The sequence below is a fragment of the Micromonospora sp. NPDC023869 genome, from assembly GCF_055559695.1.
In genome coordinates this window covers 494,724-550,334 of record NZ_JBVHKD010000001.1, presented here as the reverse complement: position 1 = coordinate 550,334, position 55,611 = coordinate 494,724, and the positions used below count along the sequence as shown (strand labels likewise).

Annotated in this window: 53 protein-coding genes, 1 tRNA gene and 1 pseudogene (2 of these 55 running past the window's edge); 30 read left to right on the top strand and 25 right to left on the bottom strand. The window is 71.6% G+C overall.

What is annotated here, in order from left to right; translation table 11 throughout:
• On the top strand, nt 1-2,329 hold the 3' portion of the coding sequence (gene topA, locus ACZ31C_RS02180; protein ID WP_465793840.1) for a type I DNA topoisomerase. 527 nt of this gene lie to the left of the window's left edge; 2,329 of the gene's 2,856 nt are visible here — the last part of the coding sequence; the start codon falls outside the window, past its left edge; its stop codon occupies nt 2,327-2,329.
• A 997-nt stretch (nt 2,330-3,326) separates the two neighbouring features.
• Here the strand turns inward: topA and ACZ31C_RS02175 are convergent.
• Nucleotides 3,327-4,655, bottom strand: coding sequence for a D-arabinono-1,4-lactone oxidase (locus ACZ31C_RS02175; RefSeq protein WP_465793839.1), 1,329 nt, complete (start codon nt 4,653-4,655; stop codon nt 3,327-3,329).
• A 223-nt stretch (nt 4,656-4,878) separates the two neighbouring features.
• Here ACZ31C_RS02175 and ACZ31C_RS02170 point away from each other — a divergent pair, with 223 nt between their 5' ends.
• Nucleotides 4,879-5,526 (top strand): TetR/AcrR family transcriptional regulator, encoded by a 648-nt coding sequence (locus ACZ31C_RS02170; RefSeq protein ID WP_396741507.1) that lies wholly within the window; start codon nt 4,879-4,881, stop codon nt 5,524-5,526.
• Nucleotides 5,527-5,647: 121 nt separating this feature from the next.
• Here ACZ31C_RS02170 and ACZ31C_RS02165 read toward each other — a convergent pair whose 3' ends face one another.
• A complete protein-coding gene (locus tag ACZ31C_RS02165) occupies nt 5,648-6,856 on the bottom strand; it encodes an amino acid deaminase/aldolase (RefSeq protein ID WP_465793838.1) in 1,209 nt (402 codons plus the stop codon).
• 442 nt (nt 6,857-7,298) lie between these two features.
• Between ACZ31C_RS02165 and tmk the strand changes: the two genes are divergently transcribed.
• The 6 genes from tmk (at nt 7,299) to ACZ31C_RS02135 (ending at nt 13,305) form a co-directional block, all read left to right on the top strand.
• Nucleotides 7,299-9,359: a dTMP kinase gene (tmk, locus tag ACZ31C_RS02160; protein ID WP_465794342.1), complete on the top strand. Its 2,061-nt coding sequence runs from the start codon at nt 7,299-7,301 to the stop codon at nt 9,357-9,359.
• A complete protein-coding gene (locus ACZ31C_RS02155; protein WP_465793837.1) occupies nt 9,359-10,621 on the top strand; it encodes a DNA polymerase III subunit delta' in 1,263 nt (420 codons plus the stop codon). Before tmk ends, ACZ31C_RS02155 begins: the two co-directional genes overlap by 1 nt.
• Nucleotides 10,622-10,776: 155 nt before the next feature.
• A complete protein-coding gene (locus tag ACZ31C_RS02150) occupies nt 10,777-11,106 on the top strand; it encodes a YbaB/EbfC family nucleoid-associated protein (RefSeq protein WP_350700299.1) in 330 nt (109 codons plus the stop codon).
• Between the two features lies 1 nt (nt 11,107).
• Nucleotides 11,108-11,413 carry a hypothetical protein gene (locus tag ACZ31C_RS02145; protein WP_396741069.1) on the top strand — a complete coding sequence of 102 codons (306 nt, stop codon included), beginning with the start codon at nt 11,108-11,110 and terminating at the stop codon, nt 11,411-11,413.
• The gene (locus tag ACZ31C_RS02140; RefSeq protein ID WP_396741068.1) at nt 11,413-12,108 is read left to right on the top strand and encodes a hypothetical protein; all 696 of its coding nucleotides are present in this window, start codon (nt 11,413-11,415) and stop codon (nt 12,106-12,108) included. The genes ACZ31C_RS02145 and ACZ31C_RS02140 overlap by 1 nt, the downstream gene beginning before the upstream one ends.
• Nucleotides 12,109-12,438: 330 nt before the next feature.
• Complete coding sequence (locus ACZ31C_RS02135; protein ID WP_449946313.1) at nt 12,439-13,305, top strand: PSP1 domain-containing protein; 867 nt, start codon at nt 12,439-12,441, stop codon at nt 13,303-13,305.
• 82 nt (nt 13,306-13,387) lie between these two features.
• Here the strand turns inward: ACZ31C_RS02135 and ACZ31C_RS02130 are convergent, their stop codons facing one another.
• Nucleotides 13,388-15,226: a metallophosphoesterase gene (locus tag ACZ31C_RS02130; RefSeq protein WP_465793836.1), complete on the bottom strand. Its 1,839-nt coding sequence runs from the start codon at nt 15,224-15,226 to the stop codon at nt 13,388-13,390.
• A gap of 125 nt (nt 15,227-15,351) precedes the next feature.
• Between ACZ31C_RS02130 and ACZ31C_RS02125 the strand changes: the two genes are divergently transcribed.
• Nucleotides 15,352-15,425: transfer RNA gene (locus tag ACZ31C_RS02125), tRNA-Thr, on the top strand.
• 108 nt (nt 15,426-15,533) lie between these two features.
• On the opposite strand, the gene ACZ31C_RS02120 is transcribed toward ACZ31C_RS02125, so the two are convergent.
• Nucleotides 15,534-15,794 carry a hypothetical protein gene (locus ACZ31C_RS02120; protein WP_465793835.1) on the bottom strand — a complete coding sequence of 87 codons (261 nt, stop codon included), beginning with the start codon at nt 15,792-15,794 and terminating at the stop codon, nt 15,534-15,536.
• A gap of 214 nt (nt 15,795-16,008) precedes the next feature.
• On the opposite strand from ACZ31C_RS02120, the gene ACZ31C_RS02115 reads away from it, so the two are divergent.
• Complete coding sequence (locus ACZ31C_RS02115) at nt 16,009-16,425, top strand: VOC family protein (RefSeq protein WP_465793834.1); 417 nt, start codon at nt 16,009-16,011, stop codon at nt 16,423-16,425.
• Here ACZ31C_RS02115 and ACZ31C_RS02110 read toward each other — a convergent pair.
• The gene (locus ACZ31C_RS02110) at nt 16,416-17,033 is read right to left on the bottom strand and encodes a pyridoxamine 5'-phosphate oxidase family protein (protein ID WP_465793833.1); all 618 of its coding nucleotides are present in this window, start codon (nt 17,031-17,033) and stop codon (nt 16,416-16,418) included. The genes ACZ31C_RS02115 and ACZ31C_RS02110 overlap by 10 nt on opposite strands.
• A gap of 170 nt (nt 17,034-17,203) precedes the next feature.
• On the opposite strand from ACZ31C_RS02110, the gene ACZ31C_RS02105 reads away from it, so the two are divergent.
• From ACZ31C_RS02105 to ACZ31C_RS02095, 3 genes are read left to right on the top strand one after another with little or no spacing between them, the layout of a single operon-like run.
• Nucleotides 17,204-17,710, top strand: a complete 507-nt coding sequence (locus tag ACZ31C_RS02105; RefSeq protein ID WP_465793832.1) for a DUF2231 domain-containing protein — start codon at nt 17,204-17,206, stop codon at nt 17,708-17,710.
• A gap of 38 nt (nt 17,711-17,748) precedes the next feature.
• Nucleotides 17,749-18,225 (top strand): Hsp20/alpha crystallin family protein, encoded by a 477-nt coding sequence (locus ACZ31C_RS02100; RefSeq protein ID WP_465794341.1) that lies wholly within the window; start codon nt 17,749-17,751, stop codon nt 18,223-18,225.
• A 9-nt stretch (nt 18,226-18,234) separates the two neighbouring features.
• Nucleotides 18,235-19,341 (top strand): glycosyltransferase family 9 protein, encoded by a 1,107-nt coding sequence (locus ACZ31C_RS02095; protein WP_465793831.1) that lies wholly within the window; start codon nt 18,235-18,237, stop codon nt 19,339-19,341.
• Nucleotides 19,342-19,399: 58 nt separating this feature from the next.
• On the opposite strand, the gene ACZ31C_RS02090 is transcribed toward ACZ31C_RS02095, so the two are convergent.
• Both ACZ31C_RS02090 and rfaE2 read right to left on the bottom strand, forming a co-directional pair.
• Nucleotides 19,400-20,251 carry a glycosyltransferase family 2 protein gene (locus tag ACZ31C_RS02090; RefSeq protein WP_465793830.1) on the bottom strand — a complete coding sequence of 284 codons (852 nt, stop codon included), beginning with the start codon at nt 20,249-20,251 and terminating at the stop codon, nt 19,400-19,402.
• Nucleotides 20,248-22,215, bottom strand: a complete 1,968-nt coding sequence (gene rfaE2 / locus ACZ31C_RS02085) for a D-glycero-beta-D-manno-heptose 1-phosphate adenylyltransferase (protein WP_465793829.1) — start codon at nt 22,213-22,215, stop codon at nt 20,248-20,250. The genes ACZ31C_RS02090 and rfaE2 overlap by 4 nt, the downstream gene beginning before the upstream one ends.
• 137 nt (nt 22,216-22,352) lie before the next feature.
• On the opposite strand from rfaE2, the gene ACZ31C_RS02080 reads away from it, so the two are divergent.
• Nucleotides 22,353-22,901 (top strand): type 1 glutamine amidotransferase domain-containing protein, encoded by a 549-nt coding sequence (locus ACZ31C_RS02080; protein WP_465793828.1) that lies wholly within the window; start codon nt 22,353-22,355, stop codon nt 22,899-22,901.
• 116 nt (nt 22,902-23,017) lie between these two features.
• The gene (locus tag ACZ31C_RS02075; protein WP_465793827.1) at nt 23,018-24,694 is read left to right on the top strand and encodes an MDR family MFS transporter; all 1,677 of its coding nucleotides are present in this window, start codon (nt 23,018-23,020) and stop codon (nt 24,692-24,694) included.
• A gap of 86 nt (nt 24,695-24,780) precedes the next feature.
• Here ACZ31C_RS02075 and ACZ31C_RS02070 read toward each other — a convergent pair whose 3' ends face one another.
• The 6 genes from ACZ31C_RS02070 to ku form a co-directional block, all read right to left on the bottom strand.
• Nucleotides 24,781-25,272: an NUDIX domain-containing protein gene (locus ACZ31C_RS02070; RefSeq protein WP_396741054.1), complete on the bottom strand. Its 492-nt coding sequence runs from the start codon at nt 25,270-25,272 to the stop codon at nt 24,781-24,783.
• A 240-nt stretch (nt 25,273-25,512) separates the two neighbouring features.
• Nucleotides 25,513-26,523 carry an NADPH:quinone reductase gene (locus ACZ31C_RS02065; protein WP_465793826.1) on the bottom strand — a complete coding sequence of 337 codons (1,011 nt, stop codon included), beginning with the start codon at nt 26,521-26,523 and terminating at the stop codon, nt 25,513-25,515.
• A gap of 124 nt (nt 26,524-26,647) precedes the next feature.
• Nucleotides 26,648-27,310, bottom strand: a complete 663-nt coding sequence (locus ACZ31C_RS02060) for an HAD family hydrolase (RefSeq protein ID WP_465793825.1) — start codon at nt 27,308-27,310, stop codon at nt 26,648-26,650.
• A 124-nt stretch (nt 27,311-27,434) separates the two neighbouring features.
• Complete coding sequence (locus tag ACZ31C_RS02055) at nt 27,435-28,253, bottom strand: SCO6745 family protein (protein ID WP_465794340.1); 819 nt, start codon at nt 28,251-28,253, stop codon at nt 27,435-27,437.
• A gap of 48 nt (nt 28,254-28,301) precedes the next feature.
• Nucleotides 28,302-28,949: an FKBP-type peptidyl-prolyl cis-trans isomerase gene (locus ACZ31C_RS02050; RefSeq protein ID WP_465793824.1), complete on the bottom strand. Its 648-nt coding sequence runs from the start codon at nt 28,947-28,949 to the stop codon at nt 28,302-28,304.
• A 193-nt stretch (nt 28,950-29,142) separates the two neighbouring features.
• Nucleotides 29,143-30,201 carry a non-homologous end joining protein Ku gene (gene ku / locus ACZ31C_RS02045; RefSeq protein ID WP_465793823.1) on the bottom strand — a complete coding sequence of 353 codons (1,059 nt, stop codon included), beginning with the start codon at nt 30,199-30,201 and terminating at the stop codon, nt 29,143-29,145.
• Between the two features lie 86 nt (nt 30,202-30,287).
• On the opposite strand from ku, the gene ligD (ACZ31C_RS02040) reads away from it, so the two are divergent.
• Nucleotides 30,288-31,229 carry a non-homologous end-joining DNA ligase gene (gene ligD, locus ACZ31C_RS02040; protein WP_465793822.1) on the top strand — a complete coding sequence of 314 codons (942 nt, stop codon included), beginning with the start codon at nt 30,288-30,290 and terminating at the stop codon, nt 31,227-31,229.
• Complete coding sequence (ligD, locus tag ACZ31C_RS02035; RefSeq protein ID WP_465793821.1) at nt 31,219-32,133, top strand: non-homologous end-joining DNA ligase; 915 nt, start codon at nt 31,219-31,221, stop codon at nt 32,131-32,133. Before ligD (ACZ31C_RS02040) ends, ligD (ACZ31C_RS02035) begins: the two co-directional genes overlap by 11 nt.
• Nucleotides 32,134-32,185: 52 nt before the next feature.
• On the opposite strand, the gene ACZ31C_RS02030 is transcribed toward ligD (ACZ31C_RS02035), so the two are convergent.
• A complete protein-coding gene (locus tag ACZ31C_RS02030) occupies nt 32,186-33,094 on the bottom strand; it encodes an aminoglycoside phosphotransferase family protein (protein WP_465793820.1) in 909 nt (302 codons plus the stop codon).
• Nucleotides 33,095-33,143: 49 nt separating this feature from the next.
• On the opposite strand from ACZ31C_RS02030, the gene ACZ31C_RS02025 reads away from it, so the two are divergent.
• Nucleotides 33,144-33,896: a TIGR03089 family protein gene (locus ACZ31C_RS02025; protein ID WP_465793819.1), complete on the top strand. Its 753-nt coding sequence runs from the start codon at nt 33,144-33,146 to the stop codon at nt 33,894-33,896.
• Nucleotides 33,897-33,923: 27 nt separating this feature from the next.
• On the opposite strand, the gene ACZ31C_RS02020 is transcribed toward ACZ31C_RS02025, so the two are convergent.
• Together ACZ31C_RS02020 and ACZ31C_RS02015 are read right to left on the bottom strand one after the other, a co-directional pair.
• Nucleotides 33,924-34,187, bottom strand: a complete 264-nt coding sequence (locus ACZ31C_RS02020) for a hypothetical protein (RefSeq protein WP_465793818.1) — start codon at nt 34,185-34,187, stop codon at nt 33,924-33,926.
• Nucleotides 34,184-34,477, bottom strand: a complete 294-nt coding sequence (locus ACZ31C_RS02015) for a DivIVA domain-containing protein (protein ID WP_465793817.1) — start codon at nt 34,475-34,477, stop codon at nt 34,184-34,186. The genes ACZ31C_RS02020 and ACZ31C_RS02015 overlap by 4 nt, the downstream gene beginning before the upstream one ends.
• Nucleotides 34,478-34,846: 369 nt before the next feature.
• Here ACZ31C_RS02015 and ACZ31C_RS02010 point away from each other — a divergent pair, with 369 nt between their 5' ends.
• Nucleotides 34,847-35,056, top strand: a complete 210-nt coding sequence (locus tag ACZ31C_RS02010) for a winged helix-turn-helix domain-containing protein (RefSeq protein WP_396741498.1) — start codon at nt 34,847-34,849, stop codon at nt 35,054-35,056.
• 260 nt (nt 35,057-35,316) lie between these two features.
• Entirely contained in the window at nt 35,317-36,498 is a 1,182-nt protein-coding gene (gene tcmP, locus ACZ31C_RS02005; protein ID WP_465793816.1) for a three-Cys-motif partner protein TcmP, read from the top strand.
• A 25-nt stretch (nt 36,499-36,523) separates the two neighbouring features.
• Here the strand turns inward: tcmP and ACZ31C_RS02000 are convergent, their stop codons facing one another.
• Nucleotides 36,524-37,282 carry a DUF5131 family protein gene (locus ACZ31C_RS02000; protein WP_465793815.1) on the bottom strand — a complete coding sequence of 253 codons (759 nt, stop codon included), beginning with the start codon at nt 37,280-37,282 and terminating at the stop codon, nt 36,524-36,526.
• 334 nt (nt 37,283-37,616) lie between these two features.
• Entirely contained in the window at nt 37,617-39,296 is a 1,680-nt protein-coding gene (locus ACZ31C_RS01995; RefSeq protein WP_465793814.1) for a DNA repair helicase XPB, read from the bottom strand.
• A 445-nt stretch (nt 39,297-39,741) separates the two neighbouring features.
• Between ACZ31C_RS01995 and ACZ31C_RS01990 the strand changes: the two genes are divergently transcribed.
• On the top strand, nt 39,742-39,981 hold the full coding sequence (locus ACZ31C_RS01990) for a hypothetical protein (RefSeq protein WP_396741042.1): 240 nt from the start codon (nt 39,742-39,744) through the stop codon (nt 39,979-39,981).
• Nucleotides 39,982-40,044: 63 nt separating this feature from the next.
• On the opposite strand, the gene ACZ31C_RS01985 is transcribed toward ACZ31C_RS01990, so the two are convergent.
• Complete coding sequence (locus ACZ31C_RS01985; RefSeq protein ID WP_465793813.1) at nt 40,045-42,516, bottom strand: helicase-associated domain-containing protein; 2,472 nt, start codon at nt 42,514-42,516, stop codon at nt 40,045-40,047.
• Between the two features lie 83 nt (nt 42,517-42,599).
• Here ACZ31C_RS01985 and ACZ31C_RS01980 point away from each other — a divergent pair, with 83 nt between their 5' ends.
• Nucleotides 42,600-43,223 carry an HAD family hydrolase gene (locus tag ACZ31C_RS01980; RefSeq protein WP_465793812.1) on the top strand — a complete coding sequence of 208 codons (624 nt, stop codon included), beginning with the start codon at nt 42,600-42,602 and terminating at the stop codon, nt 43,221-43,223.
• A 27-nt stretch (nt 43,224-43,250) separates the two neighbouring features.
• Nucleotides 43,251-43,637: a cold-shock protein gene (locus ACZ31C_RS01975; protein ID WP_465793811.1), complete on the top strand. Its 387-nt coding sequence runs from the start codon at nt 43,251-43,253 to the stop codon at nt 43,635-43,637.
• Here ACZ31C_RS01975 and ACZ31C_RS01970 read toward each other — a convergent pair.
• Nucleotides 43,598-44,446 carry a 1,4-dihydroxy-6-naphthoate synthase gene (locus ACZ31C_RS01970; protein WP_465793810.1) on the bottom strand — a complete coding sequence of 283 codons (849 nt, stop codon included), beginning with the start codon at nt 44,444-44,446 and terminating at the stop codon, nt 43,598-43,600. The genes ACZ31C_RS01975 and ACZ31C_RS01970 overlap by 40 nt on opposite strands.
• Before the next feature lie 637 nt (nt 44,447-45,083).
• On the opposite strand from ACZ31C_RS01970, the gene ACZ31C_RS01965 reads away from it, so the two are divergent.
• The gene (locus ACZ31C_RS01965) at nt 45,084-46,025 is read left to right on the top strand and encodes a GNAT family N-acetyltransferase (RefSeq protein WP_465793809.1); all 942 of its coding nucleotides are present in this window, start codon (nt 45,084-45,086) and stop codon (nt 46,023-46,025) included.
• Between the two features lie 154 nt (nt 46,026-46,179).
• On the opposite strand, the gene ACZ31C_RS01960 is transcribed toward ACZ31C_RS01965, so the two are convergent.
• Both ACZ31C_RS01960 and ACZ31C_RS01955 read right to left on the bottom strand, forming a co-directional pair.
• Nucleotides 46,180-46,830, bottom strand: coding sequence for a futalosine hydrolase (locus ACZ31C_RS01960; RefSeq protein WP_465793808.1), 651 nt, complete (start codon nt 46,828-46,830; stop codon nt 46,180-46,182).
• Nucleotides 46,831-47,083: 253 nt separating this feature from the next.
• Nucleotides 47,084-48,488, bottom strand: a pseudogene (locus tag ACZ31C_RS01955) (MFS transporter); the annotation flags it as partial.
• An 87-nt stretch (nt 48,489-48,575) separates the two neighbouring features.
• Here ACZ31C_RS01955 and ACZ31C_RS01950 point away from each other — a divergent pair.
• Nucleotides 48,576-49,412, top strand: a complete 837-nt coding sequence (locus ACZ31C_RS01950) for a DUF3027 domain-containing protein (protein ID WP_449946371.1) — start codon at nt 48,576-48,578, stop codon at nt 49,410-49,412.
• Between the two features lie 32 nt (nt 49,413-49,444).
• Here ACZ31C_RS01950 and ACZ31C_RS01945 read toward each other — a convergent pair whose 3' ends face one another.
• Nucleotides 49,445-49,687, bottom strand: coding sequence for a DUF2530 domain-containing protein (locus ACZ31C_RS01945; RefSeq protein ID WP_465793807.1), 243 nt, complete (start codon nt 49,685-49,687; stop codon nt 49,445-49,447).
• 86 nt (nt 49,688-49,773) lie between these two features.
• Here ACZ31C_RS01945 and ACZ31C_RS01940 point away from each other — a divergent pair, with 86 nt between their 5' ends.
• The 4 genes from ACZ31C_RS01940 to ACZ31C_RS01925 all read left to right on the top strand — a co-directional run bounded on the left by ACZ31C_RS01940 (nt 49,774) and on the right by ACZ31C_RS01925 (nt 53,785).
• A complete protein-coding gene (locus ACZ31C_RS01940) occupies nt 49,774-51,249 on the top strand; it encodes an NCS2 family permease (RefSeq protein ID WP_465793806.1) in 1,476 nt (491 codons plus the stop codon).
• Between the two features lie 130 nt (nt 51,250-51,379).
• A complete protein-coding gene (locus ACZ31C_RS01935) occupies nt 51,380-51,829 on the top strand; it encodes a MarR family winged helix-turn-helix transcriptional regulator (protein WP_350700359.1) in 450 nt (149 codons plus the stop codon).
• A gap of 76 nt (nt 51,830-51,905) precedes the next feature.
• The gene (locus tag ACZ31C_RS01930; RefSeq protein ID WP_465793805.1) at nt 51,906-53,183 is read left to right on the top strand and encodes an MFS transporter; all 1,278 of its coding nucleotides are present in this window, start codon (nt 51,906-51,908) and stop codon (nt 53,181-53,183) included.
• Between the two features lie 98 nt (nt 53,184-53,281).
• Nucleotides 53,282-53,785, top strand: coding sequence for a hypothetical protein (locus ACZ31C_RS01925; RefSeq protein ID WP_465793804.1), 504 nt, complete (start codon nt 53,282-53,284; stop codon nt 53,783-53,785).
• Here ACZ31C_RS01925 and ACZ31C_RS01920 read toward each other — a convergent pair whose 3' ends face one another.
• Nucleotides 53,786-54,682, bottom strand: coding sequence for an IS5 family transposase (locus tag ACZ31C_RS01920; RefSeq protein ID WP_465793803.1), 897 nt, complete (start codon nt 54,680-54,682; stop codon nt 53,786-53,788).
• Between the two features lie 130 nt (nt 54,683-54,812).
• On the opposite strand from ACZ31C_RS01920, the gene thpR reads away from it, so the two are divergent.
• Entirely contained in the window at nt 54,813-55,394 is a 582-nt protein-coding gene (gene thpR, locus ACZ31C_RS01915; protein ID WP_465793802.1) for an RNA 2',3'-cyclic phosphodiesterase, read from the top strand.
• Between the two features lie 42 nt (nt 55,395-55,436).
• Here thpR and sepH read toward each other — a convergent pair whose 3' ends face one another.
• Nucleotides 55,437-55,611, bottom strand: partial view of a septation protein SepH gene (gene sepH, locus ACZ31C_RS01910; protein ID WP_465793801.1) — the 3' portion only. The gene runs 905 nt beyond the window's last position; 175 of the gene's 1,080 nt are visible here — the last part of the coding sequence; the start codon falls outside the window, past its right edge; the stop codon is at nt 55,437-55,439.

The following is a 55,611-nucleotide window of genomic DNA, read 5'->3' as shown; positions in this document are numbered from 1 at the left end:
CATGCCGAGGCTCTCGGCGGGCCGGGTGCAGTCCGTGGCGACCCGGATCGTGGTCGAGCGGGAGCGGCAGCGGATGGCCTTCCGCACCGCCGAGTACTGGGACATCCTGGCCACGCTCGCCGTGACGAACGCCGGTGAGGGGCCGCGCACCTTCAACGCCACCCTGGTCGCGCTCAACGGCGACCGGATCGCCACCGGCAAGGACTTCGAGCCCACCACCGGCCGGGTCAAGCCCGGTGCCGGCGTGGTGCACCTGGACGAGAGCGGCGCGCGGGGGCTCGCCGCCCGCCTCGACGGGCGGCCGTTCACCGTCACCCGGGTCGAGGAGAAGCCGTACCGTCGCCGCCCGTACGCGCCCTTCATCACCTCGACGCTCCAGCAGGAGGCAGCCCGCAAGCTGCGGTTCTCGTCGCAGCAGACGATGCGTACCGCGCAGCGGCTCTACGAGAACGGCTACATCACCTACATGCGTACCGACTCGGTGAGCCTGTCGGACACCGCCATCGCGGCGGCCCGCCGACAGATCGTCGAGCTGTACGGCGAGCGCAGCGTGCCGCCGGAGCCGCGCCGCTACACCGGGAAGGTGAAGAACGCTCAGGAGGCGCACGAGGCGATCCGCCCGGCCGGGGACAACTTCCGCACCCCGGGCGAGGTGGCCAAGGAGCTGTCGGCCGAGGAGTTCAAGCTCTACGAGCTGATCTGGCGGCGCACCATCGCCTCGCAGATGACCGACGCGGTCGGCTCCAGCGTCTCGGTCCGGATCCGGGCCACCACCACCGGTGGCGAGGAGGCCGACTTCGGCGCCACCGGCAAGACCATCACCGACCCGGGCTTCCTGCGCGCGTACGTCGAGTCCAGCGACGACGAGAACGCCGAGGCCGAGGACGCCGAGCGTCGGCTGCCCAACCTGGTCAAGGACCAGCCGCTGACCGCCGACCAGTTGGCGGCGCAGGGCCACCACACCCAGCCGCCCGCCCGCTACACCGAGGCGTCGCTGGTCAAGGCGCTGGAGGAACTGGGCATCGGCCGCCCCTCCACGTACGCGTCGATCATGCAGACCATCCAGGACCGTGGGTACGTGGTCAAGCGCGGGCAGGCGATGATCCCGTCGTTCCTCGCGTTCGCCGTGATCGGGCTGATGGAGCGGCACTACCCGCGCCTGATCGACTACGACTTCACGGCCAGCATGGAGAACGAGCTGGACGAGATCGCCGGTGGTGACCACGCGGCCGTCGACTTCCTCACCGCGTTCTACTTCGGCACCACCAACGGTGCCGGTGACCAGGACATCGCCCGCTCCGGTGGGCTCAAGAAGCTGGTCACCGAGAACCTCAGCGACATCGACGCGCGCAGCGTCAACTCGATCCCGCTCTTCAGCGACGACGAGGGACGCGAGGTCGTGGTGCGGGTCGGCCGGTACGGGCCGTACCTCCAGCGTCGGGTTCCCGGCGAGGAGCAGGCACCGGTCGCCGAGGGCGAGGAGGGGGCGGCCCCGGGCGACCGGGCGCCGATCCCCGAGGGCCTCGCGCCGGACGAGCTGACCCCGGAGAAGGTCCACGAGCTGTTCCTCGGCGGCGGGGGCGAGCGCAAGCTCGGCGACGACCCGGCGACCGGCGAGCCGATCCTGCTCAAGTCCGGCCGCTTCGGCCCGTACGTGGCCAGTGGCGACCGCAAGTCCTCGCTGCTGCGCTCGCAGTCCCCGGACTCGCTCACCTTCGACGAGGCGCTCAAGCTGCTCAGCCTGCCCCGGGTGATCGGGGTGGCGCCGGACGGCGCCGAGGTGGTGGCCAACAACGGCCGCTACGGCCCGTACGTCAAGCAGGGCGACGAGTTCCGTTCGCTGGACTCCGAAGACAAGATGTTCACCGTCACGCTGGACGAGGCGCTTGCTCTGCTGGCCGCCCCGAAGAACCGGCAACGGCGGGCCGCCGCGCCGCCGCTGCGCGAGATGGGCGCCGACCCGCTGACCGAGAAGCCGCTGGTCATCAAGGACGGCCGGTTCGGCCCGTACGTCACCGACGGGGAGACGAACGCCTCGTTGCGACGCGGCCAGACCCCGGAGGCACTGACCCTGGAGGAAGCCTCCGAGATGCTCGCCGAGAAGCGGGCGAAGGGTCCGGCGCCGAAGAAGAAGGCCGCCGCCAAGAAGGCGCCCGCCAAGAAGGCGCCCGCAAAGGCCGGTGCCACCAAGGCCGCCGCTTCGAAGTCCACTGCCTCGAAGTCCGCCGCCACCAAGTCCGCCGCCTCGAAGACGGCGTCGAAGGCGGTGCCGAGGAAGGCGGTGCCGAAGAAGGCCACCGCCGCCAAGAAGGCACCCGCCGCCGACTGACCTCGTCCCGCGACTGGCCTCGTCCCGCGACCGGCCTCGTCCCGCGACTGACTGACCTCGTCCCGTCGCTGATGGAGTGCTGGTCGAAGGAGCGGGGCTGCGGAGGACCTACGGCTGACCAGCCCGCTTCAGACATCGCTGCCCTACCCATCACGGCCACCTACCTTGCCTGCCGCCGCGACTCCAGCTTGACCCCTGTGGACAACCACGAGATCTTGGGGTCCGGCTCGGTGGTGTGCTTGAGATCCCGGGGAGGGTGGGTAGATCTGTTGTCGCTCCGACGACAACAGATCTACCCACCGCCCTAAAATCGGGGGCGACAGACCTCGATCCGCTAGCCATGAACGGAACGAGTGCTGGCACAGAGCTGGACTGGCTCAGAGTTGGCCGATGCGGATGCTGGGCAGGCGCAGGGCCGGGCTGGACCGAAGAGCTGCGACACGGGCAGACGACCCGACGCTCTCCCCACGGCCCGTCCCCAGTCAGGGCGGCACTCCCCAAAGACCCTCCCCGTGCGGGCGACGCACCCCCCGGACGACGGGCTGGGCCCACCGGGTTGATCAAGGAGTTTGCGCCCTCAGACCTGCCCCTCCGAGGCCAAAACTCCTTGATCAACGCGGGCGTCAGCGTGTGGGTGGTGTGCTTGCGCGTGGGCGCGGCAAGATCCGCGCAACTTCAGCGATATTGCTGTCTCCGAGGGTGCCTGAGGCAGCAGTATCCATGAAGTTGTGCGGATCATGATGAGCCGCGAGGGGGTGCGGACACGGTGGATGCCGTCGGACCGTCCCCCGGTAACACGCACGCTCCCCGGGCGACGCGCATGGTCCCGGTCCTCGGACGGAAGTGCTTCTCCGGGGGCGCTTTCGTTCCTGATCGGTTTTGGCGAGATCGCAATCCACCAAGTGAAGATCGCACCTCCTCGACATCGCGAAGCGCCAGGATCGCTCACCCTGCCAGGATCGCTCAGCCTGCCGGGATCGGTCGATGGGTGGGTCGTTCAGGTCGTGGGGTGGCGGCCCAGCAGGGTGTCCAGGTAGGGGGTGGTGAAGGTCCGGTGTGGGTCGAGTCGGGCGCGGACCTGCTGGAACTCCGACCAGCGCGGATAGGCGTCGGCCAGCGAGTCGGCGTCGCGCCAGTGCAGCTTGCCCCAGTGTGGGCGTCCGGTCAGGGCGGTCGCCACCTGCTCGAAGGCCCGGAAGTACGGCTCGTACGGCGTCCCGACGTACTGGTGCACCGCGATGTACGCCGACTCGCGGCCGTACGAGTGCGACAGCCAGATGTCGTCGGCGGCGGTGAAGCGGACCTCGATCGGGAACAGCACCTTGAACGGCAGATCGTCGATGATCCGGCGTAGCGCGTCCAGTGCCTCGGGAAGGGCGTCGCGCGGGAGTGCGTACTCCATCTCGATGAAGCGGACCCGGCGAGGTGTGCAGAAGACCGTGTCGGAGCGGCCGGTGTAGGCCCTCTCGCTGAGTACCCGCGCGCTGACGGCGCTGATCGGCGGGGCCAGGGCCGGTGCGGCGCGGCCGAGCCGGCAGGCGGCGGCGAAGACGCTGTTGGCCATGAAGTCGTCGTCCAGCCAACTGCGCCAGCGGGGCAACGGTCGGTCGTCGGTGGTGGTCCGGTCGTTGGTCTTGAGCTGCACCCGGGTGGTGTACGGGAACCAGAAGAACTCGACGTGGTCGTGCCGCTCGATCAGGTCGGACAGTCCGGTGAGCACGGTGTCCAGGTGTTCGGGTCGTTCGTGGGCCCGCAGCACGAAGGCGTCCACGCAGCGCAGGGTGACCTCGACCAGGACGCCGAGGGCACCGAGCGAGATCCGGGCCGCGTCGAACACGTCGGGGTGCTGCTCGGCGGAGCAGCGCAGGATCTCGCCGGTGCCGGTGACCAGGGTCAGCGCCTCGACGAAGGTGGCCAGTCCGCCGTATCCGGCACCGGTGCCGTGGGTGCCGGTGGAGATCGCGCCGGCCACGGTCTGCGCGTCGACGTCGCCGAGGTTCGGCAGCGCCAGGTGGTGCGTGGCGAGCAGTGAGTTCAGTTCCCGCAGCGTCATTCCGGCCGGTACGGTGACCTGGCGTCGATCGGTGTTCACGCGTACGTCGACGGCTAGTCGGCTCAGGTCCATCCGCCGGCCGTCGGCGACCGCGACGGGGGTGAAGGAGTGTCCACTGCCGACCGGCCGGATCCGTTCACCGGCGGCGGTGGCGGCGCGCACCTGCTCGGCGACCTCGGCGACGGAGGTCGGGCGCAGGACGGCGGTCGCCACGCTGTGCTGGTTGCCGCCCCAGTTGGACCAGGCGGTGGGGGTGCGTCCGGTGCCGACCATGGGGTGCTCCTCAAGATGAATATGAACCGAGTTCATATCAGGAACGTTCTTCCTGGTAAATACCGCAATCGAGGTCCGCTCGTTGTACCGGTAGTCACGAACTCGTGACGTGCAGATATGTTCATCCGTCGAAGGGGGGTGGCGAGTGTCAACTTCAGCCGCCACGACCGGCCCATTGCGTCGCGTACCAGTGCAGGGCCGTAGTGTCGCGCGCGTCCAGCGGATGCTGGACGCCTGCGCCGAGCTCGTCGACGAGGTGGGGTACGAAGGGCTGACCACCACCTTGCTCGCCGAGCGGGCCGAGGTGGCGATCGGATCGGTCTACCAGTTCTTTCCGGACAAGCGGGCGATCGTGCAGGCGCTCACGCTGCGCACGATGGAGTCCTACCTCCAGCGGCTCGACGAACGCTTCGCCTCGGACGACCTGACACACTGGTGGGACGGGGTCGACGCGGGCATCGACGAGTACATCACGATGCACCGCACCGTTCCCGGCTTCCGTACCTTGCACTTCGGCGACGTGGTCGACCTGCATCTGCTCGATGAGCAGCGCGACAACAACGGGGTGATCGCCGACCAACTGGCCCGGGTGCTCACCGAGCGGTTCGGGCTCGCCGACGTTCCCGACCTGCGTTTCCACCTGGAGATCGCGGTGGAGGCGGCGGACTCCCTGATCAAGCTGGCGTTCCGGCGCAAGTCGGACGGTGACGACCGGGTGCTGACCGAGGCCAAGGCGCTGATCCGGGAGTACCTGCACCGTCAGATGGAGGCGCGCGGCGACACCGGCCGCCGGCCGGTCGGGCAGCCCGCCAAGCCGGGCGACGACCAGATCGCCGAGTCCGCCGAGTCGTCGGCCAAGCTGCCCGCCTGACCTCATCCGACCCGGCGACGCAGCCCGCGGGGAACCCGCCCGGCCCGCCGGACCGGCAGCTCCGAGCACACCTCGCCACGACTGCGGCGGAGAACCTCGCCGTGGTCCTGGCGTGGCCTGCTCAGAGGAAGGCGTGTCCCTCGCCCCGGTAGGTCGGTACGGTGCCCACCACGTGATCGCCGTCGACCAGGTGCAGCTCGTTCACCCGTTCGCACAGCTCGCCGGACTTGGCGTGGCGGAACCAGACCCGGTCCCCGACGCGCAGGGTGGCGGCCGGCGTACCGGTCAGCGGGGTCTGCACCTCACCGGCACCCTCGGCGCCGAGCAGCTTGAGGCCGGTCGGCAGCCACGGGCGGGGCAGCCGGCTGTCGGCGGCGGAACCGGAGGCGATCCAGCCGCCGCCGAGCACGGTGGCCAGGTCGGGTGCCGGTCGGCGGACCACCGCGCAGGCGAAGAACGCCGCCGGGGTGGGCCGCCAGGTGCGGTACGCGTCGAACAGCGTCGGCCCGTACAGGCCCGATCCCGCGGTGACCTCGGTGACTGCGGGATCGGCGCTGGTGGCGGCCACGCTGCCGGTCCCGCCGCCGTTGACGAACTCCAGGTCGGCGTGTTCGCGTACCGCGGCCACCGCTGCACCCCGGCGGGCCAGCAACTCGCGGTACGACCCGCGCTGGGCCACCCGGATCGCGGTGCCGAGCACCGCCTGCCCCGGCGGTGCGTCGCCCAGACCGGCGATCTGTGCCTCGTACGACATCAGGCCGACCAGCCGGAATCCCGTTCGTCGGGCGATGGTGGCGGCGAGTCGGCCGGCCGCCCGGGCGGTGTGCACCGGTGAGCGGCGGACCCCGACGTGCACCCGGCCGCCCAGCAGTCGCCACGAGGCGTCCAGGTCGAGGCAGACGCGCAGCTCCGGGCGGTGACCCGGGGCGGTCACCGTGTCATAGAAGTCGAGCTGGTCGGCGTCGTCGACCATCAGCGTGATCGCCGCAGCCAGCGCCGGATCGGCAGCCAACTCGGCGAGTGCCCCCCGGTCGGCGGTCGGGTACGCCACCAGCACGTCGGCGGTGACCCCGGTCCGGACCAGCCAGATCGCCTCGGGCAGCGTGAACGCCATCACCGAGCGCCAGCCCGGGCGGGCCAGCGCGCGGGCGATCAGGTCCCGGCAGCGCAGCGACTTGCTGGCGATCCGCAGCGGCTTGCCGGCGGCCCGCGAGGTCAACGCGGCGGCGTTGTGGTCGAAGGCCGTGAGATCCACCACCGCGTACGGGGGGTCGAGGTGCGCGGTCGCCCGGTCCAGCCGGTGGCGCAGGTTATCGCTGTCGGTGGCCACGTGTGCACGCTAACTGTGAAACGGTGAATGCGAAACACCCTCGCATCTGACCGGCCGGGATCGGGTTGGCAACCGCGTCCTAGGCTCGGCGAGCAGGTGATGCGCGACGGGGAGAGGTCCCCGTCGGGACTAGAGTGTTCCACCGGGGGTGCCCAGCGATGGGCCGGCACGTGGAGGTACGGCCATCGAAAGCCAGTTCAACGGCGAGTCGTCCGGCGTGTCGCCGTCCACGGACCAGCCCGCCGGTACACCCGGCCGGGACACGACCGGCTTACCCGGCGGCGGTGCCGCCGGCCAGACCGCCGACCCGAAGAGTGCACCGGGCGGGCCCACCGGCCAGGCCACCGACCCGAAGAGTCCACCCGCCGCCCAGGCCGACCTGTCCGGCTACGGCGCGATCCGCTCGGTGCTGCGCATCCGCCCGTTCCGTCGGCTCTGGATCGTGCTCGGTGCCGCCTCCTTCGGCGACTGGCTCGGCCTGCTCGCCACCAGTGTCTTCGCCGCCGCGCAGGTGGAGGGCAACACTGCCAAGGGAGCCGCGTTCGGTGGCGTGATCGCCATCCGGCTGCTGCCCGCACTGGTCCTCGGCCCGTTCGCCGGGGTGCTCGCGGACCGGTTCGACCGCCGCTGGACCATGGTCATCTGCGACGTGCTGCGATTCGTGCTGTTCGCCTCCATCCCGCTGTACGCACTCACCGGTGCCAGCGGCGCGCGGGTGGTGAGCTGGGCGGCGATCGCCACGTTCCTGATCGAGACGGTCACCCTGCTCTGGATCCCGGCCAAGGAAGCCGCGGTCCCCAACCTCATCCCTCGGGCCCGGCTGGAGACCGCCAACCAGCTCACCCTGATCACCACGTACGGCCTCACCCCGGTCTTCGCCGCGATCGTGCTCTCCTCGCTCGACGGCGTCATCCGGGCGGCCACCGGGGGCGAGATGCCCTCCTGGGCCGAGCCGGCCCAGCTCGCGCTCTGGTTCAACGCGTTCTCCCGGCTCGCCACCGCCCTGGTGGTGGCGTTCGGCATCAAGGAGATCAGCCAGGGCCAGACCGACGAGCAGGACCGCACCGAGCAGAGCATGCTGCGCCAGTTCGCCGAGGGCTGGCGGTTCATCGGGCAGACCCCGTTGGTACGCGGGCTGGTCCTGGGCATCCTCGGCGCCTTCGCCGGCGGCGGCATCGTGATCGGCACCGCCCGGTTCTTCGCCGCCTCGCTCGGCGCCGGTGACGCCGCGTTCTACCTGCTGTTCGGCGCGATCTTCGTGGGCCTCGCCCTCGGCATCGGGCTCGGCCCGATGATCGTCCGGGACATGTCCCGGCGGCGCTGGTTCGGCATGAGCATCGTGCTGGCCAGCGCCTCGGTGATGACGCTGGCCTTCGCCTTCCACCTGTCCATGGCGCTGGTCGGCGCGATCCTGGTCGGCGCCGGGGCCGGCATGGCCTTCCTCTCCGGCACCACGCTGCTCGGCGGCGAGGTCGCCGACGAGGTACGCGGCCGGGTCTTCGCCGTGGTGCAGATCGGTACCCGGCTGGTGCTGATCCTGGCCATCGCGCTGGGCAGCCTGCTCGCCGGAGTCGGCGGCTCCCGCACGTTCGAGATCGCCGACCTGGGCATCTCGGTCTCCTCGACGCGGCTGCTGCTGCTCGTCGCCGGTGCCGCCGGGATCTTCGCCGGGATCAGCGCGTTCGGGCAGATGGACGACAAGAAGGGCGTACCGGTTCTGGCCGACCTGTGGGGGTCGATCCGGGGCCGCCCGCTGATGCCGGCCGAGCCGTTCGTCTCGGCCGGGCTCTTCGTGGTCTTCGAGGGCGGCGAGGGCGCGGGCAAGTCGACCCAGCTCGCCCAGCTCGCCGAGCGGCTGCGCGGCGAGGGGCGGGACGTGGTGGTGACCCGGGAACCGGGCGCGACCGCCGTCGGCTCCCGGATCCGGTCGATGGTGCTGGACACCACCGGCGACGAGGCGCCCTCACCGCGCGCCGAGGCCCTGCTCTACGCCGCCGACCGGGCCCACCACGTGGCCACCGTGGTCCGTCCCGCCCTGGTCCGGGGTGCGGTGGTGATCAGTGACCGGTATGTCGACTCGTCCCTGGCCTACCAGGGCGCCGGTCGTACCCTGCCGGTCGACGAGGTCTCCTGGCTCTCCTCCTGGGCCACCGGTGGGCTCAAGCCCGACCTGGTGGTGCTGCTCGACGTCGACCCGCGGACCGGGCTGTCCCGGGTGGCCGCGCGGAGCCAGGCCGCCGACCGGCTGGAGGCCGAGTCGGTCACCTTCCACGAGCGGGTCCGGTACGCCTTCCTCGACCTGGCCGCCGCCGACCCCAAGCGGTACCTGGTGCTCGACGGCTCCCGTCCGGCCGAGGAGATCGCCGAGCGGGTGGCCCGCCGGGTGGAGGAGCTGCTCGGTGCCCCCGGCGGCATCAACCACCCGGACCCGGCGAACGGCCCGGACACCTCGGTCCAGCCCGAGTTATCCCCATCGGAGCTGGTGACGACGGAGCGAAGTTGATGCCGGACGCCTTCGCCGATCTGGTCGGGCAGGACGAGGCGGTGGAGACGCTGCGACGGGCGGCGTCGGCCGCCGCCGCGGTGCTGCGCGCCGCCGACGGCCCGGACACCACCGAGCCGACGGGGTCGCCGGACGGCTCGGACGAGGGCGACGGCGCGGCCCCGGGAATCGACCCGGGCGCGGGGATGACCCATGCGTGGATTTTCACCGGGCCGCCGGGATCGGGGCGGTCGGTGGCGGCACGCGCCTTCGCCGCCGCGTTGCAGTGCGTCCACGGCACCGGCTGCGGCACCTGCCCGGGGTGCCACACCACGCTCGCCGGCACCCACGCCGACGTGCGGCTGGTGGTACCCGAGGGACTCTCCATCGGCGTCAACGACATGCGGGCGCTGGTGCTCCGGGCGGCCAGCACCCCGTCCGGCGGGCGCTGGCAGGTGGTGATCATCTCCGACGCCGACCGGTTGACCGAGGCGGCCGGCAACGCGCTGCTCAAGGCCGTGGAGGAACCGCCGCCCCGGACGGTCTTCCTGCTCTGCGCACCGTCCACCCACCCGGACGACATCTCGGTGACCATCCGGTCGCGCTGTCGGGTCGTACCGCTGCGACAGCCGTCCGCCGAGGCGGTCGCCGAGGTGCTGGTACGCCGCGACGGCATCGCGCCCGACGTGGCCCGGTGGGCGGCGGCGGCCACCCAGGGGCACGTGGGGCGGGCCCGGCGGCTGGCCGGCGATCCGCAGGCGCGGTCGCGGCGGGACGCGGTGCTCGCGGTGCCGCGTCGGCTGACCGGGGTGGGTGCCGCGTTCGACGCGGCGTCTGCGCTGATCGAGGCGGCCGAGGCGGAGGCCGCGGCGTCCGTGGCCGAGCTGGACGCGGCGGAGCGCGCCGCCCTGGAGACCGCGCTCGGCGCGGGCGGTACCGGCCGGGGCGCGGCGGGCGCCGCCCGGGGGTCCGCCGGCCAGTTGAAGGAGCTGGAACGGCGCCAGAAGTCCCGGGCGACCCGGGCCCAGCGGGACGCGCTGGACCGGGCCCTGGTCGACCTGGCCGCCTTCTACCGGGACGCACTCGCCGTCGCCTGGGCGGCGCCGGTGGCGCCGGTGCACACCGACACCACCGACCTGGCCGACGCCGGTGCCCGCAAGTGGCAGGCGGAGGGGGCGCTGCGCCGTCTGGAGGCGGTGCTCGCCTGCCGGTCCGCGATCGAGGCGAACGTCAAGCCCCGAATCGCGGTCGAGTCGATGATGCTCGCCCTCTGGAAGGGCTGACTCCCGCGCACCACCGGATGCCGAGTCCTGACGGAGCGGTCAGCTCCGGGATCCGCACAGGCATCGACACGCCCAATTCTGGTGCGGTACGGTCCGGTGTGCCGTGGTGACGGCGGCGGTACGCACAGTGAGGACGGCTGGGGAGGAGTCCGCTGATGCCGCGGGGCGAGATCGACGAGGCGTGGATCGAGGAGGCGGTCCGACGCTACCGCCGGATCGAGTCCCTCCAGGCCGAGTTCGACCAGGCCGTGGCGACGGTCGAGGTCACCGTCCGGTCGCCGGACGGACTGGTCGAGGTGGTGGTGACCGCCGGTGGCCGGATCACCGACGTGCGTTTCCTCGGTCCGCTGCACACCCGCCAGCCGCGCGACGTCGCGGGTTCGGTGCGGGCCGCGGTGACCGCTGCGGCGGACGCCGCCCAGTGGGCCCGGGAGAAGCTGCACAACGAGACGTTCACCGCCTACCGGCCACTGACGGGGGCCTGAGATGGACACCCTTCGGGCCCTGGCCGCACGCCTCGACGAGGCGAGCGCCACGCTGACCGCGCTGTCCCGCTCGGTCACCGCCGCCGACCCCGCGCAGGTCTCCTTCGGCGCGGACGCGCCCGGGCGGCCCGGTGAGATCGGGCGGGCGCTGCACCGGCAGTGGGTCAACGCCACCGGTGACCGGGCCCGCGAGGCGCACGCCGCCGCCGCGCAGTTGACCGCCACAGCGACCGCGCTGCGCCAGGCCGCCGACCGATATTCCGACACCGACTCCGCCGCCTCCCGCCGGTTGGCCGGGGAGAGGTGATGGACGCCCTGGACCGGCTCGCCGAGCCCGGGATCGACCTGCTGCGCCGGGTCGACACCCTGCTCGCCGCCGGGGCTCCGGAGGGCCACCGGGTCTGGCCGCTGCTGCGCCGGATGCAGGTGCTGCCCGGCGACGCCCTGCGCAGCTTCCTCGACCTGCGGGCGGCACCGTTGGCCGGTGCCGGGCACACGGTGCGCCGGCACGTGCACGGGTACGACCACGCCTGCGCCACGCTGACCGATCCGCTGCTCTGGTCCGGGCCGGCCGCCGCCGCGTACGGGCAGTCCCGGACGATGCTGCTTCGTCACCTCGACGACGGCCCGGAGAGCCTGGTGGGGCGGCTCGAAGCCACCGCCGGGTACGCCGACGCCCTCGCCGACTGGGTGGAGGGCAGCCGGCTCGCCGTCGCCCGCACCCTGGCCGAGGTGATCGGCTCGGCCGAGGCGGTCTCGGTGGTCGCGGCCACCACGATCACCCGCGAGTCGCCGCATTCCGGGCCCTCGTCACCGGGCACGCCTGCCGCCGCCGAGATCGCGGCCCGGGTGCTGGCCGTGCTCTGCGTCGCGTACGACGGGGCGGAGACGCTGCTGCGGCAGTGGGCCCCGAGCCTGGCCGAGTCCCCGATGCGCGCGGCGTCGCCCCGGTTCCGCCCCGGCACCGCCCCGGGCGGGTCGACCACCCGCGTCGGCTGGTAGCAGCCCGGGCGGCCGGACTACCCGAGTGCGCGGCCGTCGGTCGGCCTCCGCCGGTGGGCGGGGTGCGCCGGCACGCAGCACGGCGCCGCACGCGGTGCCCGGTGAGGCCCTCGCGGCGGCGCCGTGACTTCCCTGCACCCCCCGCAGGTCTGTCCCCACACTCAACGCTGTCGAGCCTCGTTTGTCCCGTCCGTGACGGAGGATTCAGCCGTCCGGTCCACCATCGTCGTACCGGTAGGTGGCACGGGATCGGTCGAGTCGACAGTCATGGATAATCACCCCTCACCTCGGCCCAACGGAAATCCGGCGGCGCGTCGTAGGGTGAGGAGCATGGGCATGCTCTGCGCGGTCAGCTTCCAGCGGTACGGGCGTCTCTACTACCTCGACCCGGGTGACTTCCGACCGCAGGTCGGCGACAAGGTGCTGGTGCCCACCGACGACGGGCCCGAGGTGGCGGAGTGCGTCTGGGCCGCGCAGTGGGTCAGCGACGACACCGAGGGCTTCCCCCGAATGGCCGGGCTGGCGCAGGAGGAGGACCTGCGCCGGGACGAGACGCTGCGGCGTCGTAAGGCGGAGGCGAAGGTCGCGGCGAAGCGGCTGATCCGGGAGCACGGCCTGCCGATGAAGGTGGTGGCGATCGACCACGTGCTCGGCAGCGCCGACGGCGGCGGCGAGCGCAGCACCATCTATTTCACCGCGCCGCACCGGGTGGACTTCCGTTCCCTGGTCCGCGACCTCGGGGCGACCCTGCACTGCCGGGTGGAGCTGCGCCAGTTGTCGGCCCGCGACTCGGCCCGGGTGCAGGGCGGCATCGGCTCCTGCGGGCGTGACCTGTGCTGCGCCACGTTCCTGAACGACTTCGAGCCGGTGACCATCCGGATGGCCAAGGACCAGGATCTGCCGCTCAACCCGCTGCGCATCTCCGGTGCCTGCGGCCGGCTGATGTGTTGTCTCAAATACGAACATCCCCTGTACTCGAAATTCCAGGAGTCCGCGCCCGAGGTCGGCAGTCGCGTCTCCACCCCCAAGGGTGAGGGCCGGGTGGTGGGCCACAGCGTTCCCCGCGACGCCGTCACCGTACGCCTGGACGCCGACGGCTCGCGCTCCCTGTGCTCCCGCGCCGACGTGTGCGGTTCACGCCGCGCCTACGACAGCCGGGACCAGCCCGGCCCGGAGGGTGTGGCGCCCCGGCGGTGACCGTCCGGGACGGCGGGACGTGACGGGCTCGCCGAGCACCTGAGCACCGCACCCCGCCGTACCGCCCTCGTCGGGGGTGCGGTCAGCGCAGGACGACCGGAGGTTCGGCCAGGCGGGGACGCAGCGGACGGGCCGGGGCGAGCCAGGAGGCCTCGGGGGAGTCGTCGGGATTGACGCGCCACCGGCGGCCCACCCGGTCGACCGCGATCGGATAGAGGGTGAGCGTGCCGTCCGGGTCGATGCGCATCCGCACGAAGCCCTTGGCGTCCTCGATGCCCTGCCCGGCGAAGAGTTCGTTGACGTTCACCCCGAACGCGCTCGCGACCAGCAGGTACCCGGCCACCAGTTGACTGGCCACCACACCGATCACCGGCAGGTAGACCGTGGCGGCGGCCACTGCGGGTAGCGGCCACGGCCAGTCGTGGAAGGGCAGCGACAGCCACGCCCAGGTGCCGGCGGCTCCCAACCCGACGTGGGCCAGCCCGTGCCCGACACCCAGCAGCCAGTGTCGGACGTGCCGTTTGCCGCTGGAACTGGGCGGCTTGGCGAACATGGCCGCCGCGAGCACGGTCACCAGCACCATCGCCACCAGCGGCACGCTGAACAGCCGCTGCTCGGAGGCCTCCGCACGGAAGTCGGTCACCCCGGCCATGGAGAGCATCAGCAGGGTGTGCAGGATGCCCAGCAGAGTGGAGAAGCCGGGATTGCGCAGCGGCAACCGGCCGAAGATCCCCCAGCCGTACCGGCGGGAGCGGGCCGCATCGGGGTAGCGGGCGGCCAGCTCGTACGCGCGAGAGGGGCTGGACCGGCGGGCCAGGGTGTCCCGGGGCGGCACCTCGATCTTCTCGGGCAGTTTGTGCGTCGGGTACAGGTAGGCCCCGCCACTGCCCGAGGTGACCAGTTGTCGGCCGTCCGGCCCGGTGTAGCGGGCGTAGTGGTGCAGGTCGCCGGAGATCAGCAGGCGTACCTGGGCGCCGGTGGGCGCGACGATGGTCCGGATGAAATAGTCGATCGAGTCGTACGCGGTGGGCTGGTCGACGGCCTTCACCCAGGCCGGAGCCGGCACCGCCAGGATCACCCTGCTCTGCGGGCCCAGCTTCTCCGCCACCGCGTCGAAGTAGGTGAGCTGCGGATCGTCGACGTACGAGCCGGACTGGTCGTCGAGCCCGAGCAGCCACCAGTCGGCGGGCAGCTCGGCGGCGAAGTACGAGCGGGACTGGCCGGTCCGCCAACCGCCGAAGTGGCGGTCCCGGGTGCGGACGAACAACCGCAGGAACGCGGTCAGCCCGTCGTACCAGTCGTGGTTGCCCGGCACCGCGAAGATCGTCGGCTGCTCCGGCGGCGTGGTCGGCAGCGCCGCCTGGTACGGCCCCTTGCACCGGTCCTCGTACGCCTCGTACGCGGCCGACGGGTAGACCTGGTCGCCGCCCATCACCAGGGTCTGCGCCCGGGGCAGCCGGTGCCCGTCCACCTCCAGCTCCCGCTGCGCGAGCAGGTACGCCACCGAGTACGTGGCGTTGAACCCGTCGCCCAGGTCGGCCACGTAGTCGAGCCAGAGCCCGCCGTCCGGCCCGACCTCACGGGCGACCTCCGCGTCCAGCGCCTTCTGGAGTTCCCGCTTGTCCAGGTACGCCCCGAACAGCACCGCCAACAACGTCCGCAGACCGGTGCTGATCAGCAGGAACGGCGCGAGCCACGGCACCGGCTTACGCGGCGTGAAGCCCAGCTCCAGCGGATCGGTGCTGCGCGGCCGTCGCGCCGCCCGCCCTCCGGACGCCTCCTCGGCGTACGTTCCCAGCGGCGCCGCCCGACCGCTGGCCGGCTCCGGCTCGGTCGCATGCTCGGTGTGGGCTTCGGGACGCGTACCGTCACCGGGCGGAGGGTCGACCGGTTCGTCGCGGGGGATGTGGTCGTCGGTCACCCGCCGGAGCGTAGCGCCGCACGGTGGGGCGTGCCGACCCCGAACGTGCCCGTTGTCCGGTCCGCCGAGTCCGGGGAATCCCGCTCCGCCCCGGCTTGGTGCGTGCCGTACACTTGGCGATCGTTGCCGCCTTAGCTCAGTCGGCTAGAGCGACGCACTCGTAATGCGTAGGTCGACGGTTCGATTCCGTCAGGCGGCTCGGTGGGAAGGGCCTCTGGCCCCGGGAGGAATCCCGGGAGCCAGAGGCCCTTTCCTATGCCTTCACGTAGAGGTCACCGGTTCGAACCCGGGAGTCGCCACCACAGCACTACGAATTCGACACGCCCTCGTTGAAGCCCTCGTTGAAACCCTCCATGAACGCCGAGAAAGACCCGGTCAGCAGGCACCCCGCACAGCACAGCATGATCAGAATCGCCGGCACCGCGATCCACAAGACGATCGCCCACCCGCCCAGCCCGGTTTTGTTCGGCTGCTGCTGGACATACATCCCCGGCTGCGGCGGGTACTGGTATGGCGGATAGTGCGGCTGCTGGTGAGGCTGTTGCTGGTACGGGTCGTGAGGGTGCATCCGGCCATCGTGACCACGCACCGACTCGCGCGGTACCACCGATCGGTACATCTCGGACCGCCGAAGAGGCACACCGAAGCGCGACAACAAGGGGAGTCAAGAATCCGGCGGGTCACCGGTCCGGCTCTCCGGCGGCGGCTCCCACCTCGTGTCACAGGTGGCGCCCATACTCCACAGCGACACCACGAACGCCATGCCAGCCGGAGGTCCTGCCGTGTCGTACGCACCAGTCGTTGTCAGCCTGCCGATCGCCGACCGGCAGGTCTCGCACGACTTCTACCGGGACGCCCTCGGTCTGCCCACGATCGGTGAGCCGGCCGAGGACGGGCTGCCCGAGCCGTTGCAGTTCGAGGTCAACGCCGGGTTGAGCCTGATGCTGGTGCCGACCGGTGGCTTCGGCTGGGTGCTCGGCGGGCGGGAGGTGGCCGACCGCCGGCACAGCGAGTGCGTACTCGGGTTGACCGTGGCCGGTCCGGCCGAGGTCGGCAGTCTGGTCTCCCGCGCGCGTGACGCCGGTGCGGAGGTGGTCACCGAGCCGGGCCCGCAGCCCTGGGGCTACACGGGCACCTTCGCGGACCCGGACGGTCACCTATGGATGATCACCGCAGCCGGTGGGGTCGGTCAGGCGTAGAGCTTCCGGACGTACTCCGGGCCGTAGTGGCGCTCCAGGTCGGCCAGGGTCTCCACCGGGTTCTGCACCTCCTTGATCAGGCGGGCCGTGCTGGGCAGCGGGTCTGCCGGCCAGCTTTCCGGCTGCCACAGCCCGGAGCGGAGGAACGCCTTCGCGCAGTGGAAGAAGATCTGCTCGATCTCCACCACCACGGCGAGCACCGGGCGGTGCCCCTTGACCACCATCTGGTCGAACCAGGGTGCGTCGCGCAGCAGCCGGGCCCGCCCGTTGATCCGCAGGGTGTCGCCACGCCCCGGGATCAGGAAGATCAGCCCGACGTGCGGGTTCTCCAGGATGTTGCGGTAGCCGTCGGCGCGCTTGTTACCGGGGCGCTCCGGGATGGCGATGGTCCGGTCGTCCAGCACGAGGGTGAAGCCCGGCGGGTCGCCCTTGGGCGAGACGTCGCAGGCGCCGTCCGCCCCGGCCGTGGCCACCAGGCAGAACGGCGACGCGGCGAGCCACTGCCGGTCGCGCTCGTGCAACGTGGTGCGTTCCTTCTCGGCGGCGCGGGGTGTCGGGGTGCCGAGCAACTCCCGTAACTCGGCCAGCGAGGTGATCTCTGCCGTCACTGTGTGCCTCCCCGTGAAGTTGAACCCGGTGGCGGCATCCAGGCGAGAAACCGCCACGGTCAGTGTAGGCGCGCCTACTGTGATGAGCTGTCCCCCCTGATGGGCGGGGGTGTGGCCGTGACACGAGCCGTCGACGGCGAAACGACACCCGAGCAGTGGAGGCCCGGAGCATGGAGAGTCGACTCAAGGTACTCGGTCATCCGGTGCATCCGATGCTGGTCATGTTCCCGGTGGCCCTGCTGGTCACCGCCGTGTTGTTCGACCTGGTCGACACGCTCGGCGGACCACGGTTCCTCGGCGAGGTGGCGTACTGGAACCTCACCGTCGGGTTGGTCGGCGGCCTGCTGGCCGCGGTGGCCGGGGCCTTCGACCTGCTGGCCATCCCCGCCGGGACCCGCGCGAAGCGGGTGGGCATCACCCACGCCGTGGCGAACCTCGCGGTGATCCTGCTCTTCGCCGCCGTCTGGGTGGTACGCCTCAACGCCGAGTCCCGGGCCGCCGGTGGCGCGCTGATCGCCATCGAGGTGGTGGCGCTGGGCATCCTCGGCGTCAGCGCCTGGCTGGGCGGGGAACTCGTCGACCGGCTCGGCGTCGGAGTCGACCGGGACGCTCACCTCGACGCGCCGAGTTCGCTGCGGCCGGCCTCGGTCGGACAGCCCACGGGTGGTGTGCGGTGACCCGGGGCTGGCGCGGCGGTCAGCAGGGCTGGGATCCGATGGGCGAGTTGCAGTCGCTACGCGCCGAGCTGAGTCGGCTGCTCGGTGGCCGTCCGGGGCCGCCCGAGGTCGAGTTGGGCGAGATCCCCGACGGCTGGGAGGTGCTGGTCCGGCTGCCCGGCGTCGCGCCCGAAGAGGTGGCGGTCGAGTTGGACGACCGCGAGCTGTGCGTACGGGCCCGGACGGAGGCCGAGGTCAACGCGGATCACGGCATCCCCGGCGGATTCGAGACGCGGGGCTTCGAGTACCGCATACCGCTGCCGTCGCGGGTGGACCCGGAGGGCATCGACGCGGTGATGGACCACGGCCTGCTGCGGGTACGGCTGCCCCGGGCGACCCGGCCCGCGCCCCGCACCATCACCGTCGGTCGTACCGGGCCGTACCCGAGCGGTGCGGGTGCGTCGCGGGGTGTCGACCCGGCGGCGGACCGGGAACTCCACCAGCCAGACGTCGCTCCCGGCGAGTACGACCGGTAACCCCCTGCCGTGGCCGCTCCGGATCTGCTCGCCCCGGCCACCGGGCTGGTGCCCGACGTGGCCCGGATCGCCGTGTTGCGGGCCAATGCGCTCGGCGACTTCATCTTCGTGTTGCCGGCGCTGGACGCGCTGCGGGCCGCGTACCCGAAGGCGGAGATCGTGCTGCTCGGTGCGCCGTGGCACGCGGAGCTGTGGAGCGACCGGCCGGGCCCGGTGGACCGGGTGGAGGTGGTGCCGCCGGCACCGGGCATCCGGGCGGCGGGCCCCGGCGAACCCGAGTCGAGCATGGTCGACTTCCTGGCCGCCGCCCGCGAGCAGCGCTTCGACCTGGCGCTGCAACTGCACGGCGGCGGGGCGAACTCGAACCCCCTGGTCGCCGCGCTCGGTGCCCGGGTGACCGCCGGACTGCGCGCCGAGGACGCTCCACCGCTGGACCGGTGGCTGCGGTACGTCTACTACCAGCCGGAGGTGATCCGCTACCTCGAAGCGGTGGCGCTGGTGGGTGCCCCGGCGACCACGATCACCCCGACGCTGGCGGTGACCGAGGCGGACCGCGCCGAGGCCCGCACCGTGCTCGGCGAACCGGCCCGTCCCCGGGTGGCACTGCACCCCGGGGCCACCGACACTCGGCGCCGCTGGCCCACCGACCGGTTCGCCCGGGTGGCCCGGATGCTGCACGCCGACGGGTACGAGGTGCTGGTCACCGGTACCCCGGCCGAGCAGGACGTGGTGGACCAGGTGGTGGCGGCGGCTGGGGTGCCGGTCCGTCCCCAGGTGGGCACGCTCAGCCTGGGCGGGCTCGCCGGCTGCTACGCCGACTGCGAGTTGGTGATCTCCAACGACACCGGCCCGCTGCATCTCGCCGGTGCGGTCGGCACGCCCACGGTCGGCGTCTTCTGGGTCGGCAACCTGATCACCACCGCCACCGGGCTGCGCGGGCGACACCGACCGATCACCTCGTGGACGGTGCACTGCCCGGTCTGCGGGGTGGACTGCACGCCCGGCATCTATCCGCACCGCCCCGGCGACGGTGACTGTCCGCACCGGGACTCCTTCGTCACCGACGTACCGGTCGTCGAAGTCCTCGAAGCCGCCCGCGAACTGTTGTTCCGCTGAGCCCGGATGTAAGGAAGGGACCCCTACTAACGCCTCGTGTATAGGAAGGGTCCCCTCCTTACATCAGCACCTCCCATGCCTCGACGTCGCGTTCGGTGACGGTGGTCGGTGACTCCAGGTGGTAGGCCCCGCTGGGCAGGACTCCGGCACCGCCGTACCGCGCCATCACGGTGATCTGGGCGGCGACGTCCTCGCCCTGGTGGCGCTCCGGCACCCGCCGCCAGAACTCGAAGCCGCCGCACTCGACCAGCTTGGCCCGGTCGTACAGGACGCAGCCGCCGATCCAGGAGACCTGGTACGCCCGCCAGTTCCCCGCCGGCACCTCCAGCGCCTCGGTGACGTGCAGCAGGTTGGCCGCCGAGTGGATCTGCGCCCGGTCCCACTCGGGGGTGCCCGGACGGATGCGCTCGGGCACCGGCCGGCCGCGCCACTCCCGGTAGTGCCGGTGCGTCTGCGGGCGTACGTCGTCCAGGTACGACAGTCCGTGCACGCCGTTGCCGACGAATCCGCAGCCCAGTTCCTGGATCGCGGCGACCAGCCGGGACAGCGCGCCGGGTTCCAGCCAGACGTCGTCGTCGAGGAAGAGCACGTACCGGGCGGCGGACGCGGCGAGCAGGGCGGCCCGGTGTTCGGCCAGCCCACGCCGGGGCAGCCGACGGGTCAGCAGCACCGGATGCCCGCGATACCGCAGCGCACGGACCATGGTGGCTGCCGCCGGGTGGGCGTACCCGGGGTCGCCGTCGGACTGGTCGCTGACCACCACCCCGAACCCCGGCACCCCCTCCTGGGCGGCGAGCCCGGAGAGGGTGACGGCGAGTTCGGCGGGCCGGTCCCGGGTCGGGACCAGGACGTCGAGCAGACGGTCGGCGCGGAAGTCCGCGTGGTCGCCGGTGTCGAGCGGTCGGTTCACGGCGCCTTGCCGGTGGTCGGCGGGACGCCCGCACGGGACACCGCCACACCATCCGGGCCGGCGGCGGCCTCCTGACCGGCAGCGACAGTGTCGCCCGCAACGACCGCCCGGCCCGCACCCATCTCGTCCACCGAGTCGACCGAGCCGTCCGAACCCTCTGAGCCGGGCGTCCCGATCGAGCCGACGGATCCGACCGAGCCGACCGAATCGGCCGTGTCGGTCACCCCGCTCTGGCCGTGGGCGCGGATCCGGTCGATGATCGCGGAGGTGGAGCGGTCCGGCACGTACCCGAGCGTGCGGACCTGCCCGCCCAGCCGCTGCACCAGCGGCGCCTCGGGTACCAGGTCGGGCGGGTAGTCGCCGCCCTTGACGTAGACGTCGGGGCGGACGGCCTCGATCAGACCGGCCGGCGAGTCCTCCTCGAAGACGACCACGTGGTCGACACAGGAGAGCGCGGCGAGCAGGGCGGTACGGTCCTCCACCGGGTTGACCGGCCGGTCGGCGCCCTTGAGTCGGCGGACGCTGTCGTCGGAGTTGACCGCCACCACGAGCAGGTCACCGAGGGCGCTCGCCTGTTCCAGATACCGCACGTGGCCCCGGTGCAGCACGTCGAAGCAGCCGTTGGTGAACACGATCGAGCGCCCGTTCCGCCGATGTTCCGCGATGATCCCGGTCAGGCCCTCGGCGCCGACCAGCGCCGAGCCGCCGGGCGTCGGGCGGCCCAGCGCGGCCAGCAGGTCGTCGCGACGGCACACACAGGTGCCGGTGCCGGCGACGGTGCTGGTCGCGGCGAGTTGGGCGAGCTGCGCGGCGGTCGGCAGCGGCGCACCGGCGGCCAGCGCGAGCGTCATGGTCGCCAGGTACGCGTCACCGGCGCCGACCGCGTGGCTGGCCGGTACGGGCGTGCTGTGGCTGCGGGCGGGTCGTCCCTCGGCACCGCCCACCACCGCACCATCGGTGTCCAGGGTCACCGCGACCACGTCCGCGCCGGTGTGCGCCCGCAACTCCGCGAGCCGGGACTCGGCCAGGACGGCCCGGTCGACACCGGCTCCGGCGTCGGCGTTCACGGTCACCCCGGTGCCGGTCACGCTGAGCCCGTCGCGGGTCATCGCGACCCGGTCCTCACCGGGCGTGGGCTCACCGGTCGGCCCGTCGGTACGCCGCAACCCGCCCGGCGCGGTGCCCATGGTCAGCTCCGACGGTCCCTCGGTCGGGTCCACCTCTGGGTGTTCCAGGTGCAGGTCGGTCGGGGCGTCGGCGGTGGTCAGCCCGGCGGTGCCGGCGCGGGCGAGCAGTCGGCTCGCCTCGGCAAAGCTCGGCGTCACCACGGTCGGGGCGAGGCCACGCCAGTCGGCGAGGTCGTGCGCGTCAAGCGCGACGGTGGCGTACCGGCTGCGGTGGGCGACCAGCCAGGCGCGTACCGGTGCCGGCAGCGCGCCCAGGCCGTAGTCGCAGATCACCAGCGTGGGAGCCGCGCCACCGGCGGCGGCCCGCAGCTCCTCGGTCGCGCAGTCGAGGGCGGTGAGCAGGCAGTCCACGCCCACGTCGGTGAGCGGGTCGTCCGGGTCGCCGGAGTCCTCGCGGAGCAGGATCTGGTCGCCGGCCAGCATCCGGCGCTTGACCGGGGTGGGGCGGCCCGGTTGGCTCACGGTCCGGTCCCAGACGCCCGCCCGGTCCAGACAGTCGTGCAACTCGTCGCCGGCCACGTCGGCGCCGACCGGCGCCACCAGCACCGACCGGCCGCCCAGGGCGGCGACGTTGACTGCGGTGTTGGCCGCGCCGCCCGCCGCCGAGATGCGTCGCCGCAGGGTGAGGACCGGGGCCGGGGCCTCCCGACACAGCCGGTCGGAGTCGGCGAACCGCCATTCGTCGAGCATGGCGTCGCCGATCACCAGGACCGGGCGCCCGAGCCAGCTCTGCACGACGTCGGCGAGCCGGAGCTGTTCCGCTGCTGCTCGTGCCATGCCGGCGGATCCCCTTGCCGCTCCGGGTCAAACCTGCGCGACCGGCGGCCAATGCGGGCGGGGTCACGCAGCTCAGGGCGTTTCGGGCGTTCGGGGCCGGGAAGGGTTCGGTTGACCCCCTGGAGAGGAGATGCAGCATGGCAGCCACGTTGCAGGGCAAGCGAGTCGCCTTCCTGGCCACCGACGGTGTGGAGGAGGCCGAGTACGTCCAGCCGCGCGAGGCGGTCGAGCAGGCCGGCGCCACCGCCGAGCTGGTGTCGATCAAGCCGGACCAGATCCGCGCCTTCGACCACCTGGACCCGTCAAAGACGTACGACGTCGACGTCAGCGTCTCCGACGCGGACCCCGACCGGTACGACGCGTTGGTGCTGCCCGGTGGGGTCGCCAACCCGGACTTCCTGCGGGCCGACCCGGAGGCGGTGCGGTTCGTGCGGTCGTTCTTCGACGCCGGCAAGCCGGTCGGGGTGATCTGCCACGGCCCGTGGACGCTGGTCGAGGCGGACGTGGTGCGGGGCCGTCGGCTGACGAGTTGGCCGAGTCTGCGTACCGATCTGACCAACGCCGGCGCGACCTGGGTGGACGAGCAGGTGGTGACCGACAACGGCCTGGTCAGCAGCCGTAAGCCGGACGACCTGCCGGCCTTCTGCGCCAAGATCGTCGAGGAGTTCGCCGAGGGCCGGCACTGACCCGACCACCGGCACCACCCGTGGCCGGTCCGTCCGACACGCCCCGCCGGGCCTGACGGACGGACCGGCTTCGTCCGTCCCGGGCATGTTTCCGGTGGTACGGGAAAACGGGCGCAATGACCACGGAGAGCCACCCGGAGCCGGTGCTGAGCAAGGGGCAGCTCCGGCTGCTGATGTTCGGCCTGATGACCGGCATGCTGCTGGCCGCCCTCGACCAGACCATCGTCGGGACCGCCCTGCCCACCATCGTCGGCGAGCTGGGCGGCATCAGCCACTACTCCTGGGTGGTGACCGCGTACCTGCTCGCCTCCACCGCCTCGACCCCGCTGTACGGCAAGATGGCCGACCTGTACGGACGCCGCCCGGTGTTCCTGTTCTCGATCGGGACGTTCCTGCTCGGCTCGTTGCTGGCCGGTCTCTCCCAGGACATGACCCAACTGATCGTCACCCGAGGTGTGCAGGGTCTGGGTGCCGGTGGTCTGATCACGCTCGCCTTCACCATCATCTCGGACGTGGTCTCGCCTCGGGAGCGTGGCCGCTACCAGGGTGTCTTCGGCGCGGTGTTCGGTATCGCGTCGGTGGCCGGGCCGCTGGTGGGCGGCTACTTCGCGGAGACCAACTGGCGCTGGATCTTCTATCTGAACGTGCCGCTGGCGATCCTCGCCATCGTGGTCTGCTCGCGGGTGATCCGGCTGGTGCCCTTCACCCGGCGGAAGCACTCGATCGACTGGCTCGGCGCGCTGCTGCTGGTCGCCGGGGTGAGCAGCCTGCTGCTGGCGCTGAGCTGGGGCGGCAACACCTATCCGTGGGGCTCCGCCGCGATCATCGGCCTCTTCGTCGTCGGTGCCGTGCTGGCCGTCGCCTTCGTGCTTCAGGAGCGTCGGGTGGCCGAGCCGATCCTGCCGCTGCGACTCTTCCGCAGCGCCACCTTCACCCTGGCCAACGGTGCCGGGTTCGTGCTCGGTCTGGTGATGTTCGGGTCGATCATCTTCATCCCGCTCTATCTCCAGATCGTCAAGGGCGCATCACCGACCCGCAGCGGTCTGCTGATGCTGCCGATGATGGCCGGCATCATCATCACCTCGGTGTTGACCGGCCGGGCGATGAGCCGGATCGGCCGGTACAAGTGGTTCCCGGTGACCGGCTCGGTGGTGCTGCTGGTCGGGATGCTGCTGTTCACCCGGTTGCAGGTGGGCACCTCGCTGTGGGTGGCGTTCGGCTTCATGGCGGTGATCGGCGTCGGGCTGGGACTCTGCATGCAGTCGCTGGTCCTCGCCGTACAGAACTCCGTCTCACTGCGGGACCTGGGTGCCGGTACCTCGTCCGCGACGTTCTTCCGGTCGCTCGGCGGATCCTTCGGGGTGGCCATCCTCGGCGCGGTGCTCTCCGCCCGGCTGGCCGCCGAGATGTCCGACCGGCTGCCGGCGGCGGTGGCGCAACTGTCCCCGGAGCAGCGGGCGGCCGTGGGCCCGACCGGTGGCGCCGGAGTGTCGGTCGACGACCCGGCGACGATCCTGGCCCTGCCCGCCCCGGTACGTGCGGCCGTCCAGGTGGCCTTCGTCGAGTCCCTGCACCTGGTCTTTCTGACCACCGGGCTGATCGCGATCGTGGCGGTGCTGCTCACCCTGGCCCTGCCGAACGAGCGGCTGCGCGGCACCGGCCCGGAGGGCGCCACCGGCGGCACCGACGGCCTCGGCGGCGAGGGCCCGGCCCCCGGCGGCAAGCCCCTGGACCGCTCCTCGAAGCCCGAGGCCGCCGCCGACATGGAGGCCAAATCCCAGACGATGCTCTGACGTGCATCAGGATTGTGGCGGTGTGGCTGTTCGTGCGCCGGCGTGTCGAACAGCCACACCGCCACGATGAAGGGTCTTCCGGCCGGTCACTTCAGGATCAGGCGGTTGGTCTGCTCGAAGACGTCCAGGTCGGCGAGGGTCTCCAGGACGCTCGTGGAGAGCGGCTGCGGCAGCGCCTCCCGGTGGAAGAAGGCGGCGTCGGTGGTCTCCTCGGTGACCCGGGCCAGCCGCCCGTCCCACTCCTCGACCCGGAACGCGGTGGTGAAGATCTGGTACGTGTGGCCGTACATGTTGGTGTGGGTGCGGTCGGGGCCGGTGTAGAGGGCGAACGCGCTGACCCGCAGCGCGCGTAGTCCGGTCTCCTCGCGTACCTCCCGCACGGCGCAGTCGGCGATGGACTCGCCCAGCTCCATGGCGCCGGCGGGCATCGCCCACTGCCCGTTGTCGGAGCGTCGGATCAGCAGGATCCGTGCGGAGCTGTCGCGGACCACGGCCCGCGCGCCGACGAACATCAGTGTCCGGTCGCCGGCCAGGGCGCGGAGCTGCCCGACGTACGAATCAGCCCAGGAGATGCTCACCCGGACAAGGTACGGGGGTTCTCGCGGCGGATGTGCCGGAACCGGCCACGCCGTAACGTTTCTCGGCGCATCATCGCCGTTAGGAGTGGACGGCTCTCGAAGACCTCACTCCCGGTGGGTGGCCCCGGCGTTCGCACCGCGCCGGGGCCACCCGTTCCTTGCGGGGCGACCCGCACAGTCAGTATCGCGAAACTTGTTCGCGTCTGTCCCGGTGATGGGGAAATAATCCCAGGTCAGGCGCTATTCGCTGGTGTCGACCAGGACCTTCCCGACGACCGAGTCCTCCACCGCGCGATGCGCGTCGGCGGTCGCCGACAGCGGAAAGCGGTGCAGCGGCAGACCCGCCTGCTCGCCCACCCGGATCCCGCCCTGCGCGGCAGCCGCCGCCACGTCCACCACCGCCTGCGCCTTCGCCGCCTTCGGCACGGTGTAGACCATCACGAACTGCCACCGGGCGTTCGGCATCAGCAGCGGCCCGACCGGCAGGGTCACCTCGCCACCGCCGTCGTCGGCGTAGACGCAGACCACGCCGCCGGGCCGGAGCAGGCGTACGTCGGTGGCGGCGTTGCTGGCCGGGGCGACCTCGACGATGCCGTGGACCCCGTCGGGCGCGACCTTGCGGACCTCCTCGACCACGTCCTGCTCCCGATAGTTGATTACTATCGAGGCTCCGGCGGCTGCGGCGAGCTGCGCCTTCTCCGCGCTGCTGACCGTGGCGATCACACAGGCGTCGGCCCAGGAGGCGAGTTGGATCGCCGCGTTGCCGACCGCACCCGCCCCGCCCTGCACCAGCACCGTGTGATCACTCAACGCGCCCGGGCCCAGGCTGTCCGGCAGGTACTCGCCTGAAGTCAGGCAGCGGTGCGCGGTCAGGAACGGGATGCCCAGGCAGGCACCCAGCTCGAACGAGGCGTCGCCGAGGCGTACCGCCTGCCGCACCGGCACCACCGTGTACTCGGCGGCGGTGCCCCAGGGCCGCTGCCAGGCGGCCTCCCAGACCCACACCCGCTCGCCGACCAGCTCCCGGTCGACGCCCTCGCCGACCGCCTCGACCACCCCGGCGCCGTCCTGCCCGGGCGTCTGCCAGCCCGCCGGCAACGGGCCCTGGCGGCGGGCCTTCCAGTCGGTCGGGTTCACCCCGGCGCAGGCGATCCGGACCAGCACCTCACCCCGCCCGGGCTCCGGCACCGGCCGGTCCACCACCTGGAGCACCGTCGGGTCGCCGGTGCGCTCGTACACGACCGTCCTCATCGCGCCCTCCTCGACTCGGCGTGGGCGTCGTTGGCGTTACCCGACCCGGCGGCACCCATGCCGCCGGAGGTCAGGCGGCCCGTTCGAGCACGACCTTCGCGGCCGGGGAGCGGACGGTGGCGGTTCAGCCGAGCCGGTCGACGAACTCCGGGGTCAGCTCGCCGATGGAGTCGAGTACCGCCGCCGCCAGCCGCTTCGCGTCCGGATCCAGCGGGTACGACCCGTGCGGCACCGCCACCACGATCATCCCGGCGGCTGCGGCCGACCGGACGCCGTTGGAGGAGTCCTCCACCGCGACGCACCGGGCCGGGGCGACGCCGAGGCGTTCCGCCACGGTCAGGTACACGTCCGGGGCCGGCTTGCCGCGTGCCGTCTCCTCGGTGGACAACGTGCTGCCGAACTCGTCGGTCAGGGCGGTGGCCTTGAGCGCCGCCGCGATCAGCCGGGTCGGCGACGAACTGGCCAGCCCCAGCGGCCACCGCGCGGCCACCCGACGCACCACGTCGTCCGCCCCGTCGATCAGCGGTACGCGAGACGCGTACCGCCGGCTCATCTCCTCGACCACCTCGGCGGCGACCTGCTCGGCGGTCCGCCGTACGCCCAGCTCACCGCTGAGGTACTCGGCCCACTCGCCGGTGCTCATCCCCATCAGCCGACGCTGGGTGTCCGGCTGCCAGGTCCCGCCGTGCGTCGCCACGTACGCCCGGCGGACCTCCTCCCAGACCGGCTCGGAGTCCACGATCACGCCGTCCAGGTCGAAGACCACCGCATCCACCACGCACACCATCCTGCCGTACCCGCCCCTGATGAAAGGAAGGGTCCCCTGCTAACGCCTCGTGTATAGGAAGGGACCCTTCCTAACGCCCAAGCCGCAACGCGCCCGGCGGCATAGGTCGGTCGGTGCGCTGCGGCTACCGGGCGGGCAGGCCGATCGGGCTGTCCGGCGGGATGACCCGATGGGCGGCCAGGGCGATCGGGTCGAGCAGTTCGCGCAGCCGTTCCGTGCGCGTCGCGCCCAGCGCCCGCCAGGGACGGGCGGCAGCCGAGTCGGTGGCCTCCTCGACGGCCCGGAAACCGGCCCGCCCACGGTCGGTCGGCTGGCCGTCCGAGGTCAGCCAGCCACGGTCGGCCAACCGCTCCCGCGCCTGCGCCCACTCCTGCTCCGACCAGCCCCGACCGAGCAGGTTGGCGGGCGGCATGTCGACCGCGACCCGCCAGGCCAGCGTCTCCACCGGATCGAGGTCGGCGGCGACCAGGGCCGCCACGTGCCCGTCGCCGCGATGTTCGCGCAGTGTGGTGGCGGCCTGCCAGAGTCGGGCCAGCGGGTACTCACCGCACGGCAGCGCGGCGTTGGCCGCGCCGAGCACCCGACCGGCGGTCCCGACCTCGTCGGCGGCGGCCGACAACAAGTCGGCGGCCTCGGCCAGGTGTTGCTCGGGTAGCTCGTAGACCAACTCGGCGAGGGCCTGCACCGCCCCGGTCAGCCGGGACCGCAACGCCTCCTCGGGCCCGGCCAACTGCCACACCGCCGGCAGGGCACGCGCCACCATGTGCGGGGCGAAGGTGAAGAAGGCCGCCACCACCGGGGCGGGACCGGTCGGCCCGAGCGGGGCGGCCCGACCGGCGAAGTACCCCCGCCAGTACCCGCGCAGCCCGGCCGCCTCGTAGGCGGCGCGGGCGCGCGGGTGGAAGTAGGTGACGGCGTGCACCGGCTCGTAGTACGTCCACATCAACCGGGCCGTCCGCCCGGGCTCGTCCGCCGTCGCCACCGTCGTCTCCTACTGGGCGGCGAGGATGTCCACCACGAAGCGCAGCGGACCGGCCGGCCGTCCCCCCGCGCCATCGGTGCCGTACGCCTGCTCGGCCGGGATGTCGAGCTGCACCCGGCTGCCGACCTTCACCCCGACCAGGCCCTTGTCCCAGCCCTCGATGACCTGTCCGACGCCGATCGGGAAGGTGGCCGGCTCGCCCCGCTCCCAGGAGGAGTCGAACTGCTCGCCGTTGGCGAAGAGCACGCCCACGTAGTTCGTGGTGATCGACTGCCCGGCGGTGACGGCCGGTCCGGTGCCCTCGATCAGCGGGGTGACGGTGAGCTTGGTCAGCTCGCCCTCGCCGGCGCTCACGGTCGGCTTGGTGCCGAGCGCCGGGTCCGCGCCCTCGGGCAGTTGCGGGGCGGGCGGGGCACCCGGCGCACCCGGCTCGGCCGGTGCGTCCGCGGGGGCCGACGGCGAGCTTGCGAACTCGTCGGGAGCGTCGTCACCGCCGCGCTGGCCGACGATCACGAAGACGGTGACCAGCACCGCGACCACGGCGATCCCGGCGAAACCACCGGCCCATGCCTGCCGCCGCCGCTTGGCCTCGGCCGCCTTCTGGGCCGCCAACTGTTCGGCCAGTCGCCGTCGTGCCTTGGTCTCCTGCTCGCTCACGTCCTCGACTCCCCTGCTGAGAGGTGTGGGTGCGTCCGGCTACAGATGCCGTCGCCGACACACGGTACCTGGTGGCGGACGCAGTACCGACCGTCGATCGTGACCCGTGGGAATTGTGCGGCAACTGGGACACGGGGGCACGGGTGCGACAGGGGCGAGGACCTCGCCCCGGCAGGGCCGAGGCGACCGCCGGTCAGGCGGACTTGCGGGGAGTCGTCTTCTTCGCCGGGGCCTTCGCGGCCTTGGTCGTCTTCTTCTTGGCCGGCTCGGCCTTCTTCGCCGGGGCCTTCTTCGCACCGCCGGCCGCCGTGCCGCTGGCCTTCGTGCCGCTGGCCCTCGTACCGGTGGCCTTCTTCTCGGCGGTCTTCTTGGCAGGGGCCTTCTTCGCCGCGGTCTTCTTCTGTGCCGAGCGGGCGGAGGTGATCGGGGTGGGCGCACCGGCACCACCGCCGGCGGCGGCGCCGCCTCCCTCGCCACGGGCCGCACGGGCCCGCTCCACCGAGGCCTTCAGCGCCGCCATCAGGTCGACGGCGGCGGGCGGCGCCTCCTCGACCTCCTCCGGCTGTACGACCTCACGGCCCTCCACCTTCGCGTCGATGACCTCCTGCAGCGCCGCCCGGTAGTCGTCGGTGAACTCGTCCGGGTGGAAGTCACCGGCCATCGAGTCGACGAGCGAGGTGGCCATCGCCAGCTCCGGCGGCCGGACCTTGAGGTCCTCGTCCAGGAAGCCGAAGGCCGGCTTACGGATCTCGTCGGGCCAGAGCATGGTGTTCAGCAGCAGCACGCCCTCGCGTACCCGCAGGGTGGCCAACTGCTCGCGCTGGCGCAGCGCCACCTTGACGATCGCCACCCGCTCGGAGTCGGTCAGGGCGTCCCGCAACAGCAGGTACGGCTTGGTCGCCGTGCCCTCCGGCTCCAGGAAGTACGCCTTGTTGTAGAGGATCGGGTCGACCTGCTCGGCCGGGACGAACTCCAGCACGTCGATCGCGTGAGAGGTGCTCAACGGAAGTTCCGCGAAATCCTCGTCGGTGAGGATCACCATCTCCCCGCCGCCGATGTCGTAGCCCTTGGCGATGTCGTCGTAACTGACCTCCTCGCCGCAGACCTGACAGGTGCGCTTGTACCGGATCCGCCCGCCGTCTTCCCGGTGCACCTGGTGGAACCGGATGTCCTTCTCCTCGGTCGCGGAGTACAGCTTCACCGCGATCGAGACGAGGCCGAACGACACGGCCCCCTTCCAGATGGCGCGCATCCCGCACCCCCTTCCCCGATATCGACCATGCTCGCATCAGACGGAACCGGGCGCGAGGTGTTCGGCCTGCTACTACAGTCGGTTTCGTGCCCGGCGCGCCACTGAGGCCGATGCTCGCGGTGACCGGGCAACTGCCTGCCGGCGCCGGGTGGGCGTACGAGTTCAAGTGGGACGGCGTACGCGCCCTGGCCGACATCGCCGCCGGACGGCAGCGCCTGTACGCGCGCTCCGGCGTGGAGATCACCACCGCCTACCCGGAGCTGATCCCGCTCGGCGAACAGGTCGACGACGCACTGCTCGACGGTGAGGTGGTCCTCTTCGACCGGGCCGGTCGACCGTCGTTCACCGCCCTGGCCGAGCGGATGCACGTACGAGACCCGGCCAAGGCGGCCCGGCTGGCGGCGAGCGCCCCGGTCACGTACATGATCTTCGACCTGTTGCGGCTGCGCGGCACGGACCTCACCGGCTGGCCGTACGCCCGGCGTCGGGAAGCCCTCGACGAACTCGGACTGGGCGCGGCGCGGTGGACGGTCCCACCGGTCTTTCCGGACGGCCCGGCGACCTACGACGCGGCCGGTGAGCACGGCCTGGAAGGGGTGATGGCCAAGCGGGCCGACTCGACCTACCGGCCCGGCGTGCGGTCGCCGGACTGGGTGAAGGTCAAGCTGGAGGTGACCGGGGACTTCGTGATCGGCGGCTGGCGACCCGGTGCCCGTCGGATCGGCGGCCTGCTGGTCGGGGTGCCCGGCGCCGGTGGACGGCTGGTCTATCGGGGGCGGGTCGGCGGCGGGATCGGGGCGGCCCTGGAACGCGAACTGCTGCGGGAGTTGGAACCGCTGCGCACCACCACCTCGCCGTTCGGCGGCGACGTGCCCCGGGAGGATGCCCGGGGCGCGATCTGGGTAACTCCCCAGGTGGTGGTGGAGGTCAAGTACGGCCAGCGCACGCCGGACGGGCGACTGCGGTTTCCCAGGGTCCTGCGGCTGCGGCCGGACAAGTCGGCCGAGGAGGTGGAGGATGCCGGCTGAGCGGGTCCGGGTCGACGTCGCCGGACGCACCCTGGAGTTGTCGAACCTGGACAAGGTCCTCTACCCGAAGGCCGGCTTCACCAAGGGCGAGGTGATCGACTACTACACCCGGATCTCGCCGGTGTTGCTGCCGCACCTGCACGACCGGGCGCTGACCCGGATCCGCTACCCGAACGGCGTGGAGGGCAACTCCTTCTTCGAGAAGAACGCACCCGCCGCCACGCCCTCCTGGGTGCACGTCGAGACGTTGCCCGCGCCCGGCTCGACGAAGGGCCGGGAGACCATCGACTACGTGGTCGCCGGCGACCTGCCCACCCTGGTCTGGCTGGCCAACCTCGCCGCCCTGGAACTGCACACCCCGCAGTGGAAGGTCGGCGCGCATCCGGACCTGATGGTGGTCGACCTGGACCCGGGTCCGCCGGCGACCCTGCGGCAGTGCTGCCGGGTGGCGCTGCTGCTGCGTGAACGGCTGGCCGCCGACGGGGTGGACAGCTATCCGAAGACCTCCGGCAAGAAGGGCATGCAGCTCTGCTGCCCGATCGCGGGTACGCAGTCCGCCGACGACGTGTCCGGGTACGCCCGGCGGATCGCCCAGGAGTTGGAGCGCGAGCACCCGAAGCTGATCGTATCGAAGATGGCGAAGAACCTCCGGCCCGGCAAGGTGTTCATCGACTGGAGTCAGAACAGCGCGGCGAAGACGACGGTGGCCCCGTACTCACTGCGGGCGCAGCCTGTGCCCTCGGTGTCCGCACCGCTGACCTGGGACGAGGTGGAGGCGGGCGCGGCGGGCAGACGACCGTCGTCGAAGCCGTACACGGCCTCGGAGGTGCTGGAGCGGGTCGAGGAGCACGGCGATCTTCTTGCGCCTTTGCTCGAACCCGGTCGTGCGCTGCCTTCGGCGTAAGGAAGGGTCCCTTGTTAACGCCTGCGGTATAGCAGGGGACCCTTCCTAACAACTAGCCCAGGCGATCGTGGTCGCCGAGGACCTCGGTGATCACGCGGTGGTCGTCAGCGGCCAGTGCGGGATCGGAGTCGAGGTGCTGCGCCAACAGCAGCATCGCCTTCCACAACGCCCAGCCCCGCGCCCGTGCCCAGGTGCCCTCGTCCTGCCTGACTGTCTCCCGAAAGGCGTGCCGGCTGCTGCCGGAGAACAGCGTCCACGCGATCACCAGGTCGCAGGCCGGGTCACCGACGCCGGACGTGCCAAAGTCGATCACCGCAGCCAGCTTTCCGTCCACCACCAGCAGGTTGCCCACCGCGATGTCCCCGTGGAACCACACCGGACTGCCGTGCCACTCGGCGGCCAGGGCGCCCTCCCACACGGTGGCGGCCCGCGCCACGTCCACCTGCCCGACCAGGACGCTCAGCAGATGCCGGGTCTCCTGGTCGTAGTGCGCGGGCGAGGCGCCCCGGAAGAAGCTGTGTTCCCCGGCAGCCGGGCCGCCGGTCGCGTCGCAGGACTGCAGGGCCAGCACGAACTCGCCCACCGCTACGGCGAACCGCACCGGATCGTCGATGCGGCCCCGGTCCGCCGTCTCGTCCGGCAGCCAGCCCCGTACCGACCAGGGAAAGGGATAACCCTCGCCGGGGATTCCGGTGCCCAGGATCGACGGGACGGCGACCGGCAGCTCCGGCGCGAGCCGGGGCAGCCACTCGTTCTCCTTCGCCACCGCCGGGACGTACCCGGCGGCCGTCGGCAGGCGTACGGTCATCGTCTCGCCCAGTCGGTACGTCCGGTTGTCGTGGCCGTCGCGTTCCACCGGAGTGACCGGCAGGTCGGCCCAGTGCGGGAACTGAGCGGCGATCAGACGTCGGACCAGTCTGGCGTCGATTCCGGCACGGCCGTCGGGAGCGGTCGAAGGCATCCCGCGATCCTCGTTTCGTCACCGTGCGTCGGCAAGGGATTATCGACGGATGGAGACCGCTCTTCCCGTACTGTCCGCCAACGGCCTCGCCGAGCGGGGCCGGCCGTTGATCACCTGTCTCGACCACCGGACCGGTGCCCGGCACGATCTGACCGCCGCCGAACTGGGCGAATGGTCGGCGCGCGCGGCCGGTCTGCTGCGGGACGGGTGCGGGCTGACGCCGGGCAGCCGGGTGGCGGTGCTGTTACCGCCGCACTTGCGTACCGCTGCGGTGTTGCTCGGGGCCTGGTCGGTGGGGATGACGGTGTCGTTCCGGCCGTGGGCCACCGCCGGGTTGCCGGTGCTTGAGCCGGGCGGCGACCGGCCGTACGACGCCGTGCTGGTCACGCCGGAACGGCTCGACGACTGGTTGGAGGAGGTACCGGAGGGGCTGCACCGCTATCTCGTCGGCACCGGGGCGGAGCCGCTGGCCGAGGTGCCGGCCGGTTGGCTCGACTGGTCCGTGGAGGTGCTGCGGCACGGCGCGGCCCCGACCGACCGTCCCGTGCTGCACGCCGGTGACGCGGCCAGCCCGGACGGCACCAGCTACGCCGAGTGGGGCTCGGTCGCGAAGGTGGTCGCCGAGCAGCTTGACCTGCGGGTCGGTGACCGTCTGCTGGTCGACGTCAGCGAGCACGACCAGCCGCTGAAGTGGCTGCTCGCGCCACTCTCCGCCGGTGCCTCCGTGGTGCTCTGCACCAACCTCGACCCGGAGAGCCGAGACGCGGTCGTCGCCGCCGAGCAGGTGACCCGAGTCCTCTGACCTGCACAGCGGAACAATCCTCGCTGGTCACCGGTTTAGCCCAGGCGCGCGCCGCGAGCAGGACGCGGTGTGGTCGACCGGCAGGGCACACCGCGCGCCGCCGGGCAGCAGGCGGTCGCAGAACACCCAGTGGCGTACGTCCTGCTGGTCTTCGATCGAGACGGTCACCCCGCCCGGCTCGATGCGTACGCTGAGTCGGGCCAACACGCGGGCCGCGGTCCGGGCGAAAATCCGGGCCCGCAGCAGGTCGGGAGCGGTGATCGGCAGATGGATCACCCAGCGCTCGGTCATCGGTAATGACGGTCCGCCGGCTGGGTGCTCTGCCACGCACGCAGGGCGTTCTTGATCCGTATGTTCTCCTCCTGCACCGCGACCAGGGCGGTCTGCGCGGTGGCGAGTTCATCGGCCACCCGATGCAGGAAAGAGTGGATCTCGACGGGGTCGAGCCCTCGCCGCCGGACATTGAAGCACCGCTCGTGGATTTGCCATGGCCGCAGCGGAAGCTGAGTCGGATGTGGTGGGACCGGCACGTCGGGACTCGTCGCAGGTCGGCGTAAGAGCCAGCGGATCAGGCTACGCACGTGACCACCCTTCGTTGGGATCGCAGGAAGGTGGAGGGGCGGTCTCCGCCAATTGCGGTCGGCGGAGACCGCCCGCGCCCTGCCACCGCAGCCTCAATCGGCGGTACGACAGCAGGGCCGCGCTGAGGTAGCGCGGAGATGGGTCTCGACGGCGATGCGAGACCGCACGAGAGGCGCCAACCGACCGCAGCGGCACCGCATCACCGAGAGCGACGCTATTGCCACTGAGTCACCTATGTCAAGCATGTCTCCGAGTCACCTACCCACCTAGGTCATCAATGCTACGTACGTTGCCTATGGCGTGAGAGTTGATCGATACTGAGCGGGCCAACCGACTGCAAGGGGCCTGACGTGCCTATCCCGCCCACGATGGACGAGTTGCTCGATGAACTGCTAGGCAAGATCAAGGACGGGACGTATCCGCCCGGCTCTCAGTTGCCCTCTGGGCGAGTGTTGGCGGACAAGTACGACGTTTCGCAGTCCACGATCAGTCGAGCGGTGGCACGGCTGCGGCAGCGGGGCGTGCTGGTCGGCCGCCCGGGTCGCGGTGTCTTCGTCGCTGACTCCGGCCGGAACTGACTTCGTCAACGACGGCAGCGCTGTCGATTGATGTGGCTCGCGGCTTTAGGTGCGCGCCCTCAATGTGGCCCTGAGCGCTGCCCTGCGGTCAGATTCAAGACACTTGGCGTCGATGCTGCCATGTGTCGATCGCTGCTAGAGGTGCGGAAACCCGTATCGGATGGATATCGGGACCATGGAGCGCGGGTTCCTGCGCATCTTCCGGCGGTCATGACCTTCCGCTAGCGTGACGCTACCTTAGGTAGCCGTGGGGAGGGCTAATGGCCGGGGCTGACTTCTTCGCTTCCAGAAAATCGGCAGCAGTCTTCAAGCACGGGATCTTGAGTAGGTACCCGGTGGTGTTTGCGTCTAAGACCGGTCGCAGCGTTGCGGGTAACCGAGTTGTCTTCCTAGACGGCTACGCAGGGCGCGGAGAGTATGACGACGGACAGCCGGGCTCACCGCTACTCCTGTCGCAGTGTGCTGATTTCGTGAAGAGCTACCGTAGCGTGCTGGCGTTTTTTGTTGAGCAGAACCCGGACAACTTCGCCAACCTCGCGCGCGTTCTCGATCAGAAGGGCGGCGATGCAGAGCGGATTGTCCGGATGGGCTCCGTCGACGAGCATCTTCCTGAAGTCCTGAGACGGGCTCAGGGAGCGTCGTTGTTCGCTTTCCTCGACCCCTTCGGCCCTGCGTTGGACTTCGACGTGCTCAAGGCCGCTCTGCTCGGCCGGCCGTCATGGCCGCCTACTGAGGTTCTGCTGCACTTCAGCGTGCTGACCGTCGCTCGGATGGGTCGTGCCGTACACGCGTCTCGTTCGAGGCATGGGGCGCTTTCGGCGGCAGATCAGAAAACAGCGGACCGGCTGGACTGCTTCCTCGGCGGCGACTGGTGGCAGGAACACTTTGCTGGCGTCCGGGATGAAGGTGATGAGCAGCTGGCTACCGAGATTGCCTTGGAGGTCTGCGACACGTACGAGAAGCTTCTGACGACCGGAACGAGATACCGGGCGGTCAAGATGCCAGTACGGCCCAGGCCCGATTTGCTGCCGAAGTACGTGCTGGCGCTCTTCACGGCCAGCAATGAGGGAGCTTGGCACTTTGCAGACTCGCTGGGTAAGGCGGGAGTGGAGTGGTCGGTGGCGTGGCAGACGGATCTGCTGCGCAAGGGAGAGAGGTACGGGCAGGGCTCGCTGTTCGGTGATGATGAGTTGCCAACGCCCGAGACTCACAGCAGCAGTCACGGCCCAGAGTGGACGAGAATCATCGCCGGAAACTTGGAACGGCTGCTAGACCGGATAGGTTCCTTTTGCCCTGCCGACTTCGTGCCCGAGGTTTACGGCACGACGCTAGGTCAAGCGAGCGTTCCTCATGTCCGGGCGGCCGTGAGGCTGCTGAGCGGAACGTCAGTGGTCAACACGGGTAAGGGTGACTTTTGGAAGGAGCGCCTGCGGCGCCCATAGGGCGGTAACCCTCCGTCGGTGACCGTCACCCGATCGACGTGAGTTCCCGTGTCGCCGGCATCTCGTCCCACGTTTGCCCGTCGAGTTCCCGGCCGCCAGCCTTCGGCGTTCTACCGCCCCACTGCTTGAAAAAGAAGGCCGTCCCGCCGTCGACGCACTGGTCCCGCAGGGACCGCACCCAGTCAGGATGGACCGGCCGGCAGCCGGGACCGGACTCGCCACCGGCAATCAGCCAGCTTATGCCATCGAGGTTTGGTTCGTTCAGCGGGCCAAGGAGTGGCTCGGCTGAAACAAACCGAACGGCTGCGGGCACCTGGCGGAGATGATCGATCCGCTCCGTCTGTTCATCGTCCTCAACGGAGACACCCATCCAGACGTTGGCCGGCCAGGTGAGTTGAGGAGCGAGTTTCGCAAGCCTCGCGGCTCGCTTTGTGAGTACCTGGTAGGTGTGCTGCGGGGTCGCCGCCATGACCTCAAAGACCTGCTTGACGAAGTCTAAGGGAACCTTCGCGTGGAACAGGTCGCTCATCGAGTTGACGAACACGATCCGAGGCTCTCGCCACCGAAGCGGCAGCATCAGCTCATTGGGGTGTATTGCGACTCCGAATCCCGGTCCGGATGTGCGCGCGTCGCCGTCCGTCTGATACTTCGCCGACCTCATCGCCTTCAGGCGTTTAGCCAAGGTCAACGCGTAGCAGTGATCGCAACCACGCGAGATGCGGTCGCACCCAGTTGTCGGGTTCCACGTGGCTTCGGTCCACTCGATCGAACTCTTGTCTGCCATCGCCACACTCCCCAGCCGGTTGGGTCGATTCTGTCGAACGTGCGTACGGATTGAAAGGTATGGAGGCGATCTTTCTTGCGAACGAGCAACAAGCACAGCAGTAGCCCGTCCTTCCGCTCGACCAACGGGCAGGAGGCAGAGTCGGACGCGGCCGTCACCCACCAGGCAGCGCCGCTGTTCTCTTGAGGCCACTGATAACATGGGGAACGGAGACACAGAGCGAGCAGATCGGGCGCGGTGCCCGAGCCGGGTACGGCGGCTAGCACGATCGAGGCATCCCGAAGTGACCAGCGATCGGGCTGAGCATTCGTAGCCGGGCGGGCAGGCGAAGAGGTCAGTCGACGGTCGGTAGGGGTGGGCCGAGGACGTCGTCGGCGTCGACGATGGTGTACGCGTACCCCTGTTCGGCGAGGAAGCGCTGCCGGTGGGCGGCGTACTCGGTGTCGATGGTGTCCCGGGAGACGACGGTGTAGAAGTGCGCCTGTCGGCCGTCGGCCTTCGGGCGCAGCACCCGGCCCAACCGTTGCGCCTCCTCCTGACGGGAGCCGAAGGTGCCGGAGACCTGGATCGCCACCGCCGCCTCGGGCAGGTCGATCGAGAAGTTGCCGACCTTGGAGATCACCAGGGTGCGGATCTCACCGGAGCGGAACGCGTCGAACAGCCGCTCGCGTTCCTTGTTGGTGGTCGAGCCCTGCACGATCGGGGCGTCCAGGTATTCGCCGAGCTGGTGCAGCTGGTCGATGTACGCGCCGATCACCAGCGTCTGCTCCTCCGGGTGCCGCTCGACCAGGGCGCGTACCACCGGCAGCTTGGTGCGGGCGGTGGCCGCCATCCGGTAGCGCTCCTCGGCCTCCGCCGTCGCGTACGCCATCCGTTCGGCGTCGGTCAGGGTGACCCTGACCTCGGTGCAGTGCGCCGGGGCGATCCAGCCCTGCGACTCGATGTCCTTCCACGGCGCGTCGTACCGCTTCGGGCCGATCAGGCTGAACACGTCGCCCTCCCGGCCGTCCTCGCGGACCAGGGTGGCGGTCAGCCCGAGGCGGCGGCGGGCCTGGAGGTCGGCGGTGAAGCGGAAGATCGGCGCGGGCAGCAGGTGCACCTCGTCGTAGACGACCAGACCCCAGTCGCGGGCCCCGAACAGGTCCAGGTGGGTGAAGGCGCCGCCGCGCCGCGAGGTGAGCACCTGGTACGTGGCGATGGTGACCGGCCGGATCTCCTTGCGCTCGCCCGAGTACTCGCCGATCTCCTCCTCGGTCAGCGAGGTGCGGGCGATCAGCTCCCGCTTCCACTGCCGGCCGGCGACCGTGTTGGTGACCAGGATCAGCGTGGTCGCCTTCGCCTCGGCCATCGCCGCCGCGCCGACCAGCGTCTTGCCGGCGCCGCAGGGCAGCACCACCACGCCCGAGCCGCCCGCCCAGAACGCCTCGACGGCCTCCCGTTGGTACGACCGCAGCGTCCACGGCCTGCCGCCGTCCTCGCCGTCCTGGGTCAGCGCGATCGGGTGGGCCTCGCCGTCGACGTACCCGGCCAGGTCCTCCGCCGGCCAGCCGAGCTTGAGCAGGGCCTGCTTGAGTCGGCCGCGCTCGGACGGGTGCACCGCGATGGTGTCGTCGTCGAGCTTGTTGCCGAGCATCCCGGCGAGCTTCTTGCTCTTGGCCACCTCGACCAGCACCATCCGGTCGAGGGCACGCAGGACGAGTCCGTGCGCCGGGTCGTTGGCGAGCTGGAGCCGGCCGTACCGGTCCATGGTCTCGGCCACGTCCACCAGCAGGGCGTGCGGTACCGGATAGCGGGAGTACTTGATCAGGGCGTCCACCACGCCCTCGGCGTCGTGGCCGGCGGCCCGGGCGTTCCAGAGCCCGAGCGGCGTCAACCGATAGGTGTGCACGTGCTCGGGGGAACGCTCCAACTCCGCGAACGGCGCGATGGCCATTCGGCAGGCCTGGGCGTCGGGGTGGTCGACCTCCAGCAGCAGCGTCTTGTCGGACTGCACGATCAGTGGTCCACCGCTCACGCGGAACCCCCTCCTCGGTACGGCTGATCGGCCCACTCCGGCAGGTGGCTGACCTGCGGGCGGGCGACCATCCAGTGTTGCACGCGCGGCCGGGTGGCAAGAAAACCGTCGACCAGCTGCAACCCAGTGGGTACCTCGGTGCGTCTTGCACTGGGGGAGACGATCGTCGAGGCCGCGCGTGCCCACGGCGACCGTCACGCCGGTCGGCGTCGGCGCGCGTTCGCGCCGCGACGAGAGGGGCCACCGAGCGGGGGCCGGGTCCCGTCGTCGCGGATGCCAGCGGGGGCGAGCGCGTGTCCGGGCCGCACCGGCGACCCCCGCCCACCGTTTCACCGTCGCCTCGGCCGGGGTATGAACCCGCCGGATCGTCACGTGATGGTGCTGGTCGGTTGCGCTCCGGGGTGTCACCCTGGACGACAGGGCCGGACCGTACGGGGGAGGGCGCATGACCGTTGACCAGGAAGTGATCTTCGACCGCGAGCAGGCGCAGTCCGCAGAACCCGTCTCCACCGCCACGGTGATCGCGTACGCGGTCCTCGGGGTGGCGCTGTTCGGCTGGTTCCTCTTCGGCTGGCTCGTCCTCCAGCAGGGCTTCGTGGACTCGGTCGGCGAGGCGCTCGGCACCGGCTTCGCGCTGCTGCTGGTCGTGGCGATCGTCGGATCGGTCCGGCGCAGCCTGCGCTGACCGGCCACCGCCCGAGCAGCGCGTCACCCCGGCAGCGCCCACGTCACGTCAGCCGGCGCCGGGTCACCTCTCCAGCACGGCTGCGGTGATCCGGTGCAGGGCGAAGGTGTGCAGCATCTCGGTGCGCTCGTCCTCGGCGCGCAGGTAGCCGGCGCCCAACGAGACGGGCCGGACCAGCCGGGACGCCGTCGCCCCGTGCGCGTCGACGTAGCCCACCCAGACCAGCGCCTTGTCGCGTACCGCCTGTTGCAGCACGGCCAGGGCCTCGCTGTGGCCGGTCGCCGGGGTGGGACCGTCCGGCGTACCACCGCGCACCGCCGCCGGTGCCCGCCGGGCCGCCCGCGCCGCCGCGTCACCTCGACGGATCTGCTCCACCACACCCAGCAGGCGCGGCAGGGGCAGACGCGGGGTGGCCAGCGGATCGAGGGCCCGGGTGGCGACGGAGACCCGGGCGGGTGCCCGTCGGGCCTTCGGCCGGGTCAGCACCGCCGAGCCGGTGGCGTCCTCGGCCACCGGGGCGTAGCCCGCCTCCCGGAGTACGACAAGCATCCGCCCCGCCTGGTAGGGCGTCACCAGCACGGTGGGCGCGAGCCGACGCAGCGCCAACGCCTCCAGCCGCCGGTCCGCGAGCACCTCGGCCAGCAGCGCCTCGTCGTCGCTGCGCAGGTACGCCCCGGCGGAACCGACCCGCAGCCCGCCGTGCTTGCGGGCCACGTCGTCCACCAGGTACGTCAGACCCTGCGGCACCGGGGTGCGGGACCGGCGCCGGAACAGGTCGTGCAGGTCGTCGGCGGAGTACCCGGCGTCGAGCGCCCGGCGGACGCTGGCGGTGGTGATTCGGTGCACGCTTGCCCCACCGGCGGACTCCGGTTCGGCGACCACCTCCAGTTCGGCGGCGAGCGCCGGCTCGGGCGGCCCCGGCACCACCACGGTCAGGTCGGCCTGCACCAGGAAGTGGTCCACCGGGGCGGGCAGCAGCGCGTCAAGTGCCCGCACGGCGGTACCCGTACCGTCCTCGGCATCGGTCCGGAGCCCGAGCGGGTCGTCCGCGTCCCGGTCCTCGCTCGCGGTCGCCTCGGCCAGCAGCAGCCGCCCGTACGAGGTGAGTGCCCCCAGCCCCGTCACGCCCAGCGTGGCCGCCTCGGTCAGCACCTCCCGGTGCGCCGCCTCCCGCCCCCGACTGCGGCGCGGTGCCCGCCAGTCGAGCAGTGTCAACACCTCGTCGGCGGTGGGCGCGCTGGCGCGTTCCAGGTCGGCGAGTACGCCGAGCACCGCCCTGCGCGCGGCGGGCGCCCCGGCGCGTTCCGCCTCCGCGGAGAGCACCGTGATCGGGCGGTCCCGGTCGTCCCGCTGCCCGACCAGCCCGACCTGCCGGGTCATGGTCAGCCAGGCCCGGGCCACCTGCTCCCAGCGCTGGGCCAGTGAGCCGGCTCGCCACATCTCGTACCCGGCGGTGGGCATCACCTGCTGGTCGGCGCCGTATCGGCCGGCGGAGCCGGGCAGCTCCACCTCACCGGTCAGCCCGGCCGCGTACGCCACCTCCAGCAGCAGCGCGGCGGTCGGCTCGTCCAGGCCGGTGGCGCGGGCCAACCGGCGCAGGTCGCGTACGCCCAGGCCGCCCGAGCGGAGCACCGGCGCGGGTTCGGCGGCCAACTGTTCCAGCAGCGCCTCGGTGTGGCGTACCACCTCCATGGTCTGCCCGGCCCCGGCGGAGTCGGCGGCCTTCGGCTCGCGTGGGGTGCTGGCGACCGCCGGTGGGCTGGTGCGCAGCGGACCGAGCGGCCCGGTGTCGCGGCGCAGCAGCAGCCCGACCTCCCGGGGCAGCTCGACCATGCCGGCGGTGCCGCCCTTGCCGCCGGCGACCCGCACCAGCAGCCGGTGGTCGACCAGCCAGCGGACCGGCGAACCGGTCGCTGCCCCGCCGTTGGTGTCGTCCGGCGGCAGGTCGTCGTCGGTGCCGACCGCCGGGGCCCGCAACGCGCCGACCGGCACGCTGCCGACCGGCGGCCCGGCCGCCAGCCGGTCCAGGATCGCCCGCGCGGACGGCGGCGCGGAGAGCAGCGTGCGGCGCAGCTTCGCCGGGTCCGCGCAGAGCGCGGCCGTGCGCGGGTCCAGCTCGGTGGCGGGCCGGCCGAGTCCCGCCGGGTACGGGGAGATCTCGTCGACGCCACCGACCAGGCGCAGCTCGTGGTCGGGGCCGTAGAGCAGGAAGAGGGCGCGCAGCCGGTCGACGGCGGCGCGGACGGCGGACGGTGCGGGCGGGTGCGGGCCGGTGGCGGCCATCGCGAGGACCCCGTCGACCGAGGTGGTGCCGTCGGCCGGGTCACGGGTCAACCGGGCGGCATCCAAGATCAGCAGGGTGAACTGGTCCAGCCCGTCCAGCGCGCGTGACACCGAGACCCGGGACTGGGCCCGGATGGCGAGGGCGGCGACGTCGGCGGGCACCGGCACGACGAGGTCGGGCCGCGCCTGGAGCAGCGCGGCGATCGACTCGTCGGGCAGCGCCCGCAGGTGGTCGGCGAGTGAGGTGCTCATCGTCGTTCCACGCTAGCCCGGCCGGGGCCGCTCCCGCCCATCGGACGTCCCGGCTGGTCTGGCTGGCCGGGTAGCTTCGCAGCATGCGCCAACTGACGGTCGGCTTCGACCTCGACATGACCCTGGTCGACTCGCGCCCCGGCATCGCCGCCACCTACCGGGCGTTGACCGAGCGGACCGGCGTACCCGTCGACGCCCAGGTCGCCGTCTCGCGGCTGGGCCCGCCGCTGCGGACCGAGATCGCCCACTGGTTCCCGCCGGAGCGGATCGACGAGGGGGTGCACGCCTTCCGCGAGCTCTATCCCGCGTACGCGATCACGCCGACCGTGCCGCTGCCCGGCGCCGTCGACGCCCTCGACGCGGTACGGCAGCGGGGCGGACGGGTGCTGGTGGTCACCTCGAAGCTGGGCCGGCTCGCCCGACTGCACCTGGAACATTTGGGTCTGACGGTCGACGAGGTGGCCGGTGACCTGTTCGCCGAGGGGAAGGCGACGGCGTTGCGGGAGCACGGTGCGACCCACTATGTCGGCGATCACGTGGCGGACATGGTGGCGGCGCAGGCGGCCGAGGTACCGGGGATCGCGGTGGCGACGGGCCCCTGTTCGGTCGACGAACTGAGGGCCGCCGGGGCGGCGACCGTGCTGGCGGATCTCACCGGATTCCCGGCGGCGCTCGACGACATGATCCGGCTAGCCTTGAGGCAGTAGACGTCTCAACGAAGCAGGGGTTCTCAGGTGCCTACGGGTCGAGTGAAGTGGTACGACGCGGCCAAGGGATACGGGTTCGTCACCAGTGACGAGGGTGGCGACGTGTTCCTGCCGAAGACCGCGCTACCGGCGGGTGTCACCGACCTCAAGGGCGGCCAACGGGTCGACTTCAGCGTGGTGGACAGCCGACGCGGCGCGCAGGCGATGGGAGTGAAACTGCTCGACGCCCCGCCCTCCGTGGCGGAGTTGCGGCGCCGACCCGCCGAGGAGCTGCACGGTCTGGTCGAAGACATGATCAAGGTGCTGGAGGCGAAGGTGCAGCCGGACCTGCGCCGGGGCCGCTTCCCGGATCGCAAGACCGCCCAGAAGGTCGCTCAGCTGGTCCACGCGGTCGCCCGCGAACTGGAGGTCTGAGGCACGAGCCCGGCGTCGGCGGCCCGGCCGAGCAGCGCCTCCACGGCAGCGAATCCCGCGTCCCCCAGGTCGGCGGTGAACTCGTTGACGTAGAGGCCGATGTGCCGGTCCACCACGTCGGGCTCCATCTCCTGCGCGTGCGCCACCACGTACGCCCGACTGGCCGCCGGGTCGGCCCAGGCCCGCTGGACGGAGTCCCGGATCCATCCGGCGGCCTGCTGCGGGTCGACCACGCCGCGCCGCGCCAGAATGGCACCGAGCGGGATCGGCAGCCCGGTGTCGGCCTCCCACCACTCGCCGAGGTCGACCAGGGCGGTCAGCCCATGGCGGGGGTAGGTGAACCGGGCCTCGTGGATCACCAGCCCGGCGTCGTACCGTCCGGCGGCCACACCCGGCATGATCTCGTGGAACGGCACCACCTCGATGCGGCGCGGCGTCCGGCCGGCGGCCCAGAGCCGGAACAGCAGGTACGCGGTGGTCCGGTCGCCCGGCACCGCCACCGTCGCGTCACTGAGGTCGGTCCGGTCCGGCCCACCGTCCCGGTCGGTCCGGGTGAGCACCAGCGGCCCGCACCCGCGCCCCAGCGCACCCCCACAGGGCAGCAGGTGGTAGTCCGCCAGCAGCCAGGGCAACGCGGCGTAGCTCACCTTGACCAGGTCGAACGCGCCGCGCTCGGCGGCCGTGTTGGTGACGTCGACGTCGGCGTACGTCACCTCGACCGGAGGTGCCCCGGGCACCTGCCCGTGCACCAGCGCGTGGAAGACGAACGTGTCGTTGGGACAGGGCGAGATCGCCAGCGAGAGCGCCACCACCCCACCGTAACCCCGCCTCGACCGCCCGCCACCCGCCGGTACCGCCACCGTCAGCCAGCCCACACCCGCCCCCCTCAGCCTCGCCCCAGCCCGGCCTCGCCCAGCCCCAGCCCGGCGTCGCCCCGGCCCACCCCAGCCCGCTTCTTCTCTGCCTTGGCTTCGGTCCCACTTCGGCGCTGGCCTCGGTCCCACCTCGGCCCCGCTGAGGGAGTCCTGTGGCCTGCGCACCTGGCGGCGCAGCGTTGCGTAGACGTCAACCGCCGGACGTCGCTCGGGTGCCGACACCACGTCCACCGAGGCGCCTGTCGAGCTGACTGCATCCGCGGATCGGGCCCCCTCCGAGCCCGAACCGGGTGCGGATTCGCCGGGGCGATAGCACCGACGGTTCAGCTCGACAGGCGGCCAGGAGGAGTAGAGGTCGGCCCAGACTGGTCGAGGTCAGTGCCCCCGATGTCACCAGGTACGGGAGTTATCCACAGGAGTTATCCACAGGTCCGCCGGGTGGGTTGAGGGCGCTGTCGGGTTCGGCCAGCATCAATGGTGCCGGGGCAGTGACGGCACAGGGGACGACGCCACGGGGGACAGCGCTACGGAGGGCAGCGCCACGGGGGACGACGCGATGGGGGACAGTGCCATGGGGGACAGTGCCATGGGGGACGACGCCCTGGGGGACAGCGCTGGTGCCGCTGGGGAGCGGCTGGTCGACGTGGGAGCGATGCTGCGGGCGTTGCGTCGACGGGCCGACCTCAGCCAGCGGGAACTGGCTGCCCGGTCTGGTGTGCCGCAGTCGACCGTGGCGCGGATCGAGTCGGGGCGGGGCGCTGACCCGCGGTTCCGGACCGTGCAGCGGCTCGTCCGCGCGGCAGGGAGCACGCTGGGCCTCGTCGGGGGCTCCGCCATCGCGGCGGGGCGAGCCCCCGCGACCGGGGACGAGAGCGCCACCGGGGACGCGAGCGCCAGCAGCGACAGCCCAGGCCAGGCAGGAGCGAGCGATGCGGCCTCCGACGACACCTGGCGGGACGCGGCGGGACGTCGCTATCCGGCCCATCTCGACGCGCGGCGGGTACGCACGCTCAAGGACTGGCCGGGGGCCTGGTGGGCGAACTGGTACTCGTTGCCGCCCGAGCGGTGGCCGTTACGGGTGCCCGAGGTGACCTTCGACCTGAACCGGCGGTACCGGGACGAGCGCCGTGACCGTGAGCGGTTGCTCGCCGAGGTGCGGATCCGTCGCGTCACCGACGGCGTGCCGGAGACGTGCTGGCGTCTGGTCGCCGAGCTGTCGGACGGGGATCCGGTCGGCGAGTTGCGTGCCCATGAGCGCAGTCTCGACCTGTTGCACGCCGAGGACCTGGGTGACCAGCGCGAGTTGGTGCTGGACGGTGTGTTGGTTGCTCCCGGGCTGCAGCGGCTGGGCATCGGACGGCGGCTGGTGGGTCGGCTCGTCGAGGAGACGCGTCGGACGGGTCTGCGCACGGTGTGCGCCACCGCAGAGTCGGGTGGAGTGCGGTTCCTGATGGCTTGCGGCTTCCGGATCGCGTCGGGCAGACCCGTGTCGCTCCGTCTGGAACACCGGTGACCGCTGGCTGGAACACCGGTGACCGTTGGAACCGAGGCCAGTCCGCCACCCCGGTTCTGCACCAACCAGCGCGGGAACGGCTGGCGAGATCAGCGCGGGAGCGGCCGGAGCGGCGAGATCAGCGCGAGCGCGGGCGGCTAGCGCAGGGCGGTGGCTAGCGCAGGGCGGTGGCGGCGGCGGTGAGGGCGACGAGCGCCTCGCGCATCCGCCAGGCGCTGCGGTCGCGGGGACCGATCGGGTTGGAGACGGTACGCAGCTCCGCGAAGGGCACGCCGGCGTGGATGGCGGCGACGGCCACGCCGTACCCCTCCATGGCCTCGGCCACGGCGTCCGGGTGACGTCGGCTCAGCGCCTCGGTGCTGGCGGCGGTGCCGGTCACGGTGCTGACGGTCAGCACCGGACCGACGGTGGCGTCCGGTAGCGCGGCGCGCAGGGCGGCCAACAGGGCGGGGTCGACGGCGACGGAGGTGCCGCCGCCGAGCAGTTCCGCCGGCATGCCGAGGTCGTCGAGGGGGATGAAGCCGTCGGGCGACTCGGCACCCAGGTCGGCGGCGACGGCCCGGGTGCCGAGCACAGTGCCGCCGACCGGTACGCGGCCCGGGAAGCCACCGGCCACGCCCGCGCTGACCACCCCTCGGTACGGCCGGCCGGCGCCCTCGGCGAGGGCGAGCAGACGGGCGGTCGCGGCCCCGGCGACGGCCGGCCCCACGCCGACCGGCACCACCGCCACGGCGGGGTCGGCGAGACCGGCCTGGATCGCCTCCGCCTCGGCTGGCACTGCGGTGACCACGAGCAGTCCGGTCACGGGATCGGTCCCGGTGAGCTGCGTCGGGTCTCGTCGTCGCTGCCGCCGGTGACCGCCGACGACGGGCGGTAGATGTGGAAGCCGGGCGGTGCCAGGTCGCGCTCGTCGGCCGTACCGCCCTGGTAGGGCGCCGGTGAGGTGGGTGCGGCCTCGGCGGCCTTCGCCTGCTCGGCGGCTTCGGCCTGCTCGGCCGCCTTCTTGTCCCGGGCGGCCTGCTCCGTGGCGGCCTGTTCGTCGGCGGCCCGTTCCTCGGTGGCCAACTCGTCGTCGGTCAGTGGTCGGCCGCGCAACCGTTCGGCCCGCAGCCGGCGGGCCATCACCATGCCGCGCATGGCGGCGAGCGTGCCGGCACCGGCGGCGACCGCGATGCCGATGCGGCCCTCGAAGGGTACGAGCCCCAGCCCGCCGCCGGCCACGAAGGCGAGCATCAGGGCCGTCTCTGAGTGCGCGAAGGAACTCGCCCGCAGTCGTTCCGGGATGCGTTCCTGGATCGAGGCGTCCACGGCCAACTTGGCGATGCCGCTCATCATGGCCGTGACCACGCAGAGCAGGGCCACCATCGGCAGGGAGAAGTTCAGGACGGTGAGTACGCCCACTCCGGCCACGATGATCATGCCGCTGGACTGGAGCGCGGCCGGCCGGTGGATGCGTAGTCGGGTGCCGATCGCGGTGGCCAGGAAGGTGCCGACGGCCAGGGCACCTCCGACCAGGCCGAGTGCTCCCTCGTCGCCCAGGTCGCGGCCGAACACGACGGTGGTCAGGTCGCCCGCCTTGATGGTGAAGGCGAGGAAGAGCAGCAGGAAGCCGTAGGTCGCGCGTAACGTGGCCGCGCCGACGAGGGTGGAGATCACCAGCCGTCCGGCGGGTCGGCCCCGGCCGAGTGGTCGGTCACCAGTGCGGCGCAGCAGCGCGCGCAGCGGGCGGGGGACCCGTTCCGGTGGCTCGGAGTCGGCCTTCGGCGGTAGCCGGAGCGCCACCACCATGCCGACCAGGAAGATGACCGAGGCGACCCGGAGCGGCCACTGCGGCCCGAACCAGAACGCGGCCAGTCCGATCGGGGCGACGAGGGCACCGGCGACCGTGCCGTAGACGCTGGCGCGTGCGCCGACCTGGGACAGCCCGAGCCCTTCGGGCAGGAGTCTGGGCACGGCGGCGGACCGCGCCACGCCGTACGCCCGGGAGAGCGCGAGTACGCCGAAGGCCGCCGGGTACAGCCCGAATCCGTGGATGTAGTCGGAGATCAGCCAGGCCAGGAAGGCCCGACCCAGCATGGTCGTGGCCAACGCGTACCGCCGGCCGTGCCGGAAGTGGTCGAGCAGCGGGCCGACCACCGGGGCGAGCATGGCGAACGGGACCATGGTCACCAGCAGGTAGAGCGCGACCTTGCTGCGCGCCTCGCCGAGCGGCACGTTGAAGAAGATCGTCCCGGCCAGGCCGATGGCGATCAGCGTGTCACCGGCGCAGGAGACGGCGTGCAGGTCGAACATGCGGACCATGCCGGTCTCGCCGCCAGCACCCCGGGACCGGGCCCGGACGGCACTACGCGTCACCCAGCGTCCGCTGCTCAGCGAGCCGCGCAGCAGCAGCCGGACGGCCCGGATTCCGGTGCCGACGGTCCGCCCGAGGAGGGACCTCTCGGGGCGGGAGGACAGCGGCATGGCACCCATCCTGAACCATCGAGCCGACACTTGGCGCGTCACCGCCGCAGAACACCTCTGGGGAGTGCCTCGCAGTCGGCCCCGCGCATGGGTGACAATGGTTGGGTGACCAGGCCCGCCTCCGCCCGCGCCGCTCGTCTCGACCAGGTCTGCGCCGCCGCCGTCGAGGTGGCCCGCGCCGGCATCACCGAGGTGGATCCCGACGACGTCGGCGACCACCTGCAAGCCGTGGCTGAGGGTGACCGCCTCGTCACCCACTACTTCGAGTGCCGTCAGGCCGGTTACCGCGGTTGGCGGTGGGCGGTCACCGTCACCCGGGTGCCGCGCAGCCGGACCGTGACGATCTGCGAGACGGTGCTGCTGCCCGGGCCGGACGCGCTGCTCGCGCCCGGCTGGCTGCCCTGGCAGGAGCGGCTCAAGCCGGGCGACCTCGGCCCCGGTGACCTGCTGCCGACGCCGCCGGACGACGAGCGGCTCCAGCCCGGCTACCTGCTCTCCGACGACCCGGCGGTCGAGGAGACCGCGTGGGAGTTGGGGCTCGGTCGGCCTCGGGTGTTGTCGCGGGAGGGCCGGGCCGAGGCGGCGCAGCGCTGGTACGACGGCGACCACGGCCCGTCGGCGCCCATCTCGACCGCCGCGCCCGCCGCCGCCCGCTGCGGCACCTGCGGCTTCTACCTACCGCTCGCCGGCAACCTGCGGTTGTGCTTCGGGGTGTGCGGCAACTTCTACGCCCCGGACGACGGTCGGGTGGTCAGCGCCGACCACGGGTGCGGTGCCCACTCGGAGACTCTGGTCGACGCCGAGACGGCGGTGGACGAGATGCCCACCGTCTACGACGACAGCGCGGTGGAGCCGATGTCGGTCAGCCGTGCGCCCGGGTCCGTGGAGTCCGGCGAGCCGGCGGAGCCGTACGGCCACTCCTGACCGACCGGAGTCGGACCGCCTCGGCGGGTCGCTCAGCCGGCGGCGCGTCGTCGCCGTCGGTGGGCGTCGTGGCGCATCATCACCGCGAGACCGGGGAAGCCCCACAGAAAACCGGCCAGACAGATCCATAGCCAGTTCTCGTGACCGCTGTCGATCAGACGGTCGCGGAACAGCAGCAGCACCAGCCCGGCGACCGCCCAGGCCGCCATCCCGGCCAGCGCGAACGGCACCATCGGCGGGTCGAGCGGCTCTGGGCGGGGCTGCTGCTTCGGCACCCGGTCAGGGTACGTGACGCTTTTCCGCCGCCTCGGGTTCTGCGACGATGCGCGCGACAACCCGATGATCCGCTGTGAGGTTCCTGATGGCAGTAGCGCCGCCCGACGAGGGCACCCCACCCGGTCCCAGTCGTCCCCGCAACGGCTTCGACCGGTACTTCGAGATCTCGGCCCGCGGCTCGACGATGAGCCGTGAGGTACGCGGTGGCCTGGCGACCTTCTTCACGATGGCGTACATCGTGGTGCTCAACCCGCTCATCCTCGGTAGTGCCGTCGACGGCGACGGCAACACGCTGCCGATCCCGGCGATCGCGGCGGCCACCGCCCTGCTCGCCGGTCTGCTGACCATCCTGATGGGCGTGGTCGGCCGCTTCCCGCTGGCGGTGGCGGCGGGTCTCGGCGTCAACGCGCTGGTGGCGTACGAGATCGCTCCGGAGATGACCTGGGCCGACGCGATGGGCCTGGTGGTGATCGAGGGTGTGATCATCGCGGTGCTGGTGCTGACCGGGCTGCGTACCGCGGTGTTCCGCTCGGTGCCGACCCAGATGAAGACGGCGATCGGCGTCGGCATCGGGCTGTTCCTGACCATCATCGGGTTGGTCGACTCCGGTTTCGTCCGGCGTCTCCCCGACGAGGCGAACACCACCGTGCCGGTCGGGCTGGGCATCGGCGGCAAGCTGGTCAGTTGGCCGATGCTGGTGTTCGTGGTGGGTCTGCTGCTGACCCTGGTGCTGGTGGTGCGCCGGGTACGCGGAGCCATCCTGATCGGCATCTTCGCCTCGACGCTGCTGGCGATGGTGGTCGAGGCGGTCGGCAACATCGGACCGTCCGTGGTCAACGGGGTGCCGAACCCGAAGGGCTGGTCGCTGAACGTCCCGACGCTGCCCAGCAACCCGTTCGACGTGCCGGACCTGTCGCTGCTCGGCAAGTTCAACGTGCTGGGGTCATGGGAACGGGCCGGCTGGCTGGTCGTGCTGATGTTCATCTTCACGCTGTTGATCACCGACTTCTTCGACACGATGGGCACGATGGTGGCCGTCGGTCAGGAGGGCGGCATGCTCGACGACCAGGGCACCCCGCCCCGGACCAAGGAGATCCTGCTGGTCGACTCGATCGCCGCGGCCAGCGGTGGCGCGGCCAGCGTCTCCAGCAACACGTCGTTCGTCGAGAGTGCCGCCGGTGTGGCGGAGGGTGCCCGCACCGGCGTGGCCAACCTGGTCACCGGTGTGCTGTTCCTGCTGGCGATGTTCCTCGCGCCGCTGGTCGTGGTGGTGCCGTTCGAGGCGGCGTCGGTCGCGCTGGTGGTGGTCGGCTTCCTGATGATGACCGCGGTACGCACCATCGACTGGTCCGATCACGAGATCGCCATCCCGGCGTTCCTCACCATCGTGCTGATGCCGTTCACGTACTCCATCTCCAACGGCATCGGTGCCGGCCTCATTGCGTACGTGGTGATGAAGCTGGCCAAGGGCAAGGCCCGCGAGATCCACCCCTTGCTGTACGGGGTGGCGGCGCTGTTCGTGGTGTACTTCCTGCGCGGCCCGATCGAGTCGCTGTTCTGACGCCGGCCCGGGTCGGGCGTGCGTGCCGCGCACAACGCGAGCGCACCCCGGCCCGGGGATCGGTGATCACCCGGGTGAGCGTGGTCATATTCGCTGCCGACTCCGGGTCTCATTAGCTAGGCTAACTAACGTGACGGAGCGGACGGTGACGGCTCAGAGCATGCCACCGGCGCAGCTGGCCCATCAGCTGCGAGATGCGATCACCCGGCTCAACCGGCGGGTCCGCCAGGCCCGGCCGGTCGGTGACCTGACGGTCACTCAGTTGTCCGCGCTCACCAGCCTCAAGCTGGCGGGCGCGCTCACGCCGCGGGAACTCGCCGACGTCGAACGGGTGCAGCCACCGACGATGACCAAGATCGTCGCGAAGCTGGAGGAGCGCGGCCTCGTGCAGCGCACGCCCCACCCGACCGACGGCCGGCAGGTCATCCTCGCGACGACTGAGGGAGGCCGGGCCGTGCTCGACCAGTTCGAGCGGGTACGGGACGAATGGCTGGCCCACCGGCTGGCCGAGCTGAGCGATGCCGACCGGGAGACCCTGCACCACGCAGCGGAGATTCTGCAGCGAGTTTCCCGAGCCTGACACCGCACACCGGGTGTGCGCCGTGCCGTGACGTCCGTCGTTGATGACGCGTACGACGCGAGGAGGCGCACCAAGCGTGCAGGCGAGGCTCAGCACGATGTTCCAGTCCCTACAGGTCCGCAACTACCGGCTATTCGCCTCCGGGCAACTGGTCAAACTGATCGGTGTCTGGATGATGTTCATCGCCCAGGACTGGCTGGTTCTCGAACTTTCCGGCGATTCGGCCACCGCGCTCGGCGTGGTCGTCGCCCTTCAGTTCACCCCGGTGCTCCTACTCACGCTGATCTCCGGGCGGTTGGCCGACCGGTACGACAAGCGGATGCTCCTCTTCATCGCCAACGCCTTCTGGACGGTGTTGTCGCTGGCGATGGCGCTGCTGGTGCTCACCGGCCTGGTTCAGCTCTGGCACGTCTTCGTCTTCGCTGCCCTGCTGGGCGTGGCCAACGCGGTGGAGACCCCGGTACGCCAGGCGTTCGTCTCCGAGTTGGTCGGCACCCCGTTGCTGCCGAACGCGCTCTCGCTCAACGCGGCCGTGTTCAACTCGGCCCGGATCGTCGGCCCGGCCGTCGCCGGTGTCGCCATCGCCCTCTTCGGCGTCGGTCCGGTCTTTCTGTTCACCGCGCTCAGCTCGATCGGCCCGCTGGTCACCGTGATCCAGATGCGTACCGCCGAGCTGCACCGGGAGCCGTTGCCGCCGCGCAACGAGCGGGCCGCGGCGACCGTGCTGGACGGACTGCGGTACGTCAGTCGGCGCGCCGACCTGGTGCTGCCGATGGTCGTGATGTCCGTGATCGGCATGTCGCTGTTCAACTTCCAGCTCACCCTCGCGGCGCTGGCCAAGACCGTGTTCCAGACCGGGGCGGCCTCGTTCGGCCTGTTCAGCACCACGCTCGCGGTGGGCGCGCTGGTGGGCGCGCTGGCCGGCACCGGGCGGCGCAGCCGTCCCTCGGTCTGGCTGGTGCTGGGTGCCGCCATCGCCTGTGCCGCCTTCGGGACGCTCGTCGGCCTCGCGCCCACGTACTGGATGGTCGTGGTGTTGCTGCTGCCGACCGGCTTTTTCATGGTCTATTTCGCGCAGGCGGCCAACCAGCGGGTCCAGCTCGGCACCGATGCGGCCTTCCGGGGCCGGGTGATGGCCCTGTGGGTGCTGGTGTTCCTGGGCACCAACCCGGTCGGTGCGCCGCTGATCGGCTGGATCGCGGAGACCTTCGGGGCCGGGGTCAGCATCTGGGCCGGCGGGCTGGTCTCCCTGGCCACCGCTCTGCTCGCGCTGGCCTGGCAGCTTCGCCGCGACGGCGCTCGGCTGCGGTTCCGGATCCTGCCGATGCCGCGCTTCTACGTCACCGAGGTCTGAGACCACGGTGCCGGGCGCGCCCCGACGTGGTCGGGGTGTCCGGCGCGGATACCGGAAAATCGGTTACATCACGCTGGGTGTCGGCATAACTTCTTTGCGTGGAGGTTCTGCGGTCGCTGCTGCTCGCTCTGTCGCTGGCCGGCGTGGTCCTCCTGCCGGTGCTGATCGTCCTGGTGGTCGGTGCCGACGACATGGTCGGCCGGGTCACCTACGGCTACTCGCAGTGGCGTGCCCGGCGTCGGGACCGCCGAGTGATCGCCCGGCTGCACCGGACGCTGGCGGCCGACAGGTTCGCCGTCCGGGCCGATCTCGCCGCCCTCGACCGGCGCGACCGACATCCGCTGGAGCAGATCGCGGCCGACCTGAGGTGCCTGCGGCGGGAACGGGTCGGCGGGGCGGCGGTGGTGTGGCACAGCGCCGTCCTCGACGCGTACGACGACCGCCTGCGGTTGGCCTGCCGGGCACTCGGGATCGTCGAGCACCTGGCCGAGTTGGCCGGCGTCGACCGGCAGATCGAACGGGTCAGGGTGGAGGGCGAGCTGGACGCCGCCGGGCTGCGCCTGCCGGCGACCCGCCCCGGGCAGCGCGAGCGGCACCGCTAACTAGGCCGTGTTTCGTAGGGCTCGGAGCCATTGGTTGATGGCGGCGATGGTGAGGGTGGCTTCGTAGCGGACGGCGAGTTTGTCGTACCTGGTGGCCATGGCGCGGTGTTGTTTGAGCTGGTTGATGCCGCACTCCACGGCGTGGCGTAGGCGGTAGACCTTGGGGTCGAAGGCGGGCGGGCGTCCGCCTGCGGATCCTTTGGCCTTGCGGTGCGCGTCCTGGTCGGTCTTGCTCGGGATGCACGCGCGGATGCCGCGGGTTCGTAGGTGGGCGCGGTTTGCCTTGGACGTGTACGCCTTGTCGGCCAGCACGGTGTCGGGGCGGGTCCGTGGTCGGCCGCTACCGATCCGGGGGATGCGGATCTTGGCCAGTACGGGGATGAACTGGGGGCTGTCGCCGCGCTGTCCGGCGGTCACCACCAGGGCCATCAGTTTGCGGCCCTGCTCGCAGGCCAGATGGGTCTTGGTGGTCCAGCCGCCCCTCGATCGGCCGAGGCCGTGATCTGCCGGCTCGGCCTGCACACCACCAGGAGGCTCCTTCTGCGCCTGACCGTCGCGACGGGCTCCCGCCGCGTGCTGGTGGGCGCGGCTGACGGTCGAGTCCACGCTCACCGTCCAGCCGATCAGCCCCGCTGCGTCCGCCCGGGCCTGCAATGAGGTGAGCAGCCGGGCCCAGAGACCGTCACGCTGCAAGCGCCGGAACCATCGATACAAGGTCTGCCACGGCGGATACTCCGCAGGCACGTCCCGCCACGGCGATCCGGTCCGCACCCGCCACCGGATCCCGTCGATGATCAGTCTCATGGTCCATCTGCGCGGCCGAGCATCACCCGTTCCCGCAGGCAGCAACGGTTCCAGCACCGCCCACTGCACGTCGGTCAGGTCATGTCGCCTCACTGCCGCTACGCTCGGCACGAGGTCTCCGGTGTGAAGTTCCAGCTTGGTCGCTGAACCAACTACCGGAGACCTCTCCCATTAGCGACCACCGCCACACCCCAACAACGACGCCCTACGAAACACGGCCTAGGTGCGACTCTTCACCGCGATCCATCCGTCGACCGAGGCGGTCGCGCACCTGACCGACCGGGTGGCGCGGCTCCGGCTCGGTGCCGCCGCTGCCGCCGGGACCAACGTCCGACTGTTCGATCCGGCGCGGGCCCACCTCACCCTCGCGTTCCTCGGTGACGTCGACCCGGGGCGGCTGGTCGAGGTGGAGAGCGCCCTCGGGCTCGCCGCCGAGTGGTCGCGGGAAGGGCGTACCGCCGCTCCTCGGCTTCGGTTGGCCGGCGGCGGGCGCTTCGGTCGGGGACGCTTCACCGTGCTCTGGGTCGGGGTGGGCGGCGAGGTCGAGGCACTGCACGTGCTGGGGCGGCTGATCCGCTCCCGGCTGCGTCACGCCCGGCTGCCGTACGACGAGAAGCCGCTGCGTCCGCACCTGACCGTGGCCCGCCCCGGCGACCGGCTCTCACCGGATGACGTGGACGCCGATCTCGCCGCCCTGGCGGACTACCAGGGCCCCGAATGGCCAGCCGGGGAACTCGTGCTCACCCGCAGTGAACTGGGGCCGCACCCGGCCCACCACCGCCTCGCGGCGTGGCCGCTGTCCTAGCTCAGCGCCCTCGCCGGGCACCGGCGCGTGGCCGGTGCCCGGTCAGGAGGACTCGCGGGCCGCGGGACCGCTGCCGAACAGGACGTCGTCCCAGCTCGGCAGCCGCTTGCGCGGCTTGGCGCCGGCCTCGGTCGACTCGTTGGCCGTGGCGGCCGGGGCACCCGTGCGGCGCGGTCGCAGCACCGCCAGCGACGGCACAGCCGGGACCTCCTTGGGC

What these genes read in the sequence shown, in the direction of transcription:
- ACZ31C_RS01965 (WP_465793809.1), top strand. Translation starts at nt 45,084, where the DNA reads ATGGGGGACAGTGCCATGGGGGACGACGCCCTGGGGGACAGCGCTGGT.
- ACZ31C_RS02155 (WP_465793837.1), top strand. Translation starts at nt 9,359, where the DNA reads ATGCCGGACGCCTTCGCCGATCTGGTCGGGCAGGACGAGGCGGTGGAG.
- ku (WP_465793823.1), bottom strand. Translation starts at nt 30,201, where the DNA reads ATGCGCGCCATCTGGAAGGGGGCCGTGTCGTTCGGCCTCGTCTCGATC.
- ACZ31C_RS01940 (WP_465793806.1), top strand. Translation starts at nt 49,774, where the DNA reads ATGGCAGTAGCGCCGCCCGACGAGGGCACCCCACCCGGTCCCAGTCGT.
- rfaE2 (WP_465793829.1), bottom strand. Translation starts at nt 22,215, where the DNA reads ATGGCACGAGCAGCAGCGGAACAGCTCCGGCTCGCCGACGTCGTGCAG.
- ACZ31C_RS01950 (WP_449946371.1), top strand. Translation starts at nt 48,576, where the DNA reads ATGGGTGACAATGGTTGGGTGACCAGGCCCGCCTCCGCCCGCGCCGCT.
- ACZ31C_RS02145 (WP_396741069.1), top strand. Translation starts at nt 11,108, where the DNA reads ATGGACACCCTTCGGGCCCTGGCCGCACGCCTCGACGAGGCGAGCGCC.
- ACZ31C_RS01980 (WP_465793812.1), top strand. Translation starts at nt 42,600, where the DNA reads ATGCGCCAACTGACGGTCGGCTTCGACCTCGACATGACCCTGGTCGAC.
- ACZ31C_RS01990 (WP_396741042.1), top strand. Translation starts at nt 39,742, where the DNA reads ATGACCGTTGACCAGGAAGTGATCTTCGACCGCGAGCAGGCGCAGTCC.
- ACZ31C_RS02020 (WP_465793818.1), bottom strand. Translation starts at nt 34,187, where the DNA reads ATGACCGAGCGCTGGGTGATCCATCTGCCGATCACCGCTCCCGACCTG.
- tcmP (WP_465793816.1), top strand. Translation starts at nt 35,317, where the DNA reads ATGGCCGGGGCTGACTTCTTCGCTTCCAGAAAATCGGCAGCAGTCTTC.
- ACZ31C_RS02120 (WP_465793835.1), bottom strand. Translation starts at nt 15,794, where the DNA reads ATGCACCCTCACGACCCGTACCAGCAACAGCCTCACCAGCAGCCGCAC.
- ACZ31C_RS02100 (WP_465794341.1), top strand. Translation starts at nt 17,749, where the DNA reads ATGGGCGAGTTGCAGTCGCTACGCGCCGAGCTGAGTCGGCTGCTCGGT.
- ACZ31C_RS02000 (WP_465793815.1), bottom strand. Translation starts at nt 37,282, where the DNA reads ATGGCAGACAAGAGTTCGATCGAGTGGACCGAAGCCACGTGGAACCCG.
- ACZ31C_RS02080 (WP_465793828.1), top strand. Translation starts at nt 22,353, where the DNA reads ATGGCAGCCACGTTGCAGGGCAAGCGAGTCGCCTTCCTGGCCACCGAC.
- ACZ31C_RS02060 (WP_465793825.1), bottom strand. Translation starts at nt 27,310, where the DNA reads ATGGTGTGCGTGGTGGATGCGGTGGTCTTCGACCTGGACGGCGTGATC.
- ACZ31C_RS02170 (WP_396741507.1), top strand. Translation starts at nt 4,879, where the DNA reads ATGCTGGACGCCTGCGCCGAGCTCGTCGACGAGGTGGGGTACGAAGGG.
- ACZ31C_RS02075 (WP_465793827.1), top strand. Translation starts at nt 23,018, where the DNA reads ATGACCACGGAGAGCCACCCGGAGCCGGTGCTGAGCAAGGGGCAGCTC.
- ACZ31C_RS02175 (WP_465793839.1), bottom strand. Translation starts at nt 4,655, where the DNA reads ATGGTCGGCACCGGACGCACCCCCACCGCCTGGTCCAACTGGGGCGGC.
- ACZ31C_RS02140 (WP_396741068.1), top strand. Translation starts at nt 11,413, where the DNA reads ATGGACGCCCTGGACCGGCTCGCCGAGCCCGGGATCGACCTGCTGCGC.
- ACZ31C_RS02055 (WP_465794340.1), bottom strand. Translation starts at nt 28,253, where the DNA reads ATGTGGACGTACTACGAGCCGGTGCACGCCGTCACCTACTTCCACCCG.
- ACZ31C_RS02135 (WP_449946313.1), top strand. Translation starts at nt 12,439, where the DNA reads ATGGGCATGCTCTGCGCGGTCAGCTTCCAGCGGTACGGGCGTCTCTAC.
- ACZ31C_RS02150 (WP_350700299.1), top strand. Translation starts at nt 10,777, where the DNA reads ATGCCGCGGGGCGAGATCGACGAGGCGTGGATCGAGGAGGCGGTCCGA.
- ligD (WP_465793821.1), top strand. Translation starts at nt 31,219, where the DNA reads ATGCCGGCTGAGCGGGTCCGGGTCGACGTCGCCGGACGCACCCTGGAG.
- ACZ31C_RS01985 (WP_465793813.1), bottom strand. Translation starts at nt 42,516, where the DNA reads ATGAGCACCTCACTCGCCGACCACCTGCGGGCGCTGCCCGACGAGTCG.
- ACZ31C_RS02010 (WP_396741498.1), top strand. Translation starts at nt 34,847, where the DNA reads ATGGACGAGTTGCTCGATGAACTGCTAGGCAAGATCAAGGACGGGACG.
- ACZ31C_RS02025 (WP_465793819.1), top strand. Translation starts at nt 33,144, where the DNA reads ATGGAGACCGCTCTTCCCGTACTGTCCGCCAACGGCCTCGCCGAGCGG.
- ACZ31C_RS02065 (WP_465793826.1), bottom strand. Translation starts at nt 26,523, where the DNA reads ATGAGGACGGTCGTGTACGAGCGCACCGGCGACCCGACGGTGCTCCAG.
- ACZ31C_RS02030 (WP_465793820.1), bottom strand. Translation starts at nt 33,094, where the DNA reads ATGCCTTCGACCGCTCCCGACGGCCGTGCCGGAATCGACGCCAGACTG.
- ACZ31C_RS02105 (WP_465793832.1), top strand. Translation starts at nt 17,204, where the DNA reads ATGGAGAGTCGACTCAAGGTACTCGGTCATCCGGTGCATCCGATGCTG.